Source organism: Streptomyces sp. CLV115 (assembly GCF_038448545.1).
Taxonomy (GTDB): Bacteria; Actinomycetota; Actinomycetes; order Streptomycetales; family Streptomycetaceae; genus Streptomyces; species Streptomyces sanglieri.
The window spans coordinates 1-41,635 of the sequence record NZ_JBCEWQ010000076.1; the positions used below are offsets into that span (position 1 = coordinate 1).

General features: G+C 70.7%; 41 protein-coding genes and 2 pseudogenes. 16 read left to right on the plus strand and 27 right to left on the minus strand.

All coding sequences use genetic code 11. The features are described from left to right. Nucleotides 1-147: 147 nt before the first annotated feature. Complete coding sequence (locus AADR41_RS24400; RefSeq protein WP_342283534.1) at nt 148-801, minus strand: anthrone oxygenase family protein; 654 nt, start codon at nt 799-801, stop codon at nt 148-150. A gap of 165 nt (nt 802-966) precedes the next feature. Between AADR41_RS24400 and AADR41_RS24405 the strand changes: the two genes are divergently transcribed. Together AADR41_RS24405 and AADR41_RS24410 are read left to right on the plus strand one after the other, a co-directional pair. Beyond that, nucleotides 967-1,851: a LysR substrate-binding domain-containing protein gene (locus tag AADR41_RS24405; RefSeq protein ID WP_342283535.1), complete on the plus strand. Its 885-nt coding sequence runs from the start codon at nt 967-969 to the stop codon at nt 1,849-1,851. Nucleotides 1,852-1,949: 98 nt separating this feature from the next. Next, complete coding sequence (locus AADR41_RS24410; RefSeq protein WP_342283536.1) at nt 1,950-2,480, plus strand: GNAT family N-acetyltransferase; 531 nt, start codon at nt 1,950-1,952, stop codon at nt 2,478-2,480. Between the two features lie 490 nt (nt 2,481-2,970). Here the strand turns inward: AADR41_RS24410 and AADR41_RS24415 are convergent, their stop codons facing one another. Beyond that, entirely contained in the window at nt 2,971-5,343 is a 2,373-nt protein-coding gene (locus tag AADR41_RS24415) for an ABC transporter permease (protein WP_342283537.1), read from the minus strand. Further along, nucleotides 5,340-6,107, minus strand: a complete 768-nt coding sequence (locus AADR41_RS24420) for an ABC transporter ATP-binding protein (RefSeq protein ID WP_342283538.1) — start codon at nt 6,105-6,107, stop codon at nt 5,340-5,342. Before AADR41_RS24420 ends, AADR41_RS24415 begins: the two co-directional genes overlap by 4 nt. 109 nt (nt 6,108-6,216) lie before the next feature. Between AADR41_RS24420 and AADR41_RS24425 the strand changes: the two genes are divergently transcribed. The 4 genes from AADR41_RS24425 to AADR41_RS24440 all read left to right on the plus strand — a co-directional run bounded on the left by AADR41_RS24425 (nt 6,217) and on the right by AADR41_RS24440 (nt 11,332). Then, a complete protein-coding gene (locus AADR41_RS24425) occupies nt 6,217-7,437 on the plus strand; it encodes a sensor histidine kinase (RefSeq protein WP_342283539.1) in 1,221 nt (406 codons plus the stop codon). After that, nucleotides 7,422-8,069 carry a response regulator transcription factor gene (locus AADR41_RS24430; RefSeq protein ID WP_342283540.1) on the plus strand — a complete coding sequence of 216 codons (648 nt, stop codon included), beginning with the start codon at nt 7,422-7,424 and terminating at the stop codon, nt 8,067-8,069. Before AADR41_RS24425 ends, AADR41_RS24430 begins: the two co-directional genes overlap by 16 nt. A 101-nt stretch (nt 8,070-8,170) precedes the next feature. Beyond that, the gene (locus AADR41_RS24435; RefSeq protein ID WP_342283541.1) at nt 8,171-10,306 is read left to right on the plus strand and encodes an outer membrane protein assembly factor BamB family protein; all 2,136 of its coding nucleotides are present in this window, start codon (nt 8,171-8,173) and stop codon (nt 10,304-10,306) included. 192 nt (nt 10,307-10,498) lie between these two features. After that, complete coding sequence (locus AADR41_RS24440; protein WP_342283542.1) at nt 10,499-11,332, plus strand: helix-turn-helix transcriptional regulator; 834 nt, start codon at nt 10,499-10,501, stop codon at nt 11,330-11,332. Nucleotides 11,333-11,357: 25 nt separating this feature from the next. On the opposite strand, the gene AADR41_RS24445 is transcribed toward AADR41_RS24440, so the two are convergent. From AADR41_RS24445 to thpR, 6 genes are all read right to left on the minus strand, one after another. Next, a complete protein-coding gene (locus tag AADR41_RS24445; RefSeq protein ID WP_342283543.1) occupies nt 11,358-11,924 on the minus strand; it encodes a hypothetical protein in 567 nt (188 codons plus the stop codon). 234 nt (nt 11,925-12,158) lie between these two features. Then, the gene (locus tag AADR41_RS24450; RefSeq protein ID WP_342283544.1) at nt 12,159-12,692 is read right to left on the minus strand and encodes a nucleotidyltransferase domain-containing protein; all 534 of its coding nucleotides are present in this window, start codon (nt 12,690-12,692) and stop codon (nt 12,159-12,161) included. 235 nt (nt 12,693-12,927) lie between these two features. Beyond that, on the minus strand, nt 12,928-13,926 hold the full coding sequence (gene gap / locus AADR41_RS24455) for a type I glyceraldehyde-3-phosphate dehydrogenase (RefSeq protein WP_342283545.1): 999 nt from the start codon (nt 13,924-13,926) through the stop codon (nt 12,928-12,930). Between the two features lie 102 nt (nt 13,927-14,028). Then, nucleotides 14,029-14,982 carry a GlxA family transcriptional regulator gene (locus tag AADR41_RS24460; RefSeq protein ID WP_342283546.1) on the minus strand — a complete coding sequence of 318 codons (954 nt, stop codon included), beginning with the start codon at nt 14,980-14,982 and terminating at the stop codon, nt 14,029-14,031. A 661-nt stretch (nt 14,983-15,643) separates the two neighbouring features. Then, entirely contained in the window at nt 15,644-17,194 is a 1,551-nt protein-coding gene (locus AADR41_RS24465) for an FMN-binding glutamate synthase family protein (RefSeq protein ID WP_342283547.1), read from the minus strand. Between the two features lie 322 nt (nt 17,195-17,516). Continuing rightward, the gene (thpR, locus tag AADR41_RS24470) at nt 17,517-18,143 is read right to left on the minus strand and encodes an RNA 2',3'-cyclic phosphodiesterase (protein WP_342283548.1); all 627 of its coding nucleotides are present in this window, start codon (nt 18,141-18,143) and stop codon (nt 17,517-17,519) included. A gap of 190 nt (nt 18,144-18,333) precedes the next feature. Between thpR and AADR41_RS24475 the strand changes: the two genes are divergently transcribed. Beyond that, nucleotides 18,334-19,047: a GNAT family N-acetyltransferase gene (locus AADR41_RS24475; RefSeq protein ID WP_342283549.1), complete on the plus strand. Its 714-nt coding sequence runs from the start codon at nt 18,334-18,336 to the stop codon at nt 19,045-19,047. 395 nt (nt 19,048-19,442) lie between these two features. Here AADR41_RS24475 and AADR41_RS24480 read toward each other — a convergent pair whose 3' ends face one another. From AADR41_RS24480 to AADR41_RS24490, 3 genes are all read right to left on the minus strand, one after another. Beyond that, nucleotides 19,443-20,360: an aminoglycoside phosphotransferase family protein gene (locus tag AADR41_RS24480; RefSeq protein ID WP_342283550.1), complete on the minus strand. Its 918-nt coding sequence runs from the start codon at nt 20,358-20,360 to the stop codon at nt 19,443-19,445. 496 nt (nt 20,361-20,856) lie between these two features. Further along, nucleotides 20,857-21,273 (minus strand): hypothetical protein, encoded by a 417-nt coding sequence (locus tag AADR41_RS24485; protein WP_342283551.1) that lies wholly within the window; start codon nt 21,271-21,273, stop codon nt 20,857-20,859. A 47-nt stretch (nt 21,274-21,320) separates the two neighbouring features. Continuing rightward, entirely contained in the window at nt 21,321-21,716 is a 396-nt protein-coding gene (locus AADR41_RS24490; protein ID WP_342283552.1) for a nuclear transport factor 2 family protein, read from the minus strand. Between the two features lie 125 nt (nt 21,717-21,841). On the opposite strand from AADR41_RS24490, the gene AADR41_RS24495 reads away from it, so the two are divergent. Next, complete coding sequence (locus AADR41_RS24495) at nt 21,842-22,408, plus strand: TetR/AcrR family transcriptional regulator (protein ID WP_342283553.1); 567 nt, start codon at nt 21,842-21,844, stop codon at nt 22,406-22,408. A gap of 94 nt (nt 22,409-22,502) precedes the next feature. Here the strand turns inward: AADR41_RS24495 and AADR41_RS24500 are convergent, their stop codons facing one another. From AADR41_RS24500 to AADR41_RS24510, 3 genes are read right to left on the minus strand one after another with little or no spacing between them, the layout of a single operon-like run. Continuing rightward, nucleotides 22,503-23,252 (minus strand): SDR family NAD(P)-dependent oxidoreductase, encoded by a 750-nt coding sequence (locus tag AADR41_RS24500; RefSeq protein WP_342283554.1) that lies wholly within the window; start codon nt 23,250-23,252, stop codon nt 22,503-22,505. Beyond that, nucleotides 23,249-23,929 (minus strand): SgcJ/EcaC family oxidoreductase, encoded by a 681-nt coding sequence (locus tag AADR41_RS24505; protein WP_342283555.1) that lies wholly within the window; start codon nt 23,927-23,929, stop codon nt 23,249-23,251. The genes AADR41_RS24500 and AADR41_RS24505 overlap by 4 nt, the downstream gene beginning before the upstream one ends. A 60-nt stretch (nt 23,930-23,989) precedes the next feature. Then, a complete protein-coding gene (locus AADR41_RS24510; protein WP_342283556.1) occupies nt 23,990-24,439 on the minus strand; it encodes an SgcJ/EcaC family oxidoreductase in 450 nt (149 codons plus the stop codon). Between the two features lie 3 nt (nt 24,440-24,442). Between AADR41_RS24510 and AADR41_RS24515 the strand changes: the two genes are divergently transcribed. Beyond that, a complete protein-coding gene (locus AADR41_RS24515; RefSeq protein WP_342283557.1) occupies nt 24,443-24,892 on the plus strand; it encodes a MarR family winged helix-turn-helix transcriptional regulator in 450 nt (149 codons plus the stop codon). A gap of 644 nt (nt 24,893-25,536) precedes the next feature. Here AADR41_RS24515 and AADR41_RS24520 read toward each other — a convergent pair. Both AADR41_RS24520 and AADR41_RS24525 read right to left on the minus strand, forming a co-directional pair. Then, on the minus strand, nt 25,537-27,447 hold the full coding sequence (locus tag AADR41_RS24520) for an SMI1/KNR4 family protein (protein WP_342283558.1): 1,911 nt from the start codon (nt 27,445-27,447) through the stop codon (nt 25,537-25,539). Between the two features lie 113 nt (nt 27,448-27,560). Beyond that, nucleotides 27,561-29,075 (minus strand): multicopper oxidase family protein, encoded by a 1,515-nt coding sequence (locus tag AADR41_RS24525; RefSeq protein ID WP_342283559.1) that lies wholly within the window; start codon nt 29,073-29,075, stop codon nt 27,561-27,563. 515 nt (nt 29,076-29,590) lie between these two features. On the opposite strand from AADR41_RS24525, the gene AADR41_RS24530 reads away from it, so the two are divergent. Together AADR41_RS24530 and AADR41_RS24535 are read left to right on the plus strand one after the other, a co-directional pair. Then, on the plus strand, nt 29,591-30,220 hold the full coding sequence (locus AADR41_RS24530) for an RNA polymerase sigma factor (protein ID WP_342283560.1): 630 nt from the start codon (nt 29,591-29,593) through the stop codon (nt 30,218-30,220). After that, on the plus strand, nt 30,210-30,674 hold the full coding sequence (locus AADR41_RS24535) for a hypothetical protein (RefSeq protein WP_342283561.1): 465 nt from the start codon (nt 30,210-30,212) through the stop codon (nt 30,672-30,674). The genes AADR41_RS24530 and AADR41_RS24535 overlap by 11 nt, the downstream gene beginning before the upstream one ends. Before the next feature lie 66 nt (nt 30,675-30,740). Here the strand turns inward: AADR41_RS24535 and AADR41_RS24540 are convergent, their stop codons facing one another. After that, nucleotides 30,741-31,400 carry an MSMEG_1061 family FMN-dependent PPOX-type flavoprotein gene (locus AADR41_RS24540; protein WP_342283562.1) on the minus strand — a complete coding sequence of 220 codons (660 nt, stop codon included), beginning with the start codon at nt 31,398-31,400 and terminating at the stop codon, nt 30,741-30,743. Between the two features lie 151 nt (nt 31,401-31,551). Next, the gene (locus AADR41_RS24545; RefSeq protein ID WP_342283563.1) at nt 31,552-32,463 is read right to left on the minus strand and encodes an alpha/beta hydrolase family protein; all 912 of its coding nucleotides are present in this window, start codon (nt 32,461-32,463) and stop codon (nt 31,552-31,554) included. Between the two features lie 103 nt (nt 32,464-32,566). Between AADR41_RS24545 and AADR41_RS24550 the strand changes: the two genes are divergently transcribed. Further along, complete coding sequence (locus AADR41_RS24550; RefSeq protein ID WP_342283564.1) at nt 32,567-33,136, plus strand: TetR/AcrR family transcriptional regulator; 570 nt, start codon at nt 32,567-32,569, stop codon at nt 33,134-33,136. Nucleotides 33,137-33,435: 299 nt separating this feature from the next. Here AADR41_RS24550 and AADR41_RS24555 read toward each other — a convergent pair whose 3' ends face one another. From AADR41_RS24555 to AADR41_RS24565, 3 genes are all read right to left on the minus strand, one after another. Continuing rightward, on the minus strand, nt 33,436-33,822 hold the full coding sequence (locus AADR41_RS24555) for a nuclear transport factor 2 family protein (protein ID WP_342283565.1): 387 nt from the start codon (nt 33,820-33,822) through the stop codon (nt 33,436-33,438). Nucleotides 33,823-33,910: 88 nt separating this feature from the next. Next, a complete protein-coding gene (locus AADR41_RS24560) occupies nt 33,911-34,294 on the minus strand; it encodes a VOC family protein (RefSeq protein ID WP_342283566.1) in 384 nt (127 codons plus the stop codon). Between the two features lie 211 nt (nt 34,295-34,505). Then, entirely contained in the window at nt 34,506-35,066 is a 561-nt protein-coding gene (locus AADR41_RS24565) for a hypothetical protein (RefSeq protein WP_342283567.1), read from the minus strand. A 194-nt stretch (nt 35,067-35,260) separates the two neighbouring features. Between AADR41_RS24565 and AADR41_RS24570 the strand changes: the two genes are divergently transcribed. Next, complete coding sequence (locus tag AADR41_RS24570) at nt 35,261-35,836, plus strand: SMI1/KNR4 family protein (protein WP_342283568.1); 576 nt, start codon at nt 35,261-35,263, stop codon at nt 35,834-35,836. Between the two features lie 38 nt (nt 35,837-35,874). Here AADR41_RS24570 and AADR41_RS24575 read toward each other — a convergent pair whose 3' ends face one another. From AADR41_RS24575 to AADR41_RS24590, 4 genes and pseudogenes are all read right to left on the minus strand, one after another. Beyond that, nucleotides 35,875-36,147, minus strand: coding sequence for a hypothetical protein (locus tag AADR41_RS24575; protein WP_124723134.1), 273 nt, complete (start codon nt 36,145-36,147; stop codon nt 35,875-35,877). Then, nucleotides 36,144-36,419, minus strand: a complete 276-nt coding sequence (locus tag AADR41_RS24580) for a hypothetical protein (RefSeq protein ID WP_124723133.1) — start codon at nt 36,417-36,419, stop codon at nt 36,144-36,146. Before AADR41_RS24580 ends, AADR41_RS24575 begins: the two co-directional genes overlap by 4 nt. 222 nt (nt 36,420-36,641) lie before the next feature. Then, nucleotides 36,642-36,959: pseudogene (locus AADR41_RS24585) on the minus strand (MFS transporter); the annotation flags it as partial. Between the two features lie 32 nt (nt 36,960-36,991). Beyond that, nucleotides 36,992-37,166, minus strand: a pseudogene (locus tag AADR41_RS24590) (transcriptional regulator); the annotation flags it as partial. 121 nt (nt 37,167-37,287) lie between these two features. Here AADR41_RS24590 and AADR41_RS24595 point away from each other — a divergent pair. Further along, nucleotides 37,288-37,857 carry a TetR/AcrR family transcriptional regulator gene (locus AADR41_RS24595; protein WP_342283569.1) on the plus strand — a complete coding sequence of 190 codons (570 nt, stop codon included), beginning with the start codon at nt 37,288-37,290 and terminating at the stop codon, nt 37,855-37,857. A 101-nt stretch (nt 37,858-37,958) separates the two neighbouring features. Beyond that, nucleotides 37,959-39,137 (plus strand): GDSL-type esterase/lipase family protein, encoded by a 1,179-nt coding sequence (locus tag AADR41_RS24600; RefSeq protein WP_342283570.1) that lies wholly within the window; start codon nt 37,959-37,961, stop codon nt 39,135-39,137. A 47-nt stretch (nt 39,138-39,184) separates the two neighbouring features. On the opposite strand, the gene AADR41_RS24605 is transcribed toward AADR41_RS24600, so the two are convergent. Then, a complete protein-coding gene (locus AADR41_RS24605; protein ID WP_342283571.1) occupies nt 39,185-39,694 on the minus strand; it encodes a hypothetical protein in 510 nt (169 codons plus the stop codon). 426 nt (nt 39,695-40,120) lie between these two features. Between AADR41_RS24605 and AADR41_RS24610 the strand changes: the two genes are divergently transcribed. After that, complete coding sequence (locus AADR41_RS24610) at nt 40,121-41,587, plus strand: FAD-dependent monooxygenase (RefSeq protein ID WP_342283572.1); 1,467 nt, start codon at nt 40,121-40,123, stop codon at nt 41,585-41,587. The last annotated feature ends 48 nt before the right edge of the window (nt 41,588-41,635 follow it).

Sequence of the window (41,635 nt, forward strand, 5' to 3'; positions counted from 1 at the left end):
CACGCGGCGGCGCCCCGGCGGCCGGGGCGGGAGCCACGGCCGCCGGGCGCCGGGGCCTTTCGTCCGGGCGCGGCACCGGGCCACGAGCCGGCACGATCCGGACGAGAGGCCCCAGGGCCTGTCCGGCGGATCAGGGTCGGACAGCCTCTAGGCCCGGGTTCCGGCCTCGGGGCCGGGCGCGGGGGACGCGAACGGGGCGCAGTGGGGCTGCGATTCCTGCGGGTGCTGCGCGAACGGGGGATGGCCGGTGTGGAACACCGGAGCGGGAGTCCGCGCGGACGCGCCGGTGTGCCTGCTCTCGTTCGGCTGATGCGCACCGTGCACGAACAGCGCCCAGACCAGGCAGGCGAACGCCGCGGTGTGCAGGAGCGCGCGGACGGTGTTCCACATGACCCATTTGTTCTCGAAGTCCGCGCGGACTGCCGCAAGTTGACCGGCATGCGCGGGGTCACCGGCGCGGGCGAGCTGGTCGTTGAGGGGAACGTTGACGCCGCTGGTGACCATGAAGGCCACCAGGTACAGGACCAGCGCGGCGATCAGCCAGGGCAGCGCGGAGCGGCCGTGGCCGCGCCAGGCCAGCACGACGGCGAGACCGAGAAGGGGGATCGCGCCCATGAACGGGAGCATGAAGGCCGGGTTGAGGATGGCCTTGTTGATGTTCTGCATCGCCTCGACGAGCGTGTGGTCGGACGATTTGGCCAGACCGGGCATCACCGCATAGGCGAAGGCCGCGAACAGCCCGGCCATGAGCCCGGCGGAGAGAGTCGCGGCGATCAGCACACCGGTCTGCAGATGTTTCATGGAACGTCCTCCTGGTTCGGCACCACATCGAGGGCGCGTCTACGGCCGCGCTCTTCCCGGCCCAACCATCGGCCGTGCGGAAAACACCGGCAACAGCACTTTTCGCAGGGCCCGTTAACCTGGCGGTTAACGCGGACGAGGAGCGGCGAACAAAGCGGGGGCAACGTGGAGATCAGGGACATCGAGATCTTCCTGGCGCTCGCTCAGGAGCTGCACTTCGGCCGGACCGCCGAACGGCTGCACGTCTCGCCGGCCCGGGTCAGCCAGGCGATCAAGAAGCAGGAACGCCGTATCGGCGGAGTGCTCTTCGACCGCACCAGTCACCATGTCCGCCTCACCCCCCTCGGCCGGCAGCTCTATGACGATCTGCTCCCCGTCCACCGCGGTCTGCAGCACAGTCTGGAACGGGCCGCCCTGTCGGCGAGGGAAAAGAGTGCGGTACTGCGCCTGGGCATGACGTCCAGCAACAGCCAGGACCTACGGCCGCTGCTCACCACGTTCGCGTCCCGCCACCCCGGCTGCACCGTGCAGATCCGCGCCGTGGGCTACAACGACCCCTTCTCCGCCCTGCGCCGCGACACGATCGACGTGCTGCTCGCCTGGCTCCCCATCCGGGAACCGGACCTCACCGTGGGCCCGGTGGTCTGTACCGAGCCCGTCGTGCTGTGCGTGTCCTCCACCCACCGACTGGCCTCGCGTCGCTCCGTGTCCTACGAAGACCTCGCCGACGAAGCCGTCCTGACCGGTGCCGCGCCCGACTACTGGCGCGAGTCGCTCATACCCGCGCACACACCCAGCGGACGGCCGATTCCCAGAGGGCCGTCCGCGGTCGACGGCACGCAGCTGCTCGCCATCGTCAGCAGCGGGGAGGCGGTCTGCCCCGCGCACGCCCACGCGCTGCGCTACTACGCCCGGCCCGACATCGCCTACGTCCCCATCCACGACGCCCCGCTCAGCCGCTGGGCACTGTGCTGGCGCACCAGCGGCGAGACCCCCTCGATCCGCGACTTCGCCGAGGTCGCCGAAGATCTCGGCCCGTTGCCCCTGTGACCCTCCCGGCGTCGTCTGCCGACGCGTGAGCGGCCCTGGGTCCGGGCCGGTGCAAAGTGCCTGATCGCAGGGGGCGGGCGAGTGCTAAGGTCGCCCGCATGCCCGAACTGACCATACCCACGGGGCGACTTCATTCCTCCTGGCTCGCAGCGCGTGACGAGTGGACGCCAGGAGCCCACCAGGACGGGGCCGGCCTGCGCCTCGCCCCCGAAGCCGGTCTCGACGACCCCGAGGTCTTCTCGGCATGGGTCGAGAAGCTGCGGCAGCAGTCGGACAGCTCGGTTGCGCTGGGAGAGGGGCACGTCCACGCCACCCACTGGTGGATCGTGGAGGACGACACCTACCTGGGGGCCATCGATCTCCGGCACCGCCTGAACGCCTTTCTGCTCGACGCCGGCGGTCACATCGGCTACAGCATCCGGCCCTCCGCCCGCAGGCGCGGCCTGGCGACCTGGGCCCTCGGCGCGGTTCTGCCCGAGGCGCGTGCGATGGGGCTGGGGCGGGTCCTCGTCACCTGCGACGACGACAATGCCGGCTCCGCCCGCAGCATCGAGCGCAACGGCGGCGTCCTGGAGGACGTCCGCACGACCAAGGCCGGCATCAAGCGCCGCTACTGGATCGCTCTGTAGGCGGCGGGGGCGCGGCAACCGTGCCGGTCACAGCCGCTCGTTGACTGCGGCGACCGGCAGGGCTGCCGCACAGCGGGACGCGGGCCGGCCGTACCTGACGGCCGTGTCTGACGGCCGTACCTGGCGGCCGTGTCTGACGGCCGGGCCTGCGGGGACAGGCATGTCAGGCGCATGCGGACGGCACGTGCAGGCGGGCGTGCGAGGAGGGTGTGCGCAGACGGTACGCGCAGGCAGGCGTACGCGGACAGTGCGCGCAGACGGTGTGGGCAGGCGTACGCGGACAGTGCGCGCAGACGGTGTGGGCAGGCGTACGCGGACGGTGTGCGCGAGCAGGCGTACGCGGACGACGTGGGAAGGCGGCTGCGGGGTGTTCCCCTCAGCCGCCTTCTCATTTCCCTTGCCCGCCGCGGTCGTTCGTTCCCTTCACCTCCTCCCTGTACTGCGCTGCTGGTTCATCGTGATCAGGCGGGCGCTCTCACCGGCGTGGTGGCTAGGCGGACTTCCTCAGTGTCTTCCCGGTGACCATCACCCCCGCCAGGACTGCCGCGGCCAGGGTGCCGGTGATCGCCGTGGTGATGGCTGCGCCGTTCAGGTGCAGGCTGACGGCGGACGAGGTGGCCTGGGAGAGTCCGGAGGCCATTCCCGCCAGCGGGGGCAGCGTCACCAGGACACCGAGGCCGGCTCCGACGACCACCAGCAGGGCGGTCTCACCGGCGGCCACCGCGAGGAGCTGGCGGACGGTGCCGCCGGCGGACTTCATCACCGCGTAGTCACGGCGGCGGCCGTGGGCCGCCATGGCCATGCTGTTGGCGACGGCGATCACGCTGTAGCCGACGGCGATGACGATGAGCATGGCGGCCAGGCTGTCGGTGAGCCTGGCATCGGTGTTGTAGTCGTCGAGGGCGTACCGCAGGGCGTCGTGCCGGGCGGTGCCCGGGACCGTCGCGGAGGCGCTGCTGCCCGCCGGGACGAAGATGTCGTCGGTGAGCGCGGCCGGGTCGTGGGCCCGGACGAGGTCGCGGGCGACCACGAAGTCACCGCGGGCCGGGTCGTCGGGCAGGACGCGGCCGACCTTCAGACGGACGCTCGCGCCGTCGGCGAACCGGACCGGGACGCTCTGGCCCTGCTTCAGGCCCAGTTCGGACGCGGTGCGCCGGCCCAGAACGGCCTCGCCCGGCCGGCTCCACCGGGCATCACGGGTGCCCAGCACGTCCAGGACGGTCCGCTGCTCACCGACGAAGGCGCGCGTCGGCAGGGCAGCCTTGCCGACCGGGTTCGCGGCGACGACCTCGTCGGTGTTGCCGGGGGTGCCGTCGGGGGTGACGATCGTCTGTCCGGCGACCTTCAGGGCCTCGCCCGCCGGATAGGCCACCCGCATCGTCTCCACCACCCCGCTGAGCAGGACCGCGAAGCCGACGGCGGCGATCACCGGGGCCGCCAGGGAAGCGGCGCGGCGGGAGTTGGCGGTGAGTTCGCCGCGGATCAGGACGGCGGCGGCCGAACCGCGCTTGCCGAAGGGGGCGGTCAGCAGGCGGCCGGCCGGGCCGACGAGGGCGGGGGCCAGCAGGGCGGCGGCGACGATGAGCGTCATGGTCGCGAAGAGCGCCATGGTGATACGGCTGTCGGCGCCGGTGGTCGCGGTCGCGATGGCGAGGACGACACCCAGGCCGAGGACGGACAGCGCGGCGATCCAACGGCCCCGTCCCATACCGTTGTTGGCGGGGCGGCTGTCGAGCAGGGCTTCGATCGGGGCGACCTTCGCGGCCTTGCGGCCCGCGGCCCAGGCACCGGTGACGCTGACACCGACACCGACCGCGGACGCGGTGAGCAGCGGCCAGGCCGCCACGGTGACCTCCATGCCCGGCGGGGTGACGTCCAGCCCCTTGAGGATGTCGCGCAGCAGCGGGGCGGCGGCGATTCCGGCCAGGCAGCCCATGGCCGAGCCGAGCAGGCCGACCACGGCGGCCTCGCCGAGGATCATGCGGCGGATCTGGCCGGGTGCGGCTCCGATGGTGCGCAGCAGGCCGATCTCCCGGCGGCGCATGCCGGTCGACAGGACCAGCATGGAGGCGACGACGAAGACCGTGGTGAACAGGCCGAGGACGGCCATGGCGCCGATGAGCTGGACGCCGAGGTTGCGCTTGTGGTCGATGTACTGGGGCTGGAGTGCGGAGCGGGCGTCGCCGGAGAGGACCGTGCCCTTGCCGCCGAGGGCGCGCTGTGCGCCGGAGGCGATCGCGGCGCCGGACGCTCCCTCGTCCGCGATCAGTGCAAAGACGCCGACGCCGGGCTGCTGCCGGGCGGCGAATGCCTCGCTGAAGTAGTAGCCCGGGCCGTCGACGGTGCCGACGACGGTGAACTGGGTGCGGCCCCGGGTGATGTTGACGGTCAGTGTGCTGCCCGCTGCCACGCCCAGGGCGCGGTCGACGACGACCTCCCGGTCCCCGCTCGGGGCCCGGCCGGAGACCAGTCGGTAGGGCGCCGTCCGGGCACTGTCCCAGCCGTGGCCGGCTTCCGCGGCGCCCTCGTCGGTGACGGGTCTGTCGCCGCGGACGGCCTGGGCGTAGAAGGAGCGGTCCACCACGACGGCGGCGACCTCGGGGACGGCCTCCAGTGCGGCGCGGATCGGCGCGGCCTCGGCCGGGCTCCACGGTATCCGGTCCTCGGGGCTGCCGTCCCTGTCGAGAGCCTGCTCGGGCAGGACCAGCGCGGCGGCGCCGGCGTAGCGGGGCTGGGTGGCGGGGCGGGAGGAGTCGTAGATGACCAGGGTGGTGGTGATGAGGGCCACGCCGACCAGGACCGCGAGGAAGGCGCCGAGGAATCCGGACCAGCGTTCGCGTACGTTCGCGATGATCAGCATCATGCCTCCAGCCGGGCCATGTGAGCGGCGATCACGGCGGCGTTGTTGTTCTGGGGGTCCTTGTCCAGCGGGATCCGGCCGGCGATCCGGCCGTCCTTGATGAAGACGACGACATCGGCCGCGGAGGCCGCCACGGGGTCGTGGGTGACCATCAAGGTGGTCTGGCCCTCCCGGTCGACCAGCATCCGCATCATGCGCAGCACCTCGCGGGAGGTGACGGTGTCCAGGGCGCCGGTGGGCTCGTCCGCGAACAGGACGTCGGGGCGGGTGACCAGGGCCCGGGCCAGGGCCACGCGTTGCTGCTGGCCGCCGGAGAGCTGACTGGGCCGGTGGTTCGCGCGCTCGGCCAGACCGACCGAGGCGAGCGCTTCCGCGACCTGTCCGGACCCGGCCCGGCGGCCGGCGAACCGGGAGGGCAGTTCCACGTTCTGGGCCGCGGTCAGCGACTCGACGAGGTTGAACGCCTGGAAGACGAACCCGATGTGCTTGCGGCGCAGTTCGGTGCGCTGCTTCTCGCTCTGCCGGCCGATGTCGACTCCCGCGAGAACGATCCGGCCGTCGGTCGGACGGTCCAGCCCGGCCGCGCACTGCAGCAGGGTGGACTTTCCCGAGCCGGAGGGGCCCATGATCGCGGTGAACGTACCGCGGGGGAAGCCGATGGAAATGCTGTCCAGCGCGGTCACCGCGTGGTCACCGCTGCCGTGGACCTTACGCACGCCGTGGAGTTCGACCGCGTCCTGCACAAGGGTTCGTGTCGTTGTCGTCATGCCCTGATCCCACCGCACGGGGCGGGGGCGGGGCACTGATCCGCCCGCTACTTCCGGGGTAGTGCGGGCACTACCCCGGCGACCCGAACTCCCGGGCTACGGTGGCCGCATGCGTCCCACAACGGCCTGGCAGGCCATGGCTCAGCGCCCCATGAGCTTTCTGACATCGAGCTGGCCCTGGAGGTCCCTGGCCTACCTGGTCAGCGGTGTCCTGTTCGGCACGGCAGCGGTGACGATCCTCGCCGTCTGCCTGGCAGCAGGAATCCTGCTGCTGGTGGTGCTGATCGGGATCGCGCCCCTGGTGGGTCTCGTTCTGGCCTCCAGCACAGTGGCCACGGTCGAACGCCACCGCCTGCGGCTGGTCGACCTCGACCGGCTCCCGGACCCGCACCGCCGCCCGGACGCCCGCGGCGCCAAGGCATGGGTCGCCTGCCGGCTCAAGGAACCGGTCACCTGGCGCGAGCTGCTGTTCACCCTGATCTCGACGGCCGCACTGTGGTGGCTGGACCTGATCGTGCTGGGCTTCACCTTCGCAGTGCCCGCCGTCTTCCTCAGCTCGCTGGACAGCGAGACCTGGCCCTGGGCGGTGTTCAGCGCGATCGTGCTGCTCGCGTCGCCGTACACGGTCACCTCATGGGCCGGGGCACGCGCCGCGATGGCCCGCACCTTCCTGGCGCCACGCGACCGGGAACTCGGCGAGGAGCTGCGCGAAGTACGTGCCTCCCAGGTCCGCCTGCTCGACTCCTTCGACGCGGAACGCACACGCATCGAACGCGACCTGCACGACGGAGCACAACAACGGCTCGTGTCCCTGGGAATGACCCTCGCGATGCTCCGCCTGGACACCCCGGCGGACTCCCCCCAGTCCGAACTGCTCACCCAGGCAGAGACCCAGCTCTCCGCCGCCCACCAGGAACTGCGGGCCCTGATCCGAGGGCTCAACCCGCCGGTACTGGCCGACCACGGGCTGGTAGCCGCGATCGAGGACTACGCCGCCCGGTTCCCGATCCCCGTCACCGTCGACCTCCGGCTGCCCGAAAGGCTGCCCAGAAAGATCGAAACGACCATGTACTACCTCCTCAACGAAGCGATGACGAACATCGCCAGACACAGCGGCGCCGCGACAGCGGAAGTCCGCGGCAGATACCATGCCGACCTGTTGATCTTCGACATCACCGACGACGGCCACGGCGGCGTGGACACGGAGACAGGCACCGGCATCACCGGGCTGGCCGACCGGGTCCGGGCACTCGACGGCCGTATACGGGTATCGAGCCCGGCCGGAGGTCCCACGCTGATGCATGTGGAGGTTCCATGTCACTACGCCTGATCGTGGCAGAAGACGCCGTACTGCTGCGCGAGGGTCTGATCGGGCTGCTCCAGCGCGTCGGACACGACATCATCGCCGCGGTCGGCGACTCCGACTCCCTGATCTCGGCCACGCGCGCCAAACAGCCCGACCTGATCATCACCGACGTCCGGATGCCACCGACCCACAGCGACGACGGGCTCAGGGCCGCCGTACAACTCCGCGAAGAATTCCCGGGACTGCCCGTACTCGTCCTCAGCCAGTACGTGGAACGCTCCTACGCCCTGGGCCTTCTCGACTCGGGGGGCGGGACCGCGGTCGGCTACCTCCTCAAAGAACGCATTGCCGCGGTGACGGACTTCACGACCGCGATCGAGCAGATCGCCAACGGCGGCACCGTCGTGGACCCCGAGGTCATCCAGCAACTCGTCCGGATACGGAAAGACCCTCTCGAAGCACTCAGCCCCCGCGAACACGAAGTCCTCGGTCTGATCGCTCAAGGACACGCCAACAGCACCATCGCCACCCAGCTGTTCATCAGCCCCGCCGCCGTGAACAAGCACATCGGCAACATCTTCACCAAGCTCGACCTCCCCACCACCACCGACGGACACCGCCGGGTCCTCGCCGTACTCACCTATCTGCGAAGCTGACCTCCCGCACCACCGGACCGTACAAAAGCCCCTGGCACGAAGCGGGGTGACGTAGAGTCATGCGCGAGGCATGAGGGGGCGGGCCGGTGATGACCGGGCGTATGGATCCACAACACATCGGCCCTTACACGGTGCTGCGCAGGCTCGGCGGCGGCGGAATGGGCCTGGTGTATCTCGGCGTCGGCGGAGCGGGGAGCGCACACGGTCTCGCGGCCGTGAAGGTGATCCGCCCCGAGTACGCCGAGGACCAGCAGTTCCGGCGCAGGTTCGCCCACGAGGCGCGGTCCTCGGCACGGGTCTCCGGCCCCGGGATCGCGGCGGTGCTGTCCGACGGGGTGGACGAGAATCCGCCGTGGCTGGCCACCGAATTCGTCCCCGGCCCTTCGCTGGGCGAGGCCGTCCGTGCGTACGGGCCGCTGGAGGTGCGCCGGCTCGGTCTTCTCCTGGCGGCGGCCCTGCGGCGGATCCATGTGTCGGGGCTGGTGCACCGTGATCTCAAACCGTCCAACGTGATGATGGGCGGCGACGGCCCGGTGATCATCGACTTCGGGATCGCCCGCGCCCGCGAGGACACCCGGCTGACCCGGACCGGTGTCATCGGTACGTCCGGATACATCGCTCCGGAGTACCTGCAGCACGGCCGGTTCGACGCCCGTTCCGACGTGTTCGCGCTCGGCGCGGTGCTGGCGTTCGCGGCGTCGGGGCAGTCGCCGTACGGCACGGGCCACCCGGCGGCCGTCGATGTCCGGGTCCTGTCCGAGGAACCGGACCTGACGGGTATCGATCCGCCCGTGGCCGATCTGCTGCGCGCCTGTCTGGCCCGGGATCCCGCCGAACGCCCCACACCGGCGGGGCTGGAGACCGCGCTGGCCGGTCTGCCCGGCGGCGCGCCGCCCTGGCCGCCACCCGTGCTCGCCGCGGAGATCGCCCGCCGGAGCAGGGAGGCCGCCGAGCAGATCAGTTACGAGCCGACGGTCTTGGACCCGGCCGCCGATCCGGTGCACGGCGCCCGGACCCGTACCGCGGCACGGCCCGCGCCGCCGGTGTCGCGACCGCGACCGCAACCGTCGTCGCAGCGGGGCCCCCGGCCGGACCCGACCCTCCTTCAGGGCTCTTCACCGCCGGCGGGCTCCGGTCGCCGGCGGCTGCCCCGCCGAAAGCTGCTGATCGGCCTCGCGGCGTTGTCGGCGACCGGAGCCGGGGCCTACACCTTGGCCGGAGTCCTCCAGGAGGAGCCGCCGGACCCGCGGCAGAACTGGCGTTTCGCACCGGGCAGCGAAATGGGCGACGCGACGATGGCGGGTGGCACGCTCTATCTCGGGAGTCACAAGAACAGCGACCTGTACGCGGTCGACGCGGCCACCGGCCGCCAGCGGTGGGCCTACACCGCGGAGGGTCACATGGCGGACCAACCCGCGGTCCTCGGCGGCACGGTCTTCGCGGCGAGTTCGGAGGGCAGGCTCCATGCGGTCGATGTCGCCAACGGCAGCCGCCGCTGGTCCGTACAGCTGGCCAGTCTCGGAGGGGTCTCGGTGGCGGCGGGCGGCAAACTCGTCTACGCCCGCGCCACGGACGGTTACCTGTACGGCTTCGACCCCGCCACCGGCCGCCACCGCTGGCGCTTCCAGACGGGGGAGGGCATGCCCACGGGCCGGACCCCCGTCGCGGCGGGCACCGTTTTCGCCATGACCAACAAGGGCGTACTGCACGCCGTGGACTGCTCCACGGGCAGGCCCCGCTGGAAGTTCTCCGGCACCGGCGACACGACCAGCGGCTCGCCCTCCGTCCACGGCGGTACGGTCTGTCTGGGCACTGAGGAGCACTGGGTGCACGCCCTGGAGGCCGCGTCGGGCCGGCAGCGCTGGAAGCGTCGGCTCGGAGGCGGCATCAATGACGTCCACGTGCGGGGCAACGCCGTCTACGTCCACTGCCAGGACCGGTTTCTCTACGCCCTGGACGCGAGGACGGGCAAGCAGCGCTGGCGGTGCGAGATCGGTGCGGGCACCGAGGGAGTCGCCGTCGTCGGGAACACCGTCTACGCGGGGAGGTCCCATCCGAGCAAGCTCCTGGCTCTCGACTCCCGTACGGGAAGGCCGCGCTGGGAGGTGGCGCTGAGGGATCCGTCCGCCTTGCCGTGGGGCGAGGACGAAGCCCGGATCTCCTCGGAGATCCACATCAGCGGCCGCGACGCGTACTTCACCGCTCTCGGCCTGTACTCGTTCCGCATCGATTCCTGACTCGCCGCCGTCCAGATCTCCGGTCCGTGACCCCGTGCCGGCCAGTCAAGTGCCTCCGTATCCGTGCCGGCCCGTCCCGCGCCCGCCGACAATGGAAACGGCGCCCCCGCTGTGCCGGACGGCGAGCGGGTGCGCACCTGCGGCACGGACGCGGGATCCGGCGGTGAAGCGGTCGAGACAGGGAGCGGGACGATGACCGGCACGGCGGCGCACTTGCGCGGGATGCGGGACCTGGCTGTGCAGATCATGCACGAACGCGATCCCGACGCGTTGCACACCCTCGTCCTGACGGAGCTGCTGCGGGCCTGCGACGCGGAAGCCGCCGTGAGCAAGGAGAGCGACTGGCAGCCGGACGAAGGCGCGATGTCCATCGTCACGGCACCGGCGGCGCGATCCGTCTTCGACCATCCGCAGGCCCGCCGGCTCATCAGGATCGGCCGCCCGTTCGCCGAGCACTACGCCTCGACGGGAGATTCCGCCCCCCGGCAGGCGGATGCGCTGGGCCGTCTCCAGCACCTGCGTGATGTGCGCCGCTTCACCCCTGGAGGGCGCTTCGCCTTCGGAATCCCGCTGCCCGGCGTCCACTCCCCCGTACGCGGCTACATTCTGTTCCGGCCGGACGCGGGCTTCGGCCCGGCGGCCCTCGCCTATGGCGCCGAGGTGCAGCCGCTCCTGACGGCTGTGGACCGGCAGCGCGTCCTGCTCGGCCAGTGGCGCGCCGGTGCGGCTGTCGTGTCGGGCTGTCACGACTGCCGCGCGCCCGTGCCGGCGGACGCTGCGCCGTACGGGCTGACTCCCCGTGAGACGACGGTGCTGCTGCTCCTCGCGGACGCCCTCACCGCCGCCGCGATCGGACGGCGGCTCGGCATCACCGCTCGCACGGTCAACAAACACATCGAGCGCATCTACCGCAAACTCGGTACCCGCGACCGGCTCTCCACCGTGCACCGCGCCCGGCTGAGCGGGCTCCTGTCGACTCCCTGCCCCTTTCACCGGGAGTCGAGTGGGCTCCGGACCGCCCTCTGAACACCGGGGGCGGTCACCGGGCCGCTCACCGGCAGTTGTTCACGTAGAGCACCCAGCTCCAGTCGGCCGTGTCGTCCTCGGCGAAGGCTCCGCCGTCGACCCATCGGACCGTCGCGGTGTTGTCCTTGAACTGAGCGACGGTCCCGGTGGTCTGATTGTTGATCCAGGAGCCGACGGTGGTCCACGGGATCATGTAGTCCGAGCAGCTGACCATCTGGATCTGGTCGCCCCACCACTGCGAGTTCTGGAAGGCGCAGAAGGTCTTGCTGTTGCAGCTGTCGAGGATCTTCTTCGTCCCGGTGAGTTCCCGTGCGCGCTTCTCCCCGGGCAGGGTGACCACGACGGAGCTCCCGCCGCCGAGGTCGATCTTGTTCGCCGCGATCTGCTCCCCGCCCATGGTGGTCAGGTAGTCGTCCACCCGGTGCTGAAGGGCAGCGGCTTCCGCGTCGGTGAGGCCTTCCTTGTGGGCCTGAGCCGCGAAGGTCGCGGCCCGGGACTCCCCGTCGGGTGCGGCGGCCGACGCGGTGCCGGCGACGTTCAGGCCGGTGAGCAGTGCGCACACGGAGGCGAGGGTGGCGATTTTGCGCAGCATCGATCTCTCCCCGTTTTCCTTCGGCCCGTGGTCTGCGGGCCCCGGTGGCAGGATGGCACGGCGGTGAGAGGGGAAGTAGGGGTCCGTCATACGCACAAGTGCGTACCTTCGGCGCCGGTCCGTGTGTTGCCGACAGCCGCCCCCAGCTCGTCCATGGCAGCTTCAGGCCGCCCGCCGCCTCCGCCCCCGCCCCCGCCTCCAGCAGCAGCGGACGGCCGATGTCCGGGCCCTGGCTCAGGCCGTTTCGCCCCGTGCGCGGAGGGCCGCCTCCAGACGCGCGATGTCCTCGCCGTCCTTGGTCCGCCGGGGCCGGGAAGGATCCCAGACGGGCGTCATTCGCTTGATCTCGATCTGGGCCCGCGGACCGATGATCGCGCATCGCAGACCACCGATGCGGCCCGGCCCGGCGTCGAGCATTCCTTCGGGCCAGGGCGCACCGGCCCAGAGGCCTCCGGCCACCACCACACGGCCGGCCGCATCCCGGTCCAGGAGCGTAAAGCTGCTCTCCAGACCGTTCTTGACAAAATCGAGCTGCAGATCGGGCGGCGACCCCGGGACCGGCTCATAGCCGTGCTGCAGCAGCGCTCGTGCCAGGTCCCCGGCATCGTCCGCCTGTGCGAACCAGTCGATGTCCTCGTGGTCCCGGGTGATCTCGCCGAGGAAGAAGTCCACGGCCCACCCACCGCGAAGCCACACCGGGAGGCCAAGGGCCCCGGCAATCTGCACGGCCTCGGCGATCAGGCGGAGCTGTTGATCAGCACGTCCCATGTCCACGGTCGGCCAGGCTGTCCGGCAACGGTTGTGCCGAGCACATCATTTGTCCCCCACTGAGCGGGGGAACGCTGCCCGACGAGCAGCGCGTCCACTTGCGGTTCGCGCACCACGGCGGTGCGGGCGTCGGGTGGGTGAAACGCCGTGACGCCCGGACGGGGCCCACGGTGTGCGCGGGACCGTCCGGGCGGAAGGGGCGGCCTCCGGAGGTGGAGGCCGCCCCGGCGTCCGGTCAGCGGGCGGCGAGGAGTTCGAGGGTGTCGATCACGCGGTTCGAGAAGCCCCACTCGTTGTCGTACCAGGCGACCACCTTGATGTGGCGGCCGTCGACGCGGGTGAGGGCCGAGTCGAAGATCGACGAAGCCGGATTGCCCGTGATGTCGGACGACACGAGCGCGTCGTCCGAGTACTCAAGCACACCGGCCAGCGGCCCCTCGGCCGCCGCCCGGTACGCCGCCAGCACGTCGTCGCGCGTCACGTCGCGGCTGACGGTGGTGTTGAGTTCGACGATCGAGCCCACCGGGACCGGCACGCGGATCGAGTCGCCGGACAGCTTGCCGGCGAGGTTCGGCAGCACGAGGCCGATGGCCTTGGCGGCGCCCGTCGTGGTCGGCACGATGTTGACGGCGGCGGCGCGGGCGCGGCGGGCATCGCGGTGCGGACCGTCCTGCAGGTTCTGCTCCTGCGTGTAGGCGTGCACCGTCGTCATGAAGCCGTGCTCGATGCCGGCGAGGTCGTCGAGCACCGAGGCCAGCGGCGCCAGCGCATTGGTCGTGCACGAGGCGTTCGAGACGATGGTGTGCGCGACCGGGTCGTACGCATCCGTGTTGACCCCGAACGCCAGCGTGACATCGGCGCCGTCCGACGGCGCGCTGACAAGCACCTTCTTCGCACCCGCGTCCAGGTGGCCACGGGCGGCCTCGGCCGACGTGAAGCGGCCGGTCGCTTCGAGCACGATGTCCACGCCGAGCTCGGCCCACGGCAGCTGTGCCGGTTCGCGTTCGGCGAGCACCGTGATGCGACGGCCGTCCACGACGAGGGCGTTCCCGTCGACGGTCACCGGGCGGCCGAGCCGGCCGGCCGTCGTGTCGTAGGCGAGCAGCCGGGCGAGGGTGGCGGGCTCCGTGAGGTCGTTGACGGCAACGACTTCGAGAGCGCTGTCGCGTTCGAGCAGCGCGCGCAGCACATTGCGTCCGATGCGGCCGAATCCGTTGACGGCGATGCGAGTCATGAGTGGTGTCCCTTCGGTTCGCCATCAGCCTCGCGTGCCGCATCCGCCCGTGACAGCGGCGTGATCGCCACGGTTCAAAAGGATCACGCCACGTGGTGCGGGCTACTCGCCCTGTGTGAACGTGCGCCGGTACTCGCTCGGCGTGGTGCCGAGGATGTGCTGGAAGTGCAGCCGCAGATTGGCACCGGTGCCCAGACCGACGTCGGTGGCGATCTGCTCGACGCTCCGCTCCGAGCGTTCGAGCAGTTCGCGGGCCAGGTCGACGCGGGCGCGCATGACCCACTGCATCGGCGTGTACCCCGTGTCCTCGACGAAGCGCCGTGAGAACGTGCGCGGCGAGACCGCCGCGTGCCGGGCGAGCGCTTCGAGGGTGAGGGACTCGCCGAGCCGATGCAGCGCCCATTCGCGGGTGGCGGCGAACCGCTCCCCCAGTGGCTCGGGCACGCTGCGCGGCACGTACTGCGCCTGACCGCCGCTGCGGTAGGGGGCCGCGACCAGGCGCCGGGCCGCGTGGTTCGACGCTGCCACTCCGAGGTCGCCGCGCAGAATGTGCAGGCACAGGTCGATGCCCGAGGCGGCACCGGCCGACGTCAGCACGCTGCCCTCGTCGACGAACAGAACGTTCTCGTCGACCTGAACGCGCGGATGCTTCGCCGCCAGCGCCCGCGTGTAGTGCCAGTGCGTCGTGGCGCGCCTGCCGTCGAGGAGTCCCGTGGCGGCGAGCGCGAAGGCACCCGTCGAGATCGCGGCGAGCCGCGCGCCCCCGGCGTGGGCGGAGATCAGCGCGTCGAGCACCGGGCGCGGGGGGTCGTCGCGGTCCGGGAACCGGTAGCCGGGGACGAAGACGATGTCGGCCCACGCGAGCGCGTCGAGGCCGTGGGCGACGTGGTACGACAGCCCGTCGCCACCGGCCACGAGACCGGGCGCCGCACCGCACACCCGCACTTCGTACGGCATGCTCGCACGGGTCGTGAACACCTGTGCGGGAATACCGACGTCGAGCGGCTTCGCACCCTCAAGCACAAGGACGGCGACACGATGCAAGCGGGAGACCACGGGAAACAGGGTACGTGGGGGTGCAGGAGCGTGGGGTGCGGGGAGCCGCAGGGCACGTGGGGGTGCGCCGGAGCCCACGGCATCGCAGCGCCGGGCTCTGAGCAGTCGGTCAGCGGCGGACAGTGCTCCTGGTCCGGCCCTTCCCTGCCTGCCTGGTCGCACCCCAGTTGATGCATCCATACGAAAATCGGATGTGAATGAGGCGCCGAAAACACTTCTTCGCGCCCCGGTCCGGCCTACCCCCACACCTCGCGCTCCTGCCAGACTGGCCACGGCCCCGTCGTACTCGCGGCGGCTCCGCCCTCGAAGGAGGCTCCTCCATGACGTGTGGAAACTGCGGCGCAGCCGCCGGCCAGGGCCCTGACGGGTCCTGGATCTGTTCCAACCAGTGCGGCTGGTCCTCCCGCGTCGTCGCGGCAACTCCGGAGATCACGACCACCCGGTGCAGCGGCTGCGACGCGGAAGTCCACGGACTCGACGGTCGGTACGCGTGCGGGCTCTGCGGGTGGTCCAACCACTGGGCCGAAGGGCACCGTCCCCTTCCGGGCACAGACCCCGCCGAGGTCACAAACGTCCTGGGCTGAGCACGCGTCACGCATCACGCGTCACGCGCCACTCATCACCCGCCACGCATCACGCGTCACGCGTCACGCGCCACGCGTCACTCACCGTTGGCAGGCTTCTGGAGAGGCGCCGGTTCGGTGGTGAGCAGTGCGGTGATCTGCTGGGCGAGTTCTGGGCCGAGTTCGCCCCAGCCGTCCTTGTAGCCGTAGACGCTCGCCAGGGTGCGGGCGTCGTAGTCGCCGTTCATGATCTCGATGTCGGTGGTGGTGATGAGTGCCGGGTGGGCGACGCCGACAGCTCCCGAGACCTTCAGCAGCTCCTTGCGCAGGGTGCGCAGGTAGACAGCGGCCCGGGTGGCCTTCGAGGGCGCGTCGACACCGCGCACCAGCCACGGGTTCTGGGTGGCGATGCCGGTGGGGCACTTGTCGGTGTGGCACTTCTGGGCCTGGATGCAGCCGATGGACAGCATCGCCTCGCGGGCGACGTTGATCATGTCGACACCCAGGGCGAAGGCGACGGCGGCGTTCTCGGGCAGGCCCAGCTTGCCGGATCCGATGAAGGTGAGGTCGTCGGTGAGCCCCCGCTCCGCGAACGTGCTGTAGACGCGGGAGAAGCCCATCCGGAACGGCAGCGACACCGAGTCGGTGAAGATCAGGGGGGCCGCTCCGGTGCCGCCCTCGCCACCGTCGATGGTCACGAAGTCGACCCCGCGGTCGCCACGCGCCATCAGCATGGCCAGCTCTTCCCAGAAGCTCATCTCCCCCACCGCGCTCTTGATCCCGACCGGCAGACCGGTCTCGGCAGCGATCAGCTCCACGAAGTCGAGCATCGAGTCGACGTCGTGGAACGCGGTGTGCCGGGAGGGGGAGGCACAGTCCTTGCCGGCCGGGATGCCGCGGATCTCGGCGATCTCGGGGGTCACCTTCGCGCCCGGCAGCATCCCGCCGAGCCCCGGCTTGGCGCCCTGGGAGAGCTTGATCTCGATCGCCTTGACCGGGGCGCCCGCGACCACGTCCTTGAGCTTGTCGAGGCTGAAGGTGCCGTCCTCGTTGCGGCAGCCGAAGTACGACGTCCCGATCTGGAGGATGAGGTCACCGCCGTTGCGGTGGTACGGCGAGAGGCCGCCCTCGCCCGTGTTCTGCATCGCGCCGGCCAGCGCCGCGCCCTTGTTGAGCGCGGTGATGGCCGCGCCGGACAGCGATCCGAAGCTCATCGCCGAGATGTTCACGACGCTCGCCGGCCGGAAGGCCTTGGCGCGCCCGCGCGGTCCGCCCAGCACCTTGGCCGAGGGCAGCGGGGCCTGCGGGTCGTGCAGATCGGGCAGCGTGCCGGCGAACGTCCGCTGCTTCACGTACGCGTGCCCTTGCACGTGCTCGACGTCCACGTCGGTTCCGAACCCGAAGTAGTTGTTCTCCTCCTTCGCCGACGCGTAGATCCAGGTGCGCTGGTCGCGGCTGAAGGGGCGCTCTTCCTCGTTGGACGTCACGACGTACTGGCGCAGCTCCGGCCCGATCGTCTCCAGCAGGTACCGGGCGTGGCCGATCACGGGGAAGTTTCTGAGCAGTGCGTGCTTCTTCTGGACGAGGTCTCGGGCAGCCACCAGCGCCAATGCTGTCGCGGCGGCCGTCCCGATGCTCCGAGCGCGCATGAACGTTCCTCTCCTCGGTTGCTCGATACCCGACTCCGTCGCTGTGCGGCGGACGTCGTGGACGTTGGGCGGCGGACACGGCCAGGCAGGCATCGGCGTCCGACGACGAAACGCCACATGATGGTAGAGGTCTCGCGGCCGGGCGGACGGGGCAGGGTGTGAGTCCGGCCGCCTCTCCGGATCCCCCAGGGCCTGTTTCGCCCGGTGTCTCGGCCGGGCGGTCACCTCACCGGCCCGAAGGTGAACGGTGGCGGCGTCCGATCCGCCCGTCGGGCGCCGCCGCGGCCCGGGTACGGACGAACCCCGCGAGACGTCGAGGCGGTCACACGTCTCCGGGCCGCTGTCGGTCCGTTCCGGGTCCGGTGGGGTTCCCGTTGCCGAGGGGCCAGGCCTCGATGTCGCGGTAGTGGATCGGTCCCCGGCTGCGGCCGACGTTGCTCCCGACCAGGTGCAGACGTTCGGCGGGCCACTGACATCCGGCGAATCCGGCGAGCCCATCGGCGATTTCGCCTGCCGAGGATCGATCCCCTCGGCGGGCACGGGCCAACGTCAGATGGGGGCGCAGGGGGCGGTCCTCGAAGGCGACACCGCAGTTCTTGACGACGGCACGCACATCGGCCGCGAGCATGCGCAGCCCATCGAGGTCTCCGTCGATTCCGCTCCACAGCACCCGGTCGTCGAAGTTCCCGCTGCCGCGCAGTGCCAGACGGATCGGCCGGTGGTTCGCCGCGAGGCCGGCGAGAGGCGCGCGCAGCAGCGGAACCGTCTCGACCGGGAGCTCCCCGAGGAACGCCAGAGTGATGTGCCAGTCCTCGATGCGGTTCCATCGCATGCGAGGGTGCGTGCCATAGGCGGGCCGCAGTTCCCGGGCGAGTTCTTCTTTCGCGTGGTCGGGCGGGGCGAGCGCGATGAACACGCGAACAGTCGCGGGCTGAGTCTGATCGTTCACACCGGACTTCGTACCGCACCCGGTAGTGGGTGCGACGACCGGGTACGGGCAGGAGGGGCGCGGCTGGGCCCCACTAGAGTCCGATCGCGGACAACTGATCAGTGAGGCCTCCTCGCACCGGCCGCGGCATCCAGGCGCCGCGTCGTACGGCAGGGTGCCGCCTCACGCTCGACACGGAGGGCACAGCACCATGAAGGGCAGCAACGCTGTCGTACTCGACGACCCGGTGGGCGCGTCGCTCCGGGGCCACCACGCGCACCTCGCCCGTGGACACGGCCGGGCCGTCACCTACCTTCCGGAAGTCGCGACCTTCTCCGCGGTGCCCGCCGAACCGGGGCCGGCGGAGTGGGCCGAACTCACCCGGCTGCTGGGGCCGGGTGGGTTCGCGGACATGTTCCTCTGCCCGTCGATCCCTCCGTCGCACTGGGAGCCCGTCTTCGTCCTCGAAGGGCGCCAGATGATCCGGCCGGGCGCCGGCTCGCCCGTTCCTTCCCCGGCCGAGTCCAGAACCGACGTGGTCGAACTGGGCCCGGTCGATGTGCCCGAGATGCTCGATCTGGCCGGGCGAACCCAACCGGGGCCGTTCTGGGCACGTACCCCCGAACTCGGCACCTACCTCGGCATCCGCGACAACGGCACGCTGGTGGCGATGGCGGGGGAACGGCTCCGGCCCCCGGGATGGACCGAGATCAGCGCGGTCTGCACCGCCCCCGAAGCCCGCGGGCGAGGCCATGCCGCCCGTCTGGTCGGCGCGCTCGCCGCGCGGATCGTGGCCCGGCACCAGCGCCCCTTCCTGCACGTGGCCGACAGCAACACCGCCGCCATCGCGCTCTACGAACGTCTGGGCTTCGAGACCCGCAAGACGGTGACGTTCCGCGGGTTCCGCACCCCGGCCGATTCGTAGCGCCCGTGCTCAGACGGACCGAGCTCCCGGGGCGTGCGGCCCACACTGGCGGCTCGTGCAGCAGGTGCTCAAGCTGCTCAAGCCCAGTGAGCGAGGCCGGGGTGAGCACGTGTGCAGCAGCTCACCGGGCGGTGAACTGCTGCTGCTCGTACGGTCGGACGTGGGCGCCCTGACAGGACGGTGCTTCCGGGTCGGCCCTGCGGCCACTTCGCACGTTCCGCAGGGCCGATCCGCCTGCCGGGAGCAGAGCACCGCGGGGCTCGGCCCGCGGCGTCCTGGGGTGTGACCGAGATACGCGCCAAAAGGGCAACGGGATGATGTTGAAGCCCTGATCCGCTCGGGTTTACGTGCGGCGACGGGCAGCGGGTTTCCCGCCGCCGGGTCAAGGGCGTGATTCAGCGGCCGGCCGTTGCGACGAGGCGTCGCAGCGTGGCGTGGGCGGGCGGGCCCCAGGTGGGCTTGCCTCCGGGACGGCCGTGGACGCCGGCGTCTCCGATGAGGATGCAGGAGAGGGCGCGCAGCACCGCCCAGCCGCGGGCGCGGCGCAAGGTCGCGGCGTCCGGGGCCGGCTGGTAGGCCTCATAGAAGCGGTCGGCGGCGCCGTCCGGCAGCAGTACCCAAGGGGCGGCGAGGTCGCAGGCCGGATCGCCCGCGCAGAGGTCGCCGAAGTCGATCACGCCGCAGAAGGTGCCGTCCGCGGTGAGAACGTTGGCCGGGTGCAGGTCACCGTGGAGCCACAGTGCCGGGCCCGCCCAGTCGGGCGCGGCGGCGGCGTCCTCCCAGACCGCGCGGACGGCGTCCGGGTCGGGGATCAGCCCCAGCTCCGTGGCCGAGGCGAGCCCGTCGGCGAATCCGTCGGCGTGGTCGGCCAGCGGTCCGCCGCGGCCCCGGCCGGCGGGCGCCCCGTCGGGGGCCGGGCGATGAAGAGCCGTCAGGAAGGCGGCCAGGGTGTCGGCAGCCTCAGCAGGACGCGTGGCGGGGGCGCGGTCGGCCGGCTCGCCCGGTACCCAGGTGGTGACGATCCAGGGCCGCGGGAACCGTTCGGAGGGCTCGCCGAGACGTTGTGGGACAGGGACCGGCAACGGAAGGTGCGGGGCTAGGGCGGGCAGACAGGCGTGTTCCTTGCGCAGCAGCTCGTCCGCGGACTGTGTCGCCCAGGGCAACCGTACGGCGAGGTCGTCGCCGAGTCGCCACAGCTGGTTGTCCCAGCCACGCGCGCCGAGCTTCAAGGGCTGATCGGCCAGGTCGGGGTGCTGGTCGCGCAACAGGTCCCGGACCAACTCCGCGGTGATCTCGATCTCGGTGTGGGTCATGCAGAGCAACCGTAGTAGAACAGTGATCCACCGCTTATGACGCCCATCACTCTGCGCCACGCACACCAGGAGCTCCGCTTGTCCGTCCGGCGGGCATGAGATCGTCCGCCCGGTGAACGGGCCGGTCCAGACGCCTCGGGCGCGTAACGGGCCGGGTCCGGAGGTGCGACGGCGACTCCTTCTGTTGCCCGTCGATTCATTCGAACGGAGTGAGGGGCTCAGGGTGGACAGGGGGCGCCAAGGCTTGGAGCTGGTCTACGACGATCCGGGCTTCGACGATCCAGGCTTCGGCACTTGTCCGTCCGGCGTTTCAAGATCCGGCATTCCGGGGCCCCACGGACGAGGAGCGTGCGAGCGTCGCTCGTCAGCCCGGTGGAAAACCACCGGTCGTTGTCGCCTTCGAAGCGGACGCGGTTGACCAGGAACCTCAACCTCAACCTCAACCTCAACCTCAGCCTCAACCTCTACCTCTGCCTCTACCTCAACCTCTACCGCTTCACGCATTCCTGCCCGAGTCGCTGGAGGCGGTCACCCGGTGCCGGCCCGGCCACAGATCGTCATAGGCAGCGTCCATGAATTCGGCCTGTACCCCGCGCAGCGTGGCCGCGTCGGCAGCGCCGCCCCGGGCCGTTTCGGCAAGCCGGAACGCATAGCGGTAGGCAGCGCCACGCAGCGGCTCCGTCCTGGACGCCAGATCGATCTCTGCCTGCGCGAGCCACAGCTCCTCCACGAGTTCGTCGAGCCGGCCGCCCCGGCCCCCGTCGCCGTCCTGACCACTGTCGCCGTCCGAGCGGGCAAGCGCTGCCCTCTGCACCCGGGACGCGACGCCCAGGAACTTCAGGATCACGTCCTTGAGCTCGGCGCGATGCGCGGCCAACTGCTCGACTTCTCGATGCTGCGCCAACTCCTGCACGGCACGGCCGACCAATCGACCGACCGACCGTATGCGACCCGCATACGTCAGCCCGGCTCTCCTCCTCCGGCGCTGGGGACCCCCAAGCTGTCCATGTAGTCGCGGGCCCGCGTGATCAGTCCGCTGCGAACGTGAAGAATCAGAAGACCGGGGACGGTGAAGTCGGTGTGTCCGGTCGGCAACGTTCCCAGCACGACGTGTTCGGCGATGATCACTTCCGGATCGGTGGTCTCGTAGACCGCGATCTTCCTGACCTCCTGGACCCGGACAGGACTTGCACCCCAGGCCGCCCCGTATCCCGCGCGCACCGCCTCGCGTCCCTCGTAACGCGGAGGGAACCCGGTAGAGGTGAACGGGAACTCATGCACCGCGTCCACGGCATAGAGATCGGCGAGATCGTCTGCGGACTTGTCGAGCATGGCCTGGTAGTAGCGGTTCAGCACCTCGCGAGGGGTGCGAGGACCAGGTGTATCCACATGCGGCACAGGGACTCCATTCGCTCAACACTCGTTGAGCCACTCACCGTAGGGTCGACGGACGGTTCGGTCAACGGCTGTAAAGTGAATCGGTGTCCACTCCTCGCCAGTCCCGCGCCGACCGCCGCCGAGCGACCGAGGCGCGCATTCTCGACGGCGCCCGGGAGCTGTTCGCCGAGAAGGGATTCGACCGCACCACCATCCGCGCCGTGGCGACTGCGTCGAGCGTCGACCCCGCTCTGGTCATGCAGTACTTCGGCTCGAAGCGCGAGCTTTTCAACCAAGCCATGCAGGCGTTTCCCGCACTGCCGGAAACCACTGACACCGACCTGCTCGTCGATCAGCTGCTGGCCACGCTCGGCCTCAAGCTCGGCGGCCTTCCCGAGGGCACGCTGGCGATGATTCGCTCCATGCTCACCGACCCGGCAGCAGCCGATCACGTCCGCGCCACCCTTGGCCGGCAGATCGACAGCGTCAGCGCCGCTCTGCCCGCGACCGAGGACGCCGAGCTGCGCGCCGCACTGTTCGTCACCGCCTTGCTGGGTGTCACCATCGGCCACCAGTTCCTCGGCCTGGCCGCTCTTCGCGACATCCCGGCCGACCGCGTCGCCGCCCTGCTGCGCCCGGCGTTCAAGGCCCTGGCAGGACCTGCGGGCTGAAAGTGGCGGCGCCGCCGAAAACCGGTGCGCTCATGCGATCCCGCCTTGAGGGGGCACCCGTTCTGAGCCCCCTTGTTCGTGTGGCTGCGCGGTGTCAGTGGTCGCTTCCGAGTACGCCGAGGACGGTCCTGCGCGGCAGGGCACGCATCGCTGCGGCGAAGAGGGTGTTCTTCCTCCCCGAGATCACGGTCGGCCGTCGGCGCTGTCGCAGCGCTGTCAGTGCCGCTGCCACGACCTGTTCCGGGGTCTGCACCAATGCCTCCGGTACCCCTTCGCCGGTGTGCGGCTGGGATGCGGTGGACGTCATGCCGGGGCACAGATTGACGACGTAGACGCCGCGGTCCTTGTGCTCGTGCCACAACGATTCCGAGAACGAGGTCACGAAGGCCTTGGTGGCGCTGTAGACACTCAGGTTCGGCATGGGCGCGAACGCCAGTGTGGAGGACACGTTCAGCAGCACGTCGCCCGCCCGGGCCCCGGCGAGGAAGGCGTGGGCGAGGGCGACCACGGCGTCGCAGTTCAGCCGCATCATGGCCGCCGCGCTCGCCACGGGCACATCCGTGAAGGGACCGGAGGTCGCCGTGCCGGCGTTGTTGACCAGAAGGTGGAAGCGACCCTGCTCGACTTCGCGGCCGACGCGCTCGATGCCTTCGGGCGTGGCCAGGTCCGCGACGAGGGCGCGGTGTACGGGGCCGAGTCCGGCCGTGAGGGAACGCAGCCGGTCCTCGTTGCGGGCGACGGCGGTCACCGCGTACCCGTCAGCGGCGAGCCTTCGGGCGAAGGCCCGCCCGATGCCCTCACTGGCTCCGGTGACCAGGGCTCGGCGCCGCGGCGGCGCGGTCACTTCTCGGCCTCGGGCCTGGTGTCGAGGGAGAAGATGAACGAGACCCGCTCCATCACCGACTGGCGCTGGGTGTTGTGGAACGCAGCGATGCGCCATTCGCCGTCCGTTTCGCGGACCAGCGTGTAGGTCTGGATCTTGGACAGTTCGTCCGGCTCGTCGCCGGTGTACGTGTCGCCGCGGCTGGTGACCACGGCGGTGTCCGGGGAGAGGAACCGGACGTCGAGGAAGGAGTCGGCCAGCTTGCTGCCGTCGAGGAACCCGTCGAACAGGGCCCGGTGGGCGTCGGTGATGTCCTTGCGGCCCGTGTAGTGGGTGCCGACGAAGGTGGTGTAGGTGGCGTTCTCCGTGAACTTCTTGCCGTAGGCGTCGGCATCGTTGCGATCCCAGGCATCGGTCATGGAGTCCAGCACCCCGCAGATCGCCGCGTGATCCTTCTCGGCCTGCCCCTTCGTCTGGGCGGCCGTGGCCACAGGGGTGACGCGGGTGCATTCGGCCTGGCCGGTGCTGTGCACGTCGGACGTTGCGTCAAGCCAGAGAAAGCCGCCGCAGGCGACCCCGGCCAGCGCCAGGGCGGAGTATCCGAGCATGCGCTTGACGCGGCGCCGGCGTGGCCGGGAACTCTTCTCGGGGGCCGGGTCGCTCGCGATCGGGGCGGCAGGTAATTGACGGGTCGTCATGGGTGATCACTCGGGCTTTCCGCGGCCGGGGGCCGCATCATTGTGGTGAGGGAGGGTGGGTTACTTCTGGGCGGCCGGGACCAGGCCCGGGGCCGTCCTGAACGAGATCGCTTCCAGCAGCGGCTTGCGCCTGGTGTTGTGGAAGGCGGCGATGCGCCATTCCCCGTCCGCCTCGCGCACCAGCGTGTAGGTCTGGATCTTCGTGAGCCGCTGCGGCCGGCTGCCCCTGTAGGTGTCGCCGCGGCCCGTGACCACGGCCGTGTCCGGCCCGTGGAAGCGGACGTCCAGGACCTCGTCGGCGAGCCGGGTCCCCTTCAGGTGCTTCTCGAACAGCGTGCGGTGGCTCTCCACGATGTCGGCGCGCCCTTGGTAGTAGGTGCCGACGAAGGTGATGTACGTGGCATCGGCGGTGAACCGGGCGCCGTATGCCTGCGCGTCATGGCGTTGCCACGCGTCGATCAGCGAGGCGATCACCGCTCTGACCGCGGCCGTCTCCTCGGTGGTAGTCACGCCGTGGGGCTGCACGCCTTGGCCGGTGCCGAGGCCGCGGGGCTACAGGCCGGCGAGTGGTACGCGCTGAGCGAGATCACGCTCGCGGGCGGCATGACCTCGGGGGAACTGGCGACCCGCACCGGTCTCACGACGGGTGCCACCACCCGCCTGATCGACCGGCTGGAGCGCGCCGGCCATGTACACCGCGCCGCCGACCCGGCCGACCGCCGCCGGGTCGTGGTCGAGGCATCGGCCGACAGCCTCCCCGACATCGACGACGTGGTCGGCCCCGCCCGCCGGCGCATCGCCGAGGTCCTCAACCGCTACACACCCGAGCAGCGCGAACTCCTCTTCGACTACTTCGCCCACGCCGCGCCCGCCTACCGTGCGGCCACCGACGAGATCCGCGCGGCGGCCACCCGGCGCCGCAAGCCGGGAAGAAAGCCGAGCACACCGCCGGCGGCCCCGTGACCGCTCCCCCGGCCGCCCCATGGGGCCCGGATGCCGGACGGAGGCTCCGGCCGGTGCCGCTCAGGGCGCGTCGGGACCGGCTGCCGGGCGCGGCAACAACGGTCGATCGGGCCGCACGGCAGGGCCGCGCCGCGTACCGGCAGAGGGCCGCGCCATGTACCGGCAGGTGGAGTCCTGTTCACGCTGTTTCGTGGTGGAGGGAGCCCGGGCCGTCAGTTCGTCAGCGCCTGACCGCGCTGCGCGACGCGGGTCTGGTCAGCGCCCAGCGTCGGCCGTTCCGTCCTCCACGCCCGCACCGCGACCGCCGAGACCCTCCTCGAAGCGACCTCCGACCGAAACGATCCGAGGCCCTCCCCCCGGCGGGGGGAAGGGCCTCGTGAGTGAGCGCTGGGCAGGCCTTGCACCTGCATTTCCCCGCAGGAAGCGGGGCGTCTTTCCTTGGACGACCAACGCGAGGTCATCCGCCGTGTGTTGCGGCGAACTCTCAAGATCAACTGTACCTCATGATCCAGGGCGGCGGCGACGGCAGCGGCATCAGGTGCAGAAGCGGCGGCGGCAGCGGTGGCGGCAGCAGCAACAACGGCGTCGGAAAGCTGGAGCAGCGTCGGAATCCGCCGTCCGCCGCGGCGGCCGCTCGCGACCGGTCACCGCCCCGCGAAGCGGATGTAGGCATGGGCGAACCCCTCGCCCGGGCGCGGCGCCCGGGTCCAGGAGGTGGTGGTGAAGGTGTGGAGCCTGCCCCGGCTCAGCGCGAAGCGCGGGAGCGAGAGCCCGAGCTCTGCGTGCAGGGCCTCCAGGAAACGCCGTTCGCGGTCCGGCTCGGTGTCTTCCGGGCGGAACAGCCGTACGGGGTCCAGGGCCCCGGGTATCGCGCCGGAGCGCTGGATCTCCGTGCCCCGCACGGTGAACGCGTAGCTCTCCTCGCCCCGTTCGGCCACCGACAGGTGGAACGCGGCCGGGTGGTCACCCGGGGACGACGTATGCCTCGGGTCGCGCCACACCACCACCGCGCGGCCGGACGCGGAGGCGGCCGGAGCGGGCGACAGGAACAGCTCGTTCAGGTGGCAGAAGTGGCCCTCGAAGGCGAAGGCCCACGCTTCCACGGTGCGGCCGACGGCGACCACGGCCCGGTCCTCCCAGAGTTCCACGCCCTCCCTCTCGTGAGGTCTGGGCGCCCGCCAGGACGCCTTGCCCGGTTCCGTGGGCGCGCCGAGTACGGCGCCTTCCTCGCCGATCAGATCGGGCAGACGGGACGGGTCGGCTCCCTCGACCCAGACGCAGCGGTATCCGTCGAGCAACCACCGGTTCGCCGCGGGCTCCATCAGCCAGGCGAGCCCCGGCGGGTCGAGATCGGGCACCGGACCGGGAGCGGAGCCCGTCTCCCCGGCCCGCGGGGTCGCGAGGATCTCCCGCCCTCGCTCCGGCGTGATCAGCGGGCCCAGGACGGGATCGGCGAGCAGGCCGATCGGGGCGATCAGCGAGGGTCCTGGCGCCTCCCACAGCGGGAGCGCGTCCCGCAACACCCGCCATGCGGCGTCGGTCGCCCCCCAGCGGGCCGACTCCCGGGCCCCGGCGACGGCCCGGCCCCATGCGCCGGGAGGCGCGTAGCAGTGCGTGCCGTCCCGCATCGTGCTCAGTACGGTTTCCGCGGTCTTCCGGGCGGCCCCACGGGCGGCCATCATCCCGAGCCAGTGGTCGTCACCGCCCAGCCGCCATGCGCCACGGGCCGGTTCCATGGCCTCCACGGGCAGGATCTCGGGCAGGTAGCGCGGGTCGGCGACCAGATTGCCGTACCCCCAGGAGCTGTGCGGAGCCAGCAGATGCCGGATCTGGTTCAGCAGGACGGCGCTCCGTGGCCGTCCGAAGGACAGCGCTTCCTCCAGCAGGGGCAGGGCCTCCTCGTGACGTCCGCGCAGGGCGAGCAGACGGGCTGCTTCCACATGGCCGTCCTGGGCGCGCGTGGTCGCGTTCTCGAAGTCGGGTCTCTCCACCCGGACGGAGTGGAAGCCGCGGTACATGGCCTCCATGTACGCGCGGAACGACGGATACCGGTCCGGCAGCTCACCGCCCCAGCCCTTGTAGACGTAGAGCGCCCATTCGCCGTCCTGGTCGCTGTCGCCCGGGTCGAGCAGGGCGTACGACAGGTCGGAGTCCGTCTCCAGCTGTAGCGCCCGCTGCCACATGCCGGCCAGCAGGACGTCCTCCTCGCGCGGGTTGTCGCCCAGATTCTCCTCATACATCGGGGTCATGTCGTACGGATCCTGGAACCAGTTGATGTCCGCGGCGCCGCCGAGCTGGTAGATCCCGGCCGTCTGGTCCACGTGCCACCCGTCGCTCACGGACAGGAACTCCCGGTACGAGGGCGGCAGCCGCCGCCCCAGCCGCTCCTCGGCCGCAGCGATCGCCGCCTCGTCCGCCCCGGGCCTGCCCAGAGGGGCGACGGTCTGACCGCCGTCCTCGCTCCCGTACCCGTCCTCATCCTCGTCCTCGCGCGGAACCCACTCCTCCTGCCAACGTCCCAGGAACTCGTGCCAGTTGAAAGAATCGCCGCTCATGTCCGGATGATGTCATCCGGCACTGACAACTCCGTCGGCCCTGTTCGCACGCGGCTGCTCCTCCGCCGCCCCGGCAGCGTGACCAACCCCGAAGGACTTCGGGAGCCAACCGCTCAGTGCCCCGCGTGTGAGTGCGGTGCGCGCACCTTGCCCGCCTTCTCGCCCTTCTCGACGACCACGAACTGCCCCATCATTCCCAGGTCCTCGTGGTACAGCAGATGGCAGTGGTACATGTACGGAGTGTCCGGGTCCGCCGGCCCGTCGAAGCGCATCGCCAGCTTCACCGTCGTGTTCCCCGGGACGAAGACCGTGTCCTTCGCGCCGCGCAGCTCGGCCGGCGGCTCCTCGCCGTTCACCTCCAGCACCCGGAACTGCACATCGTGGATGTGGAAGTTGTGCGGCGTGCTGTGCTCGTTGCGCACGGTCCAGGTCTCGGCGGTACCGCGGGTGACCGTCTCGTCGATCCGGCCCATCTGCATCTTCTTGCCGTTGATGCCGGAGGTGCGCAGTCCGAAGAACCGTCCGCGTACCGAGTCCGACCCGTCCGGAACCTCCAGCTCGCCCAGCCTGGCGGGCAGTTCGGGTGAGGTCCGCAGGGTCTTCTCCGCCCGCAGCTGCAGTACGTCGAAGGAGTCGTCGCCGCCCGCGAAGCGCTTCGACCAGAAGTCCCCGTAGGAGTCGTTCGGGAAGCTGCGCAGAGTGGTCCTCTCGCCCGGCTTCACCCGCACCACGATCTCGGCCCGTTCACCGGGCGACATCCGGATCCGGTTCATCCGGGTCGCCTTCTCCAGCAGCCCGCCGTCCGTCCCGATGAGCGCGAACTCCCGGTCGTCGGAGAATCCGAAGTTGTATATGCGCGCGGTCGAGGCATTGAGCAGCCGCAGCCGTACGAGCTCGTCGCCGACCTCCTTGTACGGGTCGAGGGTGCCGTTGACCATCGTCCGGTTCCCGAGGAACCCGGTGTCCGACAGTATTTTGTGCCCGTGGTCAAACTTCGCCCCGTCGAACTTCACGTCCTGGACGATGACCGGCAGATCGTCGACTCCGTACTTCTTGGGCAGTGCGAGACGGTCGGACTTCTCGTCGTCGAGGAGGAACATCCCGGCCAGCCCCCGCTGCACGTGCTTCTCCGTGCTGCCGTGCGGATGCGGGTGGTACCAGAGGGTCGCGGCCGGCTGGTTCACGGTCCAGTGCGGGGTCCAGGCAGCGCCGGGGGCGACCATCTGGTGCGGGCCACCGTCCATCTTCGCGGGCAGGTGCATCCCGTGCCAGTGCACGGTGGACTCCTCCCCCAGCGCGTTCCTGATTCTCACCCGGACCTTCTCGCCGCGCTCGGCACGCAGCGTCGGTCCCAGGTAATCCCCGTTGAAGCCCCAGGTCGGCGTCTTCTGCCCGGTCCTGAACTCCTTCTCCCCGGCCCGCATCGTCAGATCGAAGACCCGGGTCCCATCACTCTGCACCGTCGATTTCGCCGGCGGCGGCACCGCCATCTCGTTGCTGAAGTCGGTTGAGCCGACGGTGGACACCTTGGCGTCGGAGTACAGCCACAGGGCGCCGCCGCCGAGCGCGAGGCCGATGACGACAGCGATCACCGTGAGAGTGATGAGGACGCGCTTGAGGCGGGACATGACTCCAGCGTCCCGGTGGGCGCTCGCGCCGACATCGGGGATGGCCCCCAGCAGCCCCCCACGCGACTCCCGTGTTCCTCGGGGATTTCCCGGCCGTCCGCGGTGGCAGCGGCGGCAACCGTGCCCGCACCGCGGCATGGCCGCACCCCGGCGGGTTCAGCCGGGTCATCGCCCTACTGTCCGGCTTCACGCAGATGCCGGCCGGCAACCCGTAACCCGAACTCGTCCCCGGCGTTCCCTGCGTTCACCGCAAGCCGCAAGCCGCAAGCCGCAAGCCGCAAGCCGCACCGGATTCTCCTCCCCGAACCACCGGTTCGCGGAAGACCGAACCACCGGTTCACGGAAGGGCGAATCCTTTCGCCCCCGCCGCGCCTCTCATATGCGTGCGGACGACCGCGTCCGCCCTGCACCCCACCGGGAGGAACCCATGACCGCCCTCGTCATCGCCGCCGCGGCCACCGCGCTGCTGCTGTGCGCGTGCACTGTCACGCTGCTGCGCCGCCGGAGGCGTCAGCGTGGCTGACCACACCTGGCCCGGCGCGACCCTGGTCGGCGCGGCGCAACGCGGCGACGTCGAGGCGCTCACCGCGTTGGTGTACGGCTCCTACCCGCACGTGCACCGGTTCGCGCACACGCTGTGCGCCTCACCGCAGGACGCCGAGGATGCCGCCCAGGAGGCGCTGATCATCCTCTACCGCAAGATCGGCATGCTGCGCGCCTCCGGGGCGCTGGCATCGTGGATGTTCCGGATCGTCCGCAACGAGTGCCTGCGGCGCACCCGCGCCGTGCTCCGTCGCGGACCGGCCGACGAACCCGGCGGGCTCGGAGCATCGGGCCGGTTCGACGGGGCCGGCACGTCCGGCACATTCGGCACGTTCGGTGGCGCCGCGCGATCCGCCGAGGAGGACGTCCTGCTGCGCCTGGAGGCCGAACGCGTCGCGGCTGCCGTCGCCGCCCTGCCCGAGGACCAGCGGCAGGTACTGGTCATGCGGGACGTCCAGGGACTGCCCGGACGCACCGTCGCCGACCGGCTCGGGCTGAGCACCGCGGCGATGAAGTCCCGTCTGCACCGGGCCCGTTCGGCGGTGCGCGAGACGCTGCTGGACGATCCGGCCGGGACGGGAGGTACCCACGATGACACCTGACCCGACCACGAGGACACGCACCGCCACGCCCGGTTCCGGACCTGGTTCCACGCCCGACTCCCTGTCCAGGTCTGGTTCCACGCCCGACTCCCTGTCCGGGTCTGGTTCCACGCCCGACTTCCCACCCGGCTCCCTGCCCGGTTCCGGACCTGGCGCCGTCGGCGCGCGCAAGGCGGTGGCGCGCGGTGGCTTCGCCGGCGACACCGTTCCGCGCCATCTGGCCCGTGGCGCCGTCGGGTTCGGCGCGCTGGCCGGATCCCTGGCCCTGTTACCGGTCGTCGGGCCGGTGAGCCTTCTGCTCGCCCCGGTCGGCCTGGTCGCGCTGCGCGGCTGCCCGATGTGCTGGGTGATCGGCCTCGCGGAGACCGTCTCGGCGGGGCGGCTGCGTCGGTCCTGCACGGAGGGGAGGTGCGAGCTGAACCGTGCCAGGCCTTACGGACCGGCCCATGATTGATCCCGGGGCGACGCGCCGGCCTGCGGGTTCGGCGGGCCGGTGGTCCAGCGCTCGCCGGACGGCCCGTTACTCGTACCGGTACTTCAGCGAGTCCGCCTCCACCTGCTCGATGTCGGCGATCGTCAGCTCCGGCATCCGCAGCTGGGCCAGCGTCACCTCGGCCGAGGTCGGCTGGGCGTCCGCCGGCAGCCACTGCTCCGGCTTCCAGGCCCCGCTGCGCAGCAGCGATTTGGGGCAGTGCGGGTAGACCTCCTCGATACCCAGCACCAGCGCGCTGGCCGGCGGTTTTCCCACGGCGGTCAGCTGTGACAGCAGCTCCGGGCGGGTGGAGACGACGGCCCGGCCGTTCACCCGCAGGGTGGTGGTCCGCCCCGGGATGATGAACAGCAGCCCGGCCCGTCCGGTGGCGATGACGTTCTGCAGGGTGTCCAGCCGCTTGTTGCCGGTCGCGTCGGGTATCGCCACCGTCCGTTCGTCCAGAACGGCGACGAACCCGGCGGGGCCGCCGCGCGGCGAGACGTCGCAGTTGCCCTCGGCGTCCGCACTGGCGACCAGGACCAGCGGTGAGCAGCCGATCAACCGCCGGGTCTGGTCGGTGAGTTCGGTCATCTGCTTGCGCATGGCCGCGTCGCTGGGAAGTGCGTAGGTCCGGCGCAGCGTCTCTTGGTCGGTTACGGCGTCGAGGCGGAGCGAGTCGAAGGCACTGCCGGCAAGGGGTGTCGTCATGCCTCCGACCCTAGCGAGCCGGCCTGCGGTTGATCTTGGCCGGTGGGTCCGGGCGTCACGGGCGAGTCGGCGCGGTCAGTCGCGGTTGATGTGAACCGGTGGGACCGCGCCGTCCGCCCCTGGCCCGGTCGGCAGCGCGGGCCGGCCGCGGTCACTTGCCGGAGATGCTCCACGTGCTGTCGCCGGCCTCGGTGGCGTTGTTGAGGGCGTGCCACGCGGCGCTGTTGAGCTTGAAGGCGTCGAGGAGGTAGGCGGATATCGCGTCGGCGACGAGGGCGACGCGGGCGGGGTCCTCGTCGGTGGTCTCGGCTGCCATCTCGCCGGCGATGCCGCCCAGGGTGTGCTCGCCCTCGGCGATGGTGAGCAGACTCTTCGGGGACGGGCCGAGGTGGTAGGCGTCGGTGAACCACTCCGGGCCGCGCGTGGAGAGCTGGGACCGGTCCTTGCCGCCCGCGACGACCAGGGCCGGGGTGGTCATGGTGGAGTAGTCCGGCCTCATGAACGGGAGGTGCTCGGCGGCGAACGGGGTGAGGCTGTCGCCGGTCCCGGTCGCGGCGATCAGCGCGCCGGCCGCGACCGCGGGGTGGGCGAAGTTCTCTCCGGGCATGCCCTCGGCGTCGAGCACGCGTGCGCCGAGGAGCGCGCCGGCACTCTGGGCGCCCCAGGAGTGGCCGACGACCGCGATGCGCTCACGGTCGACACGGGTCTCCAGGCCGCCGGCCTGGCGGAGGATGTCGTCGAGGCCGTCGAGGACCGCGTGGAGGTCGGCGATCCGGACGCGCCAGACGGTGGCGAAGCGCGGGTCGTCCCACCCGAGACCGTTGCGGCGGGAGTCCAGGTGGGTGGGCTGCACGACGACGAACCCGGCTGCGGCCCATCGGTCGACGAGTGGCTCGTATCCGTCCAGGGACCACGCGTTGCCGTGGGAGAACAGGATGAGGGGCAGGTTCTGGCCCGAGAGCGGGGCGGTGACCTTCACCTGTAGGTCGATGCCGCGGCCGGGCGCGGGAACGGTGATGGGCTTGACCGCGACGATCCGCTGGTCGAGGTGGCTGGAAGACATGGGGGGACCTGTCCTTTCTCCACGGGAGCGCTCTGCCGTACTTTGGCGGAGCACCGTTCCGCCACTTTAGCGGAACATTGTTCCGCGAAAAAAGGAGGCCCTCGTGCCGGAGACGGTCGGAGTGCGCCAAGCACAGGCGCAACGCACCCGCGGCGGTGTGCTGGCGGCCGCAGCGGCGGTCTTCGTGGATCAGGGCGTCCAAGCCCCCATCCGCGACATCGCCGAACGCGCCGGCGTCGGCGTCGGCACGATCTATCGCCACTTCCCGACCCGGGCGGACCTCGTCACCGCCGTCTACCGGCACCAGATCGACACCTGCGCCGCACTCGCGCCCCGGCTCCTGGAGGATTCGGCCTCCCCGTTCACCGCGCTGACCCTATGGGTGGACGCGTTCGTGGAGTTCCTGGTGACCAAGCACGGCCTCGGCGCCGCGCTGGGGTCGGCCGATGCAGGGCTGGAGAACCTCCACAGCCTCATGCTCGACACGCTGGTTCCGGCCTGCGCGACCCTGCTCGACGCCTGCGCTACCGACGGCGAACTCAGCCCCGGCCTCACCGCCTACACGCTCATGCGGGCCATCGGAAACCTGTGCATCACAGGCCCCGACTACGAACAGGCCGACGCCAAGCGCATGGTCGCCACCCTCCTCGCCGGATGCCGCCGCACGGCATAGCGACAGGACCCGGCCCCATGGCCGCAGGTGCGGGTGCGAGTACGGGTGCGGTGCGGGTACGGGCCGCAGGTGCGGGTACGGGCCGCGGGTGCGGGTGCGGGTGCGGGTACGGGGTGCGAGTGCGGACGCGCTGGGGGCGTGGGAGCAGTCTGCTGGAGGTTCTCCCGCTGCCCATCGGGCATGAGACGCTCCGTCATTCCCGTGCCCGTGCCCGTGCCCGTGCCCGCGCCCGTGCTGCCCGTACCCATGCCCGTGCCCGTGCCCGTGCCAACGGACGACCACCGCCCCGAGATTCGCCGTCACATGCTGTCGGGCGGGATGGGTGTGGCCTGGTGGTAGTACATCTGCCACGTTGCGGCCGGACCCTGCTTGCGCCAGAGCGAGCTCCGCCGCGCCCGCTCTCCGTCCGACGTGGTCTCGTAGGTGAGGTGCACCAGTCCGGGCGCCAGCAGGACACCGGTGAAGTTCGAGGGCACGTAGCGCGGACCGCCTTCCGCCGCACCGTCCAGCTCGGGCAGCGCGGCAAGCATCTCGTCGTACGTCCACCGCCGCCCCGAAGCACCGACCTCCACGAAGTCCGGGTCCATCAGCTGTCGGGCAAGCGTGCGTGACATGCGCACGCTGGGATCCATGAGACGCAGCTCACCTGCGATCGCTTCGCGTACCTCTTCTGTCTCTCGGCTCATACGGGCATCTTCGCCCAGGTGACCACACCCGTCGCAACCGAGTTGTCACGCACAGGGCACGGCTCGGCTTCCGAGCCGTCCCGGACTCTCAGGGAGACATCGCGGCGCGATCGGACTCACTGCGAAGGACACAGAATTCATTGCCTTCAGGATCGGCGAGGACGGCCCAGCCCGCGCCGTCGGACTCCCTGCGATCCGCGACCAAGGTGGCTCCGAGATTCAGCAGCCGCTCGATCTCCTCCTCGCGCGAGGTCGTCGGGCGCAGGCACAAGTGGATCCGGTTCTTGATCGTCTTCGGCTCCGGCACCTGGTTGAAGTACAGCAGCGGACCCTCCGGAAGGGTCACCTGGGTCTCCCTGCTGCCCCGCCTGTCCTCCGGGTGCAGCGGGCAACCGGTCACCTCGCTCCAGAACCGAGCCAGCTCATAGGCATCCGAACAGTCGATCGCCACGTTCTGCACTACCGAAACCATGCAGCTCAGCCTGCCTGAGCACCGCTCCGTTCGCTACCAGAACCGCGGCCGAACGTCGCGAAGTGCTCCCGAGGGCGTTTGACGCCGATCTCGGGATCGGCCATGTCGAGCCGCTTTTCCAATGCTCTGCCGCCGGCGCGGGACCACACCCTGCGCAGGATCCGACCGGCCCACGCACCATCGGGGGCGGCTCCGCGCACGGCGCGGGGATTCAGTCGGTGATGTACCAGTTGTTCCCGAGGTACTCCAGTGTGCAGCTGCCGAGTTCGGTCTCGGAGAAGGTGACGGAGGCTCTGACCGCTTCGGTCGGCATCTCGATCTTGTCGGGTGTGCTCACGATGATGCGCTGCGGGTCGATTGTCGCGGTTTGCAGGGCCTTCTTCTGCACGGGCGAGATCATCTGGAACACGACGGGGTACGTCGACGTGCACGGGCCGAGCCCTTCGTCCTGCGCCTTCTTCGCGGCGGGCCCGGCCACATCGCAGACCGTGTCGAGGTCCTCACGGCCCACGGCGTGGAGGTACTGCTCGTACCGCTGGATCGCGCCCTGCGTCGTCCGGGGCGCGGGCCGGTCGCCGGTCTCGGTGGCCGGCGGCTTCTCGGTCCGCGCCGATGCGGACGGCGTGGCCGACGGCTCCTTCGCCCCGGTGGACGCGGACGGCTGCGAGGCCCTCGCGTCCGTGTCCTCCTTCGCCTTCTCCGGACCGCACGCGCACGCCACCAGCACCACGCAGGCCGACACCGCCGCGCTCACAATCGTCCGCGCCTTCATCCGGTCCCCTCGGTCACATCACCAGCCGACAACACATCAAGACATCAAGACGCCACGCAGGATCCGGGCGAACGGTTCCCGAGCCGGTCCGGGCATCGTGGTCGGTGCCGCGCTCGTCGCGTCCGCGCATACGCGAAAGCCGCTGATCAGGCCCCGGGCTCGTGGCCGTCGGGCGCATGGGAAAGGATTCGGCAGTGAACAACGACTTCGAGGCGCTGGTCCGTCGGGTTGCGGCCGCATCTGCGGCAAGTGACCTCCTCCAGCCGCCGATTTCAGCCGCAGAACTGGCCGGGGCCGAGCGGGATCTGGGCTTTCGCCTGCATCCCCTGCTTGCCGCGCTCTACCGGAAGGCGGGGAACGGCGGCTTCGGCCCCGCGGACTCCGTGCTTCCGCTCCGCGGCGGCCCGGACGAGAACTGGGAGACGTCGGCCGTACAGGCTTACCAGGACAGGATTCCGCCGGAAGGAGCCGACACATGGTGGTCGTGGCCCAAAGGGGTGGTGCCTGTTCTCGACTGGGGCTGCGCAAGGTTCGCCTGCGTGGACTGTCACAGCGAGGACGGAACAGTTCTGCTCTTCGATCCCAATGCCATCGGTGACCAGGACCTGTCCAGGGCGTGGTTCGTGGCCGCGGGCAGTCTCGCCGAGTGGCTCGTGACCTGGCTGGACGAGCGAGGCCGGTACGAAGAGGACGCCGTCGACGGCGGTTTCGGCAGGACCCGCTGGGCGGACGCCGCCTCACGCATGCGGTCGGACCCGGCAGCCGGCTGACCGCCGCTCCGTTCCGCCCATGGGCCGAGCGGCTCGTGTCAGTGGAACCAGACCAGGACCGAGACGCGTATCTCCTTGGCTTCCCGCATGATCATGTACTCGATGATGACCGGTTCGCCGGGGACTTCCAGGGAGTACCGGACCTCGAAGTCGTCCATCGCGTCGCCGGGCGGTTTCCTGCCGAGGTTGATCGCACCACCGGCCTCGATGGCCAGGGCCCGCAGGAAGTTCGCCGTCTTCCTGCGGAGGTCGACGGGCATGTCGAGCACGGTCTGTGCCGGAATCTCCTCCGTCCAGACGGTCCAGCTCACCGCGGCTCGTCCACGAGCAGGTCGTCGACGGAGACGAGGGCGCGGCCGGCCGCGGCATTGGCCCGGCTCTGGACCGCGGCGGGCGCACGGTGCAGCATCGCCGTCTTCCACCAGCGGCGCATCACGCCCGGTACCTCGCCTTCTTCGGCGGCCAGGACCTCGGTGTAGAACCGGGCACGTTCGGCACCGGTCAATGCGTCACCGATCGCGTTGATGGTGTGCGGGACAGCGGTGACCCGGGGGCCTGCGGGGTGCTCGGGTTGAGCCGTCACAGATCTCTCCTTCGTTCTGCTGACCCGAGTGTCCTACGCCGGAGTCCGGATCGGGAACCGGGCCGGTGAACTCGCGCTCGGCGTCCGGATGCGCGCCGGGCCGCGCCCGGCCTGCGGATGGCCTGCGGGCAGCACGACGACCATGTCGTCCGGCCCGCTTCCCTCTGCCACAAGCAGGAGCCCCTGTGGGTCGCGAGAAGTACGGCGCCGGTCTCCGCCCGACTTCCGGCAGGGATTCAGGGATTTCGGGTGATCCGGCTCATCGGCCGGGGCGGCGGCACGCGGCGCCGCCCGACCCGGCGCTTGCTGGTCATGGTCGACATGACGGCGGTCATGGTGAGGAGGAGACCGGCGGCGGCGCAGAGCGGGGTGCGTACGTCGTAGATGGTGGCCGGCCGACCCGCCGAGGAAGGCGCCGAACGGGGCGGCGCACATGGCGAGCATGCGGGAGGTGGCGGCGACCCGGCCCATCAGGTGGGCGGGGACGGTCGCCTGTCGGAGGGAGGGTCCGAGCACCGTCGTGGCGCCCGTGCCCGCTCCGAACCCGGTCGGCAGCTTCCGGACGTCCGAGGTCACTCGGCGTCCCCCTCGGCCCGCTCGCGCGATGCCGGGTGGAACAGCGCGAAGACGAGTGAGGTGTCCGACAGCGACGGATCGGACAGCTCCCGGTACTCGTCCGCCAGTGCCTGCAACCGTGCCCCCCAGCTCCGCGAACTGCTCCTCGGTGAGCCGCAGGTGCGCCATCCTTCAGGCTCCTGGAATCGGCTGCCCAGCGCATGGGCCCCCACCTCGGGACCACCCGGCCGGCCCATTTGCCTATACCTTTTAGGCAAATGCATAATGGCTATCGCCGATCAGGAGGAACGTTATGGCCAGAGTGGGGTTGACCCCGGAGCGTCTGACGCTGGCGGGGGCGGAGCTGGCCGACGAGGTCGGCTTCGACCAAGTGACCGTTTCGGCGCTCGCCCGGCGGTTCGACGTGAAGGTCGCGAGTCTGTACTCACATCTGAAGAACTCCCAGGAACTCAAGACCAGGATCGCCCTGTTCGCCTTGGAGGAGCTCGCCGACCGGGTCGCCGACGCCGTGGCCGGGCGGGCCGGCAAGGACGCCCTGGCCGCCTTCGCGGATGCCTACCGCGATTACGCCCGGGAGCACCCCGGCCGGTACGCCGCCGCGCGGCTCCGGCTCGACCCCGAGACGGCGGCCGCCGGCGCCGGAGTGCGGCACGCGCAGATGACGCGGGCGATCCTGCGCGGCTACGACCTGACGGGGCCGGACCAGACGCACGCGGTCCGGATGCTGGGCAGCGTCTTCCACGGCTACGTCAGCCTGGAGCTGGCCGGAGGCTTCGAGCACAGCTCGCCGGACTCGCAGGAGTCCTGGCTCTGGATCGTGGACTCCCTCGACGCCCTGCTGCGGAACCGGGCCACCCCCTGACCACCGGGGTGCCACAGCGCCGGCGGCGGTCCGAGGCACCCCGCACCGGCTCATCCACAACATTCCGAGAATCCTGATCGACAGGCCGAGGCACTGAGGCAATGAACACCGGACACAACACGATCACCACACCTGTCACCACGGACCTCCTGCGCGGCTTCCTCGATGTGGAAACGACCGCGCACGGTCTGCTGCCGCACCGGCTGCCCGCCCGCGCACGCCGGCAGATCCCCGACGACCAACTGGCCGTGGCCGAGGCCCAGCCCTCCGGCGTACGGCTGGTCTTCCGCACCCGGGCCACCACGATCGAACTGGACACACTGCCCACCAAGCGGGTCTACCGAGGTCTCCCGGCCCCGGCGGACGGCGTGTACGACCTGCTGGTCGACGGCCGTCTCGCCGCCCGGGCCACGGTGACCGGCGGGAACGTACGCACGATCACCGACATGGTCACCCAGTCCTTCGAGCTCACGGAGGGACCGGCCGGCACCGCCCGGTTCACCGGTCTTCCGGCCGGTGACAAGGACATCGAGATCTGGCTCCCGCATACGGAGATCACCGAGCTGATCGCCCTGCGCACCGACGCCCCCGTCGAACAGGCGCCGGACAACGGGCGCCGGGTCTGGCTGCACCACGGCAGTTCCATCAGCCACGGCTCGAACGCCACTCGTCCGACCGCCATCTGGCCGGCCCTGGCAGCCGCCCGGGGCGGGGTGGAGCTGGTCAACATGGGGTTCGGCGGCGGCGCGCTGCTGGATCCGTTCACCGCCCGGGCGATGCGGGACGCGCCCGCGGACCTGATCAGCGTCAAGGCCGGCATCAATGTCGTCAACTCCGACGCGATGCGTCTGCGCGCCTTCGGCCCCGCGGTCCACGGCTTCCTCGACACCATCCGCGAGGGGCATCCGACCACTCCCCTGCTGGTCGTGTCCCCTGTCCTGTGTCCGGTCCAGGAGGACACCCCCGGCCCTCTCGCCCCCGACTTCGACGGCGGCACCCTGCGGTTCAGGGCGACCGGCGATCCCGCCGAACGCGCCGCCGGACGCCTGACGCTCAACGTCGTCCGGGCCGAACTCGCCCGGATCGTCGAGCAGCGGGCGGCCGACGACCCGAACCTGTACCACCTCGACGGCCGTGACCTGTACGGCGAGAAGGACTACGCCGAATTCCCGCTGCCCGACGAGGTCCACCCCGACCCGGCAGGACACCGCCGCATCGGCGAGAACTTCGCCCGGCTCGCGTTCGGCGACGGCGGCCCGTTCGCCGTCCGTACCGGCTGATGTCCCCGGCGGCCCTCGCCGGGAACGCGCCGCCACCGGCCACCGTTTCAGGTGACGCGGAGCCGCCGGAAACACGTGGTGCCCTGCTTGCCGTTCGGCTTCATCTCGCTGTGGATGAACAGTTCGGTGCGCTTGGTGCCGTTGTGGCACTTGCGGTCGGAGATCTTGATGACGAAGCCGTTGATGATGCCGTCGAAGTTCGTGCGGTGCCACTGAACGGCGTACGGCTTGCTCGCCCCGGCGTTGGGCAGCCAGCCCTTGCCGACCGCGCAGGTGTTCTTGACCTGGCCGGAGCCCGCCTTGTAGGTCTTGATCACCTTGTCCCGGCCGGGCGTGCGCTTGACCAGTTCGAGGCGGGAGTTGGTGACCGAACCCTTGTTGAAGCGCAGGTAGTAGGCATCGGTCACCCGGGCGGACGCCTGGGCGGATGTCTGGGCGGACGCGTTGGTCCCGGTGCGCGCCTGGGCCGGGGCGGCCGTGGTGGCGCTCAGGCCACCGACGAAGACCGCGGCGAGCGCGAGGGGGACGATGTGTGCGGACCGTACGTTCTTGCGCATGTGAGCACTCCTGTCTGATGTGTCGCTGTACGTGACTGCTGCGCCGGCAACACCGACCCTGCTGGCCGGGGGGACCGTCCAGCAAGGGATGTCCGCTGTCCCGGACAGTCCTCCGCTGTCCTTGCTGGTCACCACCGTTTCCCGGACAGAGACGGGGCGGTCGTGAGCCTGCTCGGCAGGACTTCCCGGGCGCGCTGCGACACCGTCGGCGAACGGAACGGTGCGTGATTGTCGGGCGATGAGGTACGGAGCGGCGCGTGCGAGGGGCACGGCCCCCTGCGCCGTCGGCACGGGGAACGACGACGAGTCGGCCTCCGGGGTCACCGGCCCGGAACGTACGGGCGCCTCCCTCGCTCCCCCATCCCCCATCCCCCATAGGCCCTGGCGCTTTGCGGTCGCTTAAGCCCGATGGCGGAGGCTGAGGCCATGTCTGATCCCATAGTCATCGTCGGTAGTGGCGCCGCCGGTCTGACGCTTGCGTGCGAGCTGGGGCTGGCCGGGGTTCCCACGGTCGTACTGGAACGTCGGTCCGAGCTCCTGGAGCGTTCCGGCGGCATGCTCCTCAACGCACACATCGCGGACTTCCTGCGCAAGAGAGGACTGGAGGAACGCTTCCGGACACCGGACACGCCCACCTGGGGGCGCAGTCACTTCGGTCTCGTCTACCGGGACATCGACGGCGAACTGGCCGAGACCGACTACGACTTGATCGTCCCGCAGTGGCGAAGCGAGCAGCTGCTGCGGGAGCGCGCCGTCGAGCTGGGTGTCGAGGTGCGGCTCGGCCAGGAAGTCATCGACATCGAGCAGGACGCGGACGGCGTGACGCTCACGGTGGTCTCGCCGGAGGGTTCCGGCACTCTGCGTGCCTCGTACGTCGTCGGGTGCGACGGTCCGCGGAGTCTGGTGGCCGAGGCGGCCGGCTTCGAGTTCGAGTCCCTCGCCCCTGCGTACTACGGGGTCATCGCCGATGTCGTCGTGGACGACGAGGCGCAGGCGCTGTTCAGGGCCGGCTCGTATCCGAGTGGTCAGTTCGGTGTGCTGCCGGTCAATCCGGCCGATCCGACCGAGGTCCGGTTGATGACGGTCGAGTTCTACCGTGAGCCTCCGTCCGACGGGGAGCCGCTCACCGTCGACGAGATCCGCTCCACGATCGAGCGGGTCACCGGGCAGGCGCCGGATCTGCGCGAGGTGCGCTGGATGACGCGGTACGGAAGCCCTACGCGGCTGGCCCGGAGCTATCGCCTGGGCCGGGTGTTCCTTGCCGGTGACGCCGCCCATCCGCATCCGCCGTCCTCCGGGCACGGGATGAACACCGCCGTGCACGATGCGGTGAACCTCGGCTGGAAGCTCGCCGGCACCGTGCACGGCTGGGCCCCTTCCGGATTGCTCGACTCGTACCACGACGAGCGGCACCCCGTGGGGAGACGTGCGTGCCGGCGGGCCCTGGCCCAGCTCCCGTTGCAGGCGCCGCTCGACCGGGCCGTTCCGCTGCGCGAGGTCTTCGCGGAGCTGCTGGAGTTCGACGTGGTCAACAAGTTCCTTTCGCAGTACGTCACTCGGGTGCGCTATCCCATGTCCGCCGGTGATTCGGCGGATCACGAGCTGCTCGGTGCCGTCCTGCCCGATACGACTCTGGTGACGTCGGCCGGTGCCGTGGCGACCCCGGAACTGTTCCGTTCCGGTCGAGGGGTCGTACTGGATCTCTCCGGTGACCGCGGCGTTTTGGACCTGTCGGCGTGGGCCGACCGGCTGGACGTGGTGGTGGCCGATCCCTGCAAGGAGCTCGGGGCCGATGTGATGCTGGTGCGTCCTGACGGGCATGTCGCCTGGCTCGGCACCGACGGCGTGCGTCACGACGAACTGCTCGCCGCTGTCAGGACCTGGTTCGGCTGAGACGAACACTCCGCGGCCGCCGGGCGGGACCGATTCTCGGTCCCGCCC

Coding starts and splice junctions, on each gene's coding strand:
- AADR41_RS24400 (WP_342283534.1), bottom strand. CDS start 801: ATGAAACATCTGCAGACCGGTGTGCTGATCGCCGCGACTCTCTCCGCC.
- AADR41_RS24410 (WP_342283536.1), top strand. CDS start 1,950: ATGCCCGAACTGACCATACCCACGGGGCGACTTCATTCCTCCTGGCTC.
- AADR41_RS24415 (WP_342283537.1), bottom strand. CDS start 5,343: ATGATGCTGATCATCGCGAACGTACGCGAACGCTGGTCCGGATTCCTC.
- AADR41_RS24420 (WP_342283538.1), bottom strand. CDS start 6,107: ATGACGACAACGACACGAACCCTTGTGCAGGACGCGGTCGAACTCCAC.
- AADR41_RS24425 (WP_342283539.1), top strand. CDS start 6,217: ATGCGTCCCACAACGGCCTGGCAGGCCATGGCTCAGCGCCCCATGAGC.
- AADR41_RS24430 (WP_342283540.1), top strand. CDS start 7,422: ATGTCACTACGCCTGATCGTGGCAGAAGACGCCGTACTGCTGCGCGAG.
- AADR41_RS24435 (WP_342283541.1), top strand. CDS start 8,171: ATGGATCCACAACACATCGGCCCTTACACGGTGCTGCGCAGGCTCGGC.
- AADR41_RS24440 (WP_342283542.1), top strand. CDS start 10,499: ATGACCGGCACGGCGGCGCACTTGCGCGGGATGCGGGACCTGGCTGTG.
- AADR41_RS24445 (WP_342283543.1), bottom strand. CDS start 11,924: ATGCTGCGCAAAATCGCCACCCTCGCCTCCGTGTGCGCACTGCTCACC.
- AADR41_RS24450 (WP_342283544.1), bottom strand. CDS start 12,692: ATGGGACGTGCTGATCAACAGCTCCGCCTGATCGCCGAGGCCGTGCAG.
- gap (WP_342283545.1), bottom strand. CDS start 13,926: ATGACTCGCATCGCCGTCAACGGATTCGGCCGCATCGGACGCAATGTG.
- AADR41_RS24465 (WP_342283547.1), bottom strand. CDS start 17,194: ATGCGCGCTCGGAGCATCGGGACGGCCGCCGCGACAGCATTGGCGCTG.
- AADR41_RS24475 (WP_342283549.1), top strand. CDS start 18,334: ATGAAGGGCAGCAACGCTGTCGTACTCGACGACCCGGTGGGCGCGTCG.
- AADR41_RS24480 (WP_342283550.1), bottom strand. CDS start 20,360: ATGACCCACACCGAGATCGAGATCACCGCGGAGTTGGTCCGGGACCTG.
- AADR41_RS24505 (WP_342283555.1), bottom strand. CDS start 23,929: ATGACGACCCGTCAATTACCTGCCGCCCCGATCGCGAGCGACCCGGCC.
- AADR41_RS24520 (WP_342283558.1), bottom strand. CDS start 27,447: ATGAGCGGCGATTCTTTCAACTGGCACGAGTTCCTGGGACGTTGGCAG.
- AADR41_RS24525 (WP_342283559.1), bottom strand. CDS start 29,075: ATGTCCCGCCTCAAGCGCGTCCTCATCACTCTCACGGTGATCGCTGTC.
- AADR41_RS24535 (WP_342283561.1), top strand. CDS start 30,210: ATGACACCTGACCCGACCACGAGGACACGCACCGCCACGCCCGGTTCC.
- AADR41_RS24540 (WP_342283562.1), bottom strand. CDS start 31,400: ATGACGACACCCCTTGCCGGCAGTGCCTTCGACTCGCTCCGCCTCGAC.
- AADR41_RS24545 (WP_342283563.1), bottom strand. CDS start 32,463: ATGTCTTCCAGCCACCTCGACCAGCGGATCGTCGCGGTCAAGCCCATC.
- AADR41_RS24555 (WP_342283565.1), bottom strand. CDS start 33,822: ATGAGCCGAGAGACAGAAGAGGTACGCGAAGCGATCGCAGGTGAGCTG.
- AADR41_RS24560 (WP_342283566.1), bottom strand. CDS start 34,294: ATGGTTTCGGTAGTGCAGAACGTGGCGATCGACTGTTCGGATGCCTAT.
- AADR41_RS24565 (WP_342283567.1), bottom strand. CDS start 35,066: ATGAAGGCGCGGACGATTGTGAGCGCGGCGGTGTCGGCCTGCGTGGTG.
- AADR41_RS24595 (WP_342283569.1), top strand. CDS start 37,288: ATGGCCAGAGTGGGGTTGACCCCGGAGCGTCTGACGCTGGCGGGGGCG.
- AADR41_RS24600 (WP_342283570.1), top strand. CDS start 37,959: ATGAACACCGGACACAACACGATCACCACACCTGTCACCACGGACCTC.
- AADR41_RS24605 (WP_342283571.1), bottom strand. CDS start 39,694: ATGCGCAAGAACGTACGGTCCGCACACATCGTCCCCCTCGCGCTCGCC.
- AADR41_RS24610 (WP_342283572.1), top strand. CDS start 40,121: ATGTCTGATCCCATAGTCATCGTCGGTAGTGGCGCCGCCGGTCTGACG.